Annotated in this window: 44 protein-coding genes and 1 other RNA gene; 19 read left to right on the top strand and 26 right to left on the bottom strand. The window is 53.4% G+C overall.

Translation table 11 applies throughout. The annotated features are described in order from the left end of the window. Window positions 1-133, bottom strand: a 133-nt coding sequence (locus tag KP22_RS23085; RefSeq protein ID WP_081923401.1) for a transposase, incomplete at its 3' end; no start/stop codon positions are given. 245 nt (window positions 134-378) lie between these two features. On the opposite strand from KP22_RS23085, the gene KP22_RS19415 reads away from it, so the two are divergent. The 6 genes from KP22_RS19415 to KP22_RS19390 all read left to right on the top strand — a co-directional run bounded on the left by KP22_RS19415 (window position 379) and on the right by KP22_RS19390 (window position 7,616). Continuing rightward, window positions 379-2,376, top strand: coding sequence for a sigma-54-dependent Fis family transcriptional regulator (locus KP22_RS19415; RefSeq protein ID WP_039325857.1), 1,998 nt, complete (start codon window positions 379-381; stop codon window positions 2,374-2,376). Window positions 2,377-2,519: 143 nt separating this feature from the next. Further along, the gene (locus KP22_RS19410; RefSeq protein WP_052012561.1) at window positions 2,520-3,599 is read left to right on the top strand and encodes an ATP-NAD kinase family protein; all 1,080 of its coding nucleotides are present in this window, start codon (window positions 2,520-2,522) and stop codon (window positions 3,597-3,599) included. A gap of 26 nt (window positions 3,600-3,625) precedes the next feature. Beyond that, window positions 3,626-4,630, top strand: coding sequence for a thiamine pyrophosphate-dependent dehydrogenase E1 component subunit alpha (locus KP22_RS19405; RefSeq protein WP_039304591.1), 1,005 nt, complete (start codon window positions 3,626-3,628; stop codon window positions 4,628-4,630). Between the two features lie 29 nt (window positions 4,631-4,659). Then, window positions 4,660-5,664 (top strand): alpha-ketoacid dehydrogenase subunit beta, encoded by a 1,005-nt coding sequence (locus KP22_RS19400; RefSeq protein ID WP_039304588.1) that lies wholly within the window; start codon window positions 4,660-4,662, stop codon window positions 5,662-5,664. Window positions 5,665-5,678: 14 nt separating this feature from the next. Further along, entirely contained in the window at window positions 5,679-6,800 is a 1,122-nt protein-coding gene (locus tag KP22_RS19395; protein ID WP_039325855.1) for an acetoin dehydrogenase dihydrolipoyllysine-residue acetyltransferase subunit, read from the top strand. 18 nt (window positions 6,801-6,818) lie between these two features. Then, window positions 6,819-7,616, top strand: coding sequence for a lipoyl protein ligase domain-containing protein (locus KP22_RS19390; RefSeq protein ID WP_039325853.1), 798 nt, complete (start codon window positions 6,819-6,821; stop codon window positions 7,614-7,616). 1 nt (window position 7,617) lies between these two features. Here KP22_RS19390 and KP22_RS19385 read toward each other — a convergent pair whose 3' ends face one another. The 9 genes from KP22_RS19385 to KP22_RS19345 form a co-directional block, all read right to left on the bottom strand. After that, on the bottom strand, window positions 7,618-8,397 hold the full coding sequence (locus tag KP22_RS19385) for an acetoin reductase (protein WP_039325850.1): 780 nt from the start codon (window positions 8,395-8,397) through the stop codon (window positions 7,618-7,620). Window positions 8,398-8,522: 125 nt separating this feature from the next. Further along, window positions 8,523-9,578, bottom strand: a complete 1,056-nt coding sequence (locus KP22_RS19380) for a 2,3-butanediol dehydrogenase (protein WP_039304575.1) — start codon at window positions 9,576-9,578, stop codon at window positions 8,523-8,525. Window positions 9,579-9,882: 304 nt separating this feature from the next. Continuing rightward, the gene (locus KP22_RS19375; protein ID WP_039325848.1) at window positions 9,883-11,997 is read right to left on the bottom strand and encodes an amino acid adenylation domain-containing protein; all 2,115 of its coding nucleotides are present in this window, start codon (window positions 11,995-11,997) and stop codon (window positions 9,883-9,885) included. Further along, entirely contained in the window at window positions 11,994-18,344 is a 6,351-nt protein-coding gene (locus tag KP22_RS19370) for a non-ribosomal peptide synthetase (protein ID WP_039325846.1), read from the bottom strand. The genes KP22_RS19375 and KP22_RS19370 overlap by 4 nt, the downstream gene beginning before the upstream one ends. A 22-nt stretch (window positions 18,345-18,366) precedes the next feature. Further along, on the bottom strand, window positions 18,367-19,152 hold the full coding sequence (dhbA, locus tag KP22_RS19365) for a 2,3-dihydro-2,3-dihydroxybenzoate dehydrogenase (protein ID WP_039325844.1): 786 nt from the start codon (window positions 19,150-19,152) through the stop codon (window positions 18,367-18,369). A gap of 5 nt (window positions 19,153-19,157) precedes the next feature. Then, a complete protein-coding gene (locus tag KP22_RS19360) occupies window positions 19,158-22,301 on the bottom strand; it encodes a non-ribosomal peptide synthetase (protein WP_039325841.1) in 3,144 nt (1,047 codons plus the stop codon). Then, window positions 22,298-23,173 carry an isochorismatase gene (locus KP22_RS19355; protein WP_039325840.1) on the bottom strand — a complete coding sequence of 292 codons (876 nt, stop codon included), beginning with the start codon at window positions 23,171-23,173 and terminating at the stop codon, window positions 22,298-22,300. The genes KP22_RS19360 and KP22_RS19355 overlap by 4 nt, the downstream gene beginning before the upstream one ends. A 10-nt stretch (window positions 23,174-23,183) precedes the next feature. Continuing rightward, on the bottom strand, window positions 23,184-24,809 hold the full coding sequence (locus KP22_RS19350; RefSeq protein ID WP_039325837.1) for a (2,3-dihydroxybenzoyl)adenylate synthase: 1,626 nt from the start codon (window positions 24,807-24,809) through the stop codon (window positions 23,184-23,186). Next, entirely contained in the window at window positions 24,806-26,002 is a 1,197-nt protein-coding gene (locus tag KP22_RS19345; protein ID WP_039325834.1) for an isochorismate synthase, read from the bottom strand. The genes KP22_RS19350 and KP22_RS19345 overlap by 4 nt, the downstream gene beginning before the upstream one ends. Window positions 26,003-26,345: 343 nt before the next feature. Between KP22_RS19345 and KP22_RS19340 the strand changes: the two genes are divergently transcribed. Further along, window positions 26,346-27,593: an MFS transporter gene (locus tag KP22_RS19340; RefSeq protein WP_081926261.1), complete on the top strand. Its 1,248-nt coding sequence runs from the start codon at window positions 26,346-26,348 to the stop codon at window positions 27,591-27,593. Window positions 27,594-27,820: 227 nt separating this feature from the next. After that, window positions 27,821-29,782: a TonB-dependent receptor domain-containing protein gene (locus tag KP22_RS19335; RefSeq protein ID WP_039325832.1), complete on the top strand. Its 1,962-nt coding sequence runs from the start codon at window positions 27,821-27,823 to the stop codon at window positions 29,780-29,782. 39 nt (window positions 29,783-29,821) lie between these two features. Here KP22_RS19335 and KP22_RS19330 read toward each other — a convergent pair whose 3' ends face one another. The 3 genes from KP22_RS19330 to KP22_RS19320 form a co-directional block, all read right to left on the bottom strand. Beyond that, window positions 29,822-31,105, bottom strand: coding sequence for a glycoside hydrolase family 68 protein (locus KP22_RS19330; RefSeq protein WP_039325830.1), 1,284 nt, complete (start codon window positions 31,103-31,105; stop codon window positions 29,822-29,824). 245 nt (window positions 31,106-31,350) lie between these two features. After that, the gene (locus KP22_RS19325) at window positions 31,351-31,695 is read right to left on the bottom strand and encodes a phage holin, lambda family (RefSeq protein WP_039304543.1); all 345 of its coding nucleotides are present in this window, start codon (window positions 31,693-31,695) and stop codon (window positions 31,351-31,353) included. A gap of 230 nt (window positions 31,696-31,925) precedes the next feature. Then, the gene (locus KP22_RS19320; protein WP_052012637.1) at window positions 31,926-32,621 is read right to left on the bottom strand and encodes an antitermination protein Q; all 696 of its coding nucleotides are present in this window, start codon (window positions 32,619-32,621) and stop codon (window positions 31,926-31,928) included. Window positions 32,622-32,944: 323 nt separating this feature from the next. On the opposite strand from KP22_RS19320, the gene KP22_RS19315 reads away from it, so the two are divergent. After that, a complete protein-coding gene (locus tag KP22_RS19315; protein ID WP_039304539.1) occupies window positions 32,945-33,643 on the top strand; it encodes a LexA family transcriptional regulator in 699 nt (232 codons plus the stop codon). Between the two features lie 98 nt (window positions 33,644-33,741). Here KP22_RS19315 and KP22_RS19310 read toward each other — a convergent pair whose 3' ends face one another. From KP22_RS19310 to KP22_RS19270, 10 genes are all read right to left on the bottom strand, one after another. Further along, window positions 33,742-34,458 (bottom strand): 4'-phosphopantetheinyl transferase family protein, encoded by a 717-nt coding sequence (locus KP22_RS19310; RefSeq protein ID WP_039304537.1) that lies wholly within the window; start codon window positions 34,456-34,458, stop codon window positions 33,742-33,744. 151 nt (window positions 34,459-34,609) lie between these two features. Continuing rightward, window positions 34,610-35,887, bottom strand: coding sequence for a NupC/NupG family nucleoside CNT transporter (locus KP22_RS19305; RefSeq protein WP_039304533.1), 1,278 nt, complete (start codon window positions 35,885-35,887; stop codon window positions 34,610-34,612). A gap of 428 nt (window positions 35,888-36,315) precedes the next feature. Next, window positions 36,316-37,113, bottom strand: a complete 798-nt coding sequence (locus KP22_RS19300; RefSeq protein WP_039304652.1) for a TatD family hydrolase — start codon at window positions 37,111-37,113, stop codon at window positions 36,316-36,318. Between the two features lie 114 nt (window positions 37,114-37,227). After that, the gene (locus tag KP22_RS19295) at window positions 37,228-37,416 is read right to left on the bottom strand and encodes a CsbD family protein (protein ID WP_039304530.1); all 189 of its coding nucleotides are present in this window, start codon (window positions 37,414-37,416) and stop codon (window positions 37,228-37,230) included. Window positions 37,417-37,603: 187 nt separating this feature from the next. Next, the gene (locus tag KP22_RS22035; RefSeq protein ID WP_003019081.1) at window positions 37,604-37,765 is read right to left on the bottom strand and encodes a DUF1328 domain-containing protein; all 162 of its coding nucleotides are present in this window, start codon (window positions 37,763-37,765) and stop codon (window positions 37,604-37,606) included. A 154-nt stretch (window positions 37,766-37,919) separates the two neighbouring features. Next, the gene (gene osmY, locus KP22_RS19290; RefSeq protein ID WP_039325828.1) at window positions 37,920-38,528 is read right to left on the bottom strand and encodes a molecular chaperone OsmY; all 609 of its coding nucleotides are present in this window, start codon (window positions 38,526-38,528) and stop codon (window positions 37,920-37,922) included. Window positions 38,529-39,045: 517 nt separating this feature from the next. Beyond that, window positions 39,046-40,635: a peptide chain release factor 3 gene (gene prfC, locus KP22_RS19285; protein WP_039304524.1), complete on the bottom strand. Its 1,590-nt coding sequence runs from the start codon at window positions 40,633-40,635 to the stop codon at window positions 39,046-39,048. A 280-nt stretch (window positions 40,636-40,915) separates the two neighbouring features. Next, window positions 40,916-42,133 (bottom strand): type II toxin-antitoxin system HipA family toxin, encoded by a 1,218-nt coding sequence (locus KP22_RS19280; RefSeq protein ID WP_425311598.1) that lies wholly within the window; start codon window positions 42,131-42,133, stop codon window positions 40,916-40,918. Further along, window positions 42,123-42,434: a helix-turn-helix domain-containing protein gene (locus tag KP22_RS19275; RefSeq protein ID WP_039304517.1), complete on the bottom strand. Its 312-nt coding sequence runs from the start codon at window positions 42,432-42,434 to the stop codon at window positions 42,123-42,125. Before KP22_RS19275 ends, KP22_RS19280 begins: the two co-directional genes overlap by 11 nt. Window positions 42,435-42,639: 205 nt before the next feature. Next, window positions 42,640-43,335, bottom strand: a complete 696-nt coding sequence (locus tag KP22_RS19270) for a YtjB family periplasmic protein (protein ID WP_039304516.1) — start codon at window positions 43,333-43,335, stop codon at window positions 42,640-42,642. 158 nt (window positions 43,336-43,493) lie between these two features. On the opposite strand from KP22_RS19270, the gene serB reads away from it, so the two are divergent. From serB to nadR, 3 genes are all read left to right on the top strand, one after another. Beyond that, the gene (serB, locus tag KP22_RS19265; protein WP_039304513.1) at window positions 43,494-44,471 is read left to right on the top strand and encodes a phosphoserine phosphatase; all 978 of its coding nucleotides are present in this window, start codon (window positions 43,494-43,496) and stop codon (window positions 44,469-44,471) included. A 17-nt stretch (window positions 44,472-44,488) separates the two neighbouring features. After that, complete coding sequence (gene radA / locus KP22_RS19260) at window positions 44,489-45,871, top strand: DNA repair protein RadA (protein WP_039304510.1); 1,383 nt, start codon at window positions 44,489-44,491, stop codon at window positions 45,869-45,871. 132 nt (window positions 45,872-46,003) lie between these two features. Then, entirely contained in the window at window positions 46,004-47,257 is a 1,254-nt protein-coding gene (gene nadR / locus KP22_RS19255) for a multifunctional transcriptional regulator/nicotinamide-nucleotide adenylyltransferase/ribosylnicotinamide kinase NadR (RefSeq protein ID WP_039304507.1), read from the top strand. On the opposite strand, the gene KP22_RS19250 is transcribed toward nadR, so the two are convergent. The 3 genes from KP22_RS19250 to zapA all read right to left on the bottom strand — a co-directional run bounded on the left by KP22_RS19250 (window position 47,254) and on the right by zapA (window position 48,522). Next, entirely contained in the window at window positions 47,254-47,898 is a 645-nt protein-coding gene (locus KP22_RS19250) for a 5-formyltetrahydrofolate cyclo-ligase (RefSeq protein ID WP_039304503.1), read from the bottom strand. The genes nadR and KP22_RS19250 overlap by 4 nt on opposite strands. Window positions 47,899-47,934: 36 nt before the next feature. Then, a non-coding RNA gene (ssrS, locus tag KP22_RS22030) (6S RNA) lies at window positions 47,935-48,118 on the bottom strand. A gap of 74 nt (window positions 48,119-48,192) precedes the next feature. Next, window positions 48,193-48,522: a cell division protein ZapA gene (gene zapA / locus KP22_RS19245; RefSeq protein ID WP_039304500.1), complete on the bottom strand. Its 330-nt coding sequence runs from the start codon at window positions 48,520-48,522 to the stop codon at window positions 48,193-48,195. Window positions 48,523-48,714: 192 nt separating this feature from the next. Here zapA and KP22_RS19240 point away from each other — a divergent pair, with 192 nt between their 5' ends. From KP22_RS19240 to KP22_RS19210, 7 genes are all read left to right on the top strand, one after another. Next, window positions 48,715-49,302, top strand: a complete 588-nt coding sequence (locus KP22_RS19240; RefSeq protein WP_039304497.1) for a YecA/YgfB family protein — start codon at window positions 48,715-48,717, stop codon at window positions 49,300-49,302. A 105-nt stretch (window positions 49,303-49,407) separates the two neighbouring features. Beyond that, window positions 49,408-50,733, top strand: coding sequence for a Xaa-Pro aminopeptidase (pepP, locus tag KP22_RS19235; protein ID WP_039325825.1), 1,326 nt, complete (start codon window positions 49,408-49,410; stop codon window positions 50,731-50,733). 45 nt (window positions 50,734-50,778) lie between these two features. Next, complete coding sequence (gene ubiH, locus KP22_RS19230) at window positions 50,779-51,957, top strand: 2-octaprenyl-6-methoxyphenyl hydroxylase (protein ID WP_039325823.1); 1,179 nt, start codon at window positions 50,779-50,781, stop codon at window positions 51,955-51,957. 28 nt (window positions 51,958-51,985) lie between these two features. Then, entirely contained in the window at window positions 51,986-53,197 is a 1,212-nt protein-coding gene (ubiI, locus tag KP22_RS19225; protein WP_039304491.1) for an FAD-dependent 2-octaprenylphenol hydroxylase, read from the top strand. Window positions 53,198-53,542: 345 nt separating this feature from the next. Beyond that, window positions 53,543-54,022: an Hcp family type VI secretion system effector gene (locus tag KP22_RS19220; protein WP_039304490.1), complete on the top strand. Its 480-nt coding sequence runs from the start codon at window positions 53,543-53,545 to the stop codon at window positions 54,020-54,022. Window positions 54,023-54,137: 115 nt separating this feature from the next. Next, window positions 54,138-54,791, top strand: coding sequence for a DUF4056 domain-containing protein (locus tag KP22_RS19215; RefSeq protein ID WP_039304488.1), 654 nt, complete (start codon window positions 54,138-54,140; stop codon window positions 54,789-54,791). Further along, window positions 54,791-55,219, top strand: coding sequence for a hypothetical protein (locus tag KP22_RS19210; protein WP_039304486.1), 429 nt, complete (start codon window positions 54,791-54,793; stop codon window positions 55,217-55,219). The genes KP22_RS19215 and KP22_RS19210 overlap by 1 nt, the downstream gene beginning before the upstream one ends. Window positions 55,220-55,614: the final 395 nt, after the last annotated feature.

Here is a 55,614-nt window from a genome sequence, read left to right as displayed (position 1 = left end):
GTTTTTTCCGGTTGTAGAGGGTGTTCTCTTTGATATCAAGCTCCTGTGCCAGACGGGCAACAGACTTGCCGCTTTCGAGCAGTAACGCCACGGCTCTGCGCTTGAACTCCGGGGGATATTGTTGTCTCGTCATCGTGACCTCGCTTTCGTTGACTGATTTGAAAACAAGGTGGGCACTAAATCAAGGACAGATCAATCCGCCATGTCACGGCGCCTTAACCACCTTTTGCATTCGATCACAGAAAAAGTCGCTGTCATCTGCAATACTCCATATGTTAATTATTTGTTAAAAAAACAAATAATAGCAGTCGCCAACGACGGGGCGCTTTGAGAATTGTTCTGAAGCTTCGGGAAAGGTCAATTCAGGAGTAAACGACCGTGAATCAACACCAGCGTAACCATATTGACACGGTAGTCGAAACCATTAACAGGAAAACCGCTCCAGCGGCGCTACAGCCTTACGATCGGCTCATTCGCGATTCCTGGCTGCGCTGTGTGAATGATTACGGGCTGGATCCCAGCCGTATGCAGGATGCGCGTATCCTCACCTGGCATGAACTGCGCGAACATCAGGAAAATCTGGAAGAGTTTCGACGTATCGCCCATCACGGCATGGAACGCCTATTTCAGCAAATCGCGCCGGCAGGTTACGTGGTACTGCTGAACAACGCCAAAGGCATCACCGTCGATTTTCTGGGCGATACCAACGCGGAGATCAGCCTGCGGCGCACCGGTCTGTTTTTGGGCGCGGAGTGGTCAGAAACCTATGCCGGCACCTGCGCCGTCGGTACGGCATTAGCCACCGGTGAAGCGCTGATCGTACATCAAGGCGACCACTTCGACGCCACCCATATTCCGCTTACCTGTACTGCCGTGCCGCTGTTCGATCCACAGGGGCGACTGCACGCGGTATTGGATATCTCGGCGCTTAATTCGCCGCAGCCCAAATCCAGCCAGCATCTGGCACTGCAAATCGCCCTCATCCACGCCAGCCTGATTGAAAACGCCTATTTTGAACACATGCACCGCGGCGACTGGATACTCAAGCTCAGCGCATCATACACGTTGGTCAACGTTAACCCCGATTATCTGCTCGCCTTTGATGCCGGGGGCAAAGTGGTGGGGCATAACCATCAGGTGTGGCGTCTGTTGCAAGGGGAGCTGAGCCTGCCGGTATGGAAGCAACATGCGGCCAGTCCGCTTTTAGGGCTGAGCTTTGAACAGATTTTCAACGCCGACTTCAACAAGCTGCCGGATTACCTGAACACCGAAGGGCTACAGCAGCGCACCATTCATCTGGTCAGCAGCCGCAATACGCTGTTCCTCACCGCCCAACCGCCCATCAACCGTAGCCAGCGGCGCAAAGCAGGCGAACCGGCCGTGCTGCCTGCACCGTTACAGGCGATCAGCGGCGGCGATCCGGCGTTACAGGTACAGTTACAGCGCGCCATGAAGCTGGTGGATACACCGGTGAATATGTTTATTCACGGCGAAACAGGCTGTGGCAAAGAGTTTTTCGCCCGCGCGTTACACCAGGCCGGCAACCGCAGCAATCAGCCGTTCATCGCCGTAAACTGCGCAGCAATCCCGCCTTCCCTGATTGAAAGCGAACTGTTCGGCGCCATGCCGGGCAGCTTTTCCGGCGCGGGCAATAAGCCACGCCGCGGGCTGATTCAGGAAGCCAACAGCGGCACGCTGTTTCTGGACGAAATTGGCGATATGCCGTTGGACATGCAGACACGCCTGCTGCGCGTGCTGGCGGAACGCGAAGTGTTGCCGATTGGTGCCACCCGGCCCATTCCAGTCGATATCCGGATAATCTCGGCCTCGCACCGCGCGCTGGAACGGCTGATCGCCGAAGGCGCATTCCGCGAAGATCTCTACTATCGTCTGCTCGGCGCGCGCATTATCCTGCCGCCGCTGCGTGAACGCAGCGATCTGGACTGGCTGATTGATAACATACTCGCGGGCAAACGCTGCGTGCTCACGGCCAAAGCCAGGGCACTCCTGCATCGCCATAGCTGGCCGGGCAACCTGCGCGAACTGCGCAACGCGCTGGAATACGCCTGCGCCATCTGCGAAAACGCCTGTATTCACCCCAGCGATCTGCCGGAGGAGCTGCACTTTTCAGCCCGGAGGTCAGCCGGCATGCCGCCGCCGCACCCTGCCAAGATAGACGAACGCACACAGCAACAAGATGCCTCCGAATCCCCCGTCGCCAGCCCCGAAGGGCTGGCATTAATCCAGCACCTGCGGGAGGCGCAGTGGAACCACAGCGCGGCAGCCCGCCAGTTGGGAATCAGCCGGATGACGCTCTACCGCCGTATGCAGCGCCTGGGTATCCGCTCCCCAAATCAAACGGATACGCGCTGCTGATCTGTCTCAACGGGTGGTGACATCTGTATCACCCCGGCTCCCTCCTACACATAAAACCAGATTAACCCTTTGATTTAAAGTCATAATAAAATATGGATCGGAATTTGCTATAGCGATTGCAGCTGATGACAAGAGGCTTCCCCATGTCTGAACCTGTAAATAGCGCCACCAACGGTAGTTCCGTATCCCCCGGCTGGGTCGGCATTATCGCCAACCCGGTTTCCGCCCGTGATATCCGCCGCGTGGTCGGTCATGCCGGTAGCCTAACGCTGGCCGAACGCGCCAACCTGATCTTCCGGCTGCTGGCCGCACTGGGCACCGCAGGCATCGTTGATGTGCGCATGATGCCGGATCGGGAAGGGTTACAGGCGATCCTCACCCGTATTCTGGCGCAGCGCCACACCATTCTCCTCCCCCGGCTAAGCTGGCTGCCGCTCGGCGTCAGCGCCACGGTAAACGATACCCTACAGGCAGCCCGCATGATGCGGACCGGCGGAGCCCGCGCCATCGTTGTGCTCGGCGGCGACGGCACCCATCGGGCGGTGGCGAAAGCGTGCGGCAACGTGCCGATCGCCGGTATCTCCACCGGCACCAACAACGCCTGGCCCGAACTGCGTGAACCAACCATCGTTGGACTGGCGGCAGGGCTGTATGCAAGCGGGAAAATCCCCGGCAATCAGGCGCTGCGGTGGAATAAGCGCCTGGATATCGCCATCAATACCGGTCACCCCGATGCCCGTCACGATATCGCCATTGTCGACGCCGCAATTCTGGCCGAACAGTTCATCGGCGCCCGTTCTGTGTGGCGTCCCGAACAGCTGTCACAGCTCTACCTATGCTTTGCCGAGCCGCATACCGTGGGCCTGTCCTCCATCGGTGGCCTGCTGATGCCGCTCAGCCGCCAGTCCCCCGGCGGGCTGAGCATTACCTTTGGCTCCGGTGCTGGTACGCTGCTGGCCCCGCTCGCGCCCGGACTGCTGCACCGCGTAGCGATCGCCCGCTGGCAGCGCATTGAACACGGTGCCGCAAGCGCTCTGCTCCTTCGCCAGGGCGTCATCGCGTTGGACGGTGAGCGAGAAATGATGTTCGGCCCGCAGGATAGCGTGCGGATCGCGCTGCGCGAGCGCGCTTTCCGCTCCATCGACATCAACGCTTGCCTGCGCTACGCCGCCGAAAACGAATTATTTTGGGCCGCCACCAGCGGTAGCAGCGGCCCACTTTAATCATCACTCACTGTCTGGAGATGGCTATGAACAATACCGATAACACCCTACACTCTGCTTCCCTGCCGCTCACCCGCGAAGCCTTGCTGAGCGCCTATCGCCGTATGCGCACCATCCGCGATTTCGAAGAACGGCTGCACGTCGATTTTTCACGCGGCGACATTCCCGGTTTTGTCCACCTGTACGCCGGAGAAGAAGCGACGGCGGTCGGCATTATTTCCCACCTTAACGACGGCGATCGTATCGCCAGCACCCACCGCGGCCACGGGCACTGTATCGCCAAAGGCGTCGACGTCATCGCCATGATGAAAGAAATCTACGGTAAAACCGGTGGCGCCTGCAACGGCAAGGGTGGCTCGATGCACATTGCGGATTTGAGCAAAGGCATGATGGGCGCCAACGGTATTCTGGGCGCAGGCGCGCCGCTGGTGTGCGGCGCGGCGCTGGCGGCCAAATTCCGCGGCAAGGGCGAAATCGGCATCACCTTTGCCGGCGATGGTGCAGCCAATCAGGGGATGTTTCTCGAAAGCCTGAATCTGGCTGCAGTCTGGAACCTGCCCGTACTGTTCGTGATTGAAAACAACGGGTACGCCGAGGCCACATCGCGTAAGTATGCTACCGCGGTGGACAGCTATGTCGATCGCGCGGCCGGGTTTGGCATCCCCGGCGTTACCGTTGACGGCACGGATTTTTTCGCCGTCTACGAAACCGCGGGCGAGCTGATCCGCCACGCGCGCGCCGGCGGCGGCCCCTCACTACTCGAATGCAAAATGGTGCGTTTCTACGGGCACTTTGAAGGCGACGCGCAAACCTACCGTGCCCCGGACGAACTGGAATCGATCCGCGAGCATCACGACTGTCTGAAACATTTTACCAACCATGTCCAACAAAGCGGAGTCATTCGCCCGGAAGAGTTCCACGCCATCGATCGCGAGGTGGCCGCTCTGATCGAGCAGGCGGTGCAGGAAGCCAAGGCCGCGCCCGATCCCAGCGCCGATGATTTGTTAACCGACGTTTATGTCAGCTACTGACGACAACTTCACCTGAGAGGAGAATAGACATGGCTCGTAAACTTAGTATGAAGCTCGCCATCAATGAGGCGATCGATCAGGAAATGGCGCGCGATCCCAGCGTGATTATGCTCGGTGAAGATATCGTCGGCGGCATGGGTGCCGACGGGGAGAAGGACGCCTGGGGCGGCGTGCTCGGCGTCACCAAAGGGCTGTACGCTAAACATGGCGATCGTCTGCTGGATACGCCGCTGTCGGAGTCGGCCTATGTCGGGGCAGCCATCGGCGCCGCCGCCTGCGGTATGCGCCCTATCGCTGAACTGATGTTTATCGACTTCATGGGCGTATGTTTCGATCAGATTTTCAATCAGGCCGCCAAATTCCGCTATATGTTCGGCGGCAAGGCGCAAACGCCAGTGGTGATCCGCGCCATGGTCGGCGCTGGGTTCCGCGCCGCTGCTCAGCACTCCCAGATGCTGACGCCGCTGTTTACCCATATCCCCGGCCTGAAGGTCGTCTGCCCCAGCACCCCGTATGACACCAAGGGGCTGCTGATTCAGGCCATCCGCGATAACGATCCGGTCATCTTCTGCGAACATAAAAATCTGTATGGCATGGAAGGCGACGTCCCCGAACAGCCGTATGCCATCCCGTTTGGCGAAGCCAGCATCGTGCGCGACGGCAGCGATGTATCGATCGTCACCTATGGGTTAATGGTACACCGCGCCCTTGATGCCGCCGCACAGTTGGCAAAACGGGGCGTCAGCGTTGAGGTTGTCGATCTGCGCTCACTCTCCCCGTTGGATCTCGACACCGTCATCGAAACGGTGGAAAACACGGGTCGTCTGGTGGTGGTGGATGAAGCCCACCCGCGCTGCAACATCGCCACCGACATTATCGCCCAAGTGGCACAACATGCGTTCGGCGCGCTGAAGGCACCACCGCAGATGATAAGCGCGCCGCATACCCCCGTACCCTTCTCACCGGCGCTGGAAGATCGCTACCTGCCGGGAGTAGACAGCATCATCAGCGCCGTTCAGCGCACACTAAGCTAAGGGAGAACACAAATATGAGCAATGACGCAATTATTCCTGTCGTCATGCCCAAGTGGGGGCTGTCGATGCGTGAAGGCACGGTCAATGAATGGCTGGTTGACGAAGGCAGTGAGATTACGCCGGGCATGGCTATTCTTAACGTGGAAACCGACAAAATCGCCAACGCGGTTGAGGCCACCGATGCCGGGATCCTGCGGCGCAAGGTGGCGGAAGCAGGCGATGTTCTGCCGGTGAAAGCCCTGCTGGGCGTGCTGGCCCCGCCACATATTGGTGATGCGGAAATAGAGGCGTTTATCGCCGACTGGGCCCCCCTGACCGATAGCGATGAAGAGAGTGAAGACGAACAGGCCGCCACTGCCTGGGTGGAAGTGAACGGCCTGCGCATCCGCTACGCCAGCCGCGGCGAGGGTGAAGGAACCGTGCTGTTCATCCACGGCTTCGGCGGCGATCTGGACAACTGGCTGTTCAATCTGGACGCGCTGGCCGAACGTTACCACGTCGTGGCACTCGATCTTCCCGGGCACGGGCAATCCTCCACTCGGTTACCGGGCGCGCAACTGGGCGATCTGGCCGACTTTACCGCTGACTTTATGGATGCGATCTCGCTGCCGGCCGCTCACGTGATCGGCCATTCTCTCGGCGGCGCTATAGCCAGTGAACTGGCGCTGCGCCAGCCCGATCGCGTGCGTTCGTTGGCGCTGATCGACAGCGCCGGTTTCGGGCCGGAAGTTAATCACCGCTATACCGAGGGCTTCATCAACGCACAGTCGCGCCGCGAGTTGAAACCGGTGGTTGAATTGTTGTTCGCCGATCCCGCGCTGGTCAGCCGACAGATGCTGGACGATCTGCTTAAGTATAAGCGGCTGGACGGCGTGGATAACGCGCTCGCCGCCCTGCAAAACAACCTGTTTGCCGAGGGCAGACAAAGCGCGCAGCCGGGCTTGCAGTTGAGTGACGCCGACATCCCGCTGCTATTGATTTGGGGTGAGGAAGATCGGATTATCCCGGTTGAACATGCAGAACAGGCGCCGGCGCACGCCAGAGTGGAAACCCTCAGCGGTGCCGGCCATATGCCGCAGATGGAAAAGGCAGCGGAAGTTAACCAGCTACTGCTAAAGCATCTCGGTGCCGTTTAACTCGTGGATGGTAAACGAATGACGCACTCATCGGCCGCAACCACAGGTTGCGGCCTTTTTCACTTGCTGCACAACCAGTTACAGCACTGTGACGACCCCACAACCGCCGAGGACGAGCTGTTTGAGCACGCCGCGGCGGGCGCTGCGGTGGCAAAAATCTGGCAAACACCGCAATCGCTGGTCGCACCGCGCACTTACACCCGTCATGCGGCCTTAGCGCTGGTACGCCAGCGCTTTGCCGTGCAGGGCTGCCCGGTTTTCCTGCGCAAATCCGGCGGCGGTCTGGTGCCGCAGGGGCCGGGCATCATCAATCTCAGTCTGGCCTATCCGATACAGCAAAGTCTAGGGGAAGCGGCAACGCCGATCTATCTCCACTTGTGTGAAATCCTGCGCGACACGCTGGATGCCTTTGGCATTATCAGCCGCTTTCAGGCGGTGAACGGATCCTTTTGCGACGGCCGTTTTAATCTGGCCTGCGGCAGCCCGGACGAGGCGCGCAAAATCGCCGGTACGGCGCAATACTGGCAGCCCTTGCCCAATCAGGCACCCGGCGAGGCGCGGCGGCACATCGTGCTGGCGCACGCGGTGCTGCTGGTGGCCGTAGATTTGCCTCAGGTACATCGGTGGGCCAACGGATTTGAACGGCAGATCGGTAGCAGCCGCCATTACGATGCGGGCAAAACCGTAGACGTGGCGGCGCTGATGAACGCCAGCCACGAACAACAGCAGGATCTCTGCCAACAGGTGAGCGCCATGCTGGGAGAAAAGGTGCGCCAGCGAGCCGCACCCTTCGCCGCCCCCGACGGTGCCTTATGAATTAGCGGTAAACCAGACCGCCGTCGGTCAGGTATGACTGGCCAGTGATGTAATCCGCATCGTCGCTGGCGAGGAACGCCACCAGCGCGGCGACATCCTCCGGCGTTTGCGCGCGACCGAGCGCAATGCCGCCGACGAAATTTTTATAAGTTTCGCCAACCGGTGCGCCAGTCACGTCCGCAAAACGCTGGTCGATCTCCACCCACATATCGGTGCCGACAACCCCCGGACAATAGGCATTCACCGTAATCCCCTCGCTGGCATACTCTTTGGCCGCCGCCTGTGTGAGCGCGCGCACGGCGAACTTGGTGGCGGAATAGACACCCAGCATGGCGAATCCCTCATGACCGGCAATAGAAGAGGCGCTGATGATTTTCCCTTTGCGCCCCAGCACCTTGAATTTAGCCGCCGCGGCCTGGATCCCCCATAACACGCCGTTAACGTTAATGTTAAAAATGCGTGCCACTTCGGCCTCGTTCACGTCCGCTAGCGGGTTAACCTGTGCAATACCGGCATTGTTGACCATAACATCAAACCCGCCCAGCGCGTCCGTGGCGCGATCGACGGCGGCGTATACCTCATCGCGGCGGCTGATATCCGCAACCAGCGTCGTCACATCGCGCCCCAGAGCACTGACCTCTGCGGCCACCCGCTTCAGTTTTTCTTGATTCAGATCGACCAGTGCGATATCCGCCCCGTCGGCCGCCAGCCGCAGGGCGATGGCCCGGCCAATCCCCTGAGCACCGCCGGTTATCAAAGCCACTTTCTGTTTTAGTTTCACGTGAGCAACCTCTTAAATTAGGGTTAAGACAGCAAACAACACGTTACTGACGCAACCTCTGCCGGGCAGGCCGTATCTCGATAGCGTTCATTCCAGCGCCGCCCGCGGCAAAGGTTAAATGTGGGTTATACCGACGGCTGCACCAAAATTTTTACCTGTTGCTTTTCACGTACCAGCGTTTCAAACCCTTGCTCGACAATGTCATCCAACTGGATTTTCTTGCTCACCAGCTTATCGGCCTGAAAATAGCCGCGGGTCATCAGTTCCATCACCGCCGGGAAAATATTTCGATACGCGATGATGCCTTTCACCGAGCGTTCCTGAAGCACCAGCGTATTGGGGTGGAATGACGCCTCTTTTTCCCAGATGGAAACCACAATAGTTTCCCCTTCGTAATGCGTGCTGTTGATGCACTGTCCCAGCACAGCCGGGACGCCAGTAACCTCAAACGCGACGTCCACGCCGCCGCTGCTCAGCTCGCGCAGGCGCGCAACCGCATCCTCTTTGCTGGGGTCTATCGCGACTTTTGCGCCCAGCTCTACGGCTTTAGCGGCTCTCTGCGGGGAAAGCTCAACGACGTAAATCTCGCCGACACCCGCCGCGCGCAGCGCTTCGACCACCAGTAACCCTATCGGCCCGGCACCAAACACCGCAGCCTTGTCGCCGGCCTTCAACCGGCTCATGCGCACCGCGTGGAGCGCCACCGCAGCCGGTTCCACCAGCGCCCCTTGTTCAAAGGACAACGCATCCGGCATCTTGTGAACCCGCTGGGCCTGCACCACGGTATAGCTGGAGAAGCCGCCGCCGCCGCCCGACAGGCCGTGAAAGCCAAGCTGACTGCACAGGTTATATTTCCCTTCCCGGCAGGCGGCGCAGTGGCCGCAGGATAAAATCGGCTCGACCACCACCCGATCGCCGGGCTTACAGTTGGAGACGCCGCCACCCACTTCCACCACCTCGCCGGAAAACTCATGACCGAGCACAATCGGCGCACGATCGCGGCTCAGAGGATGGGGAGCGCTAACCGGAATAAAAATCGGCCCGGCAACATATTCGTGCAGGTCGCTGCCACAAATGCCGGTCCAGGCCACTTTAATCTTCACCTGTCCAGCGGAAACGACAGGTTCCGCTATCTCTTCGACCCGGATATCACGGGCCTGATACCAGCGCGCTGCTTTCACAAATACCTCCAGTCAGTAGTCGGGGAAGAAAAGCCGGTTCACCAAAACACAGTACAGATCGCGCTACCGCGCCGAACCGCTATTCCGTTGTACAAGCGAAAGTCGTGCCAACCGCAGGAAGTAATTAATCTCTGTTAAATCAGCAAAATAAAGAAATAGAAGAACAGCCGCACCGTAAAGATCGGCACGGTGTTACAGATGTCACAGGTTACAACCGCCTCGCCCGCTGAGCAGAACGAGGCCAGCGTCAAAGAGAAACGTCTGGCCTATAGATAAAGGGCAGCATCGCTGCCCTTTATCACTTTCAAACGTCGGTCAGGCGTTTACGATCGACCTTACCGCTGCCAGTTTTGGGAAGCTTATCCAACGTCACGATGCGCCCCGGCACCATGTAAGCAGGCAAGAACTGATGCAGCTGTTTACGCAGCGCCAGCTTGGTCATCTCTGAATCAGGTTTGTACTCAACGTAGCCAACCAGTACCGCGTCATCCCCTTCGCCCTGAAGTTTGACGGCCGCATCCTGCACCTGTTCGATCCGTTTCAATTGCGCTTCGATCTCCCCTAATTCGATACGAAATCCCCGTAATTTCACCTGATCGTCGAAACGCCCGAGATACTGATAGCGATCGTCCCCCAGCAGCCGAACTTTATCACCCGTGCGATACATTCGCTGCCCAGATTCCTCCTGCTGAATAAAACGATCTTGCGTCAGATCGTCCCGCTGCCAGTATCCGCTGCTCAATGCATCACCGAGAATGCACAACTCACCCACCATTCCTTCCGCCAACGGATGACGATCGTCATCGATCACCAGATGCTGATAGCCGGCCAGCGTGTTCCCCAGCGCGACCGTGTGCTGGTTCTCCAACACAGCGCCGTCAATTTGCGCCATCTGCGACCAAATTGTCGCCTCGGTTGGCCCATAGCAATTCCACAGCGTCTTGCAACGGCTGACCAAGCGCTGTGCCAGCCGCAGATCCAGCGCTTCGCCACCGCATAGCGCCACCAAATCAGATTTCCCCTGCCAGCCCGCTTTGAACATCATGCGCCAGAAAGCGGGAGTGGCCTGCAACACGTTGATTTCCTGTCGATCCTGCAAATACGCCGCAACCGCCTGCGGATCTTTGTATTCTTCATGCGTGGTCAGATGCAGCACACCACCGACCCACAGCGGCGCAAACACTTCCAGCATGGAGATATCAAAAGCGAGCGTAGTGATAAGTAGCCAGTTCGCGTTATCCGTTAAGGCCAGCCGCTCTACGCTGGCATGAATAAAGGTTTGCAGCGCTCGCTGACCAATCACCACGCCTTTCGGTTTCCCCGTCGAACCGGAGGTAAACATCATATAGGCCGCCGTTTCCGGCCCACCAGTCTGCGCCAACTGTACGCTCGCTGAAGGGGCACGCTCTGCATGCGGTAAATCACAGAGGTTCAGTAGCGGGCAGCCAAACGTCAGCGACCCACCGGTATAACCATCCTGCAAGACCGCAGCCAGCGCTGCTTCTTGCTGAATAGCCTGTAGCCGCTCCCCAGGGAAATCCGGCTCCAGCGGCACAAACGTCACCTGAGAAAATAGGCAAGCCAGCAGCGCCGCTACCGTGTCTGGCTGCCGGCTGAGATGCAACCCTACTCGCTGACCGGCAGTAATGCCCTGCGTAGCTAACATCCCTTGAATTAACGCCACACGTTGCAGCAGTTCCCGATAGCTAATGACCCGTTCCTGAAAACGGATCGCGACACGATCCTGACGCGCAGCCTGAGTAAGACGCGCCAGGAGTTCGTCATGCAGTGCGCTCGTTAGCGCCCTGTTGGGTAACGGAGCCACCAGCGAGCTGAGGCGAATTTGCGCCAGCCGCTCCCAGCGCTGTGCCATCAGACCATCGAGTAGCCGCGTGAGATGGCGGGCAATGCACTGAAGCTGCCGATTATCGAGTTGCCCATCAGGCGCGGTTAGAATTAACCGATCGTTCTGAACTTCTACGATCAGCGCCACTTTTTGCACTACCTTCTGCACCGCAACAGGTAGTGATACGATTTCCCCGACGATCAGCACACTGCTAAACAGCGCATGCAGGGTTTCATCTGCCAGAATCGCAGACTCAGGCAGTGGATCGCACGACGCTCCCACCTCTGCGATCCACTCGCTGACAAGACGATCGCGCTGTTGAAAATGAGCGATCAACGGCCTTACGTTGTCAGGAAGATCGGGCGTGACAAACGCCGCGCATACCTGCTCTTCACCGCTGTACTTGTACAGCAGCCAGCTCCACGCCGCACACACCAGTGATGCAGGATACTGCTGGGATAGCTCACCGCTGTCGCGCTGTTCACCGTGTGCGGCACCCACCCGCTGCCCGAAGGCCGTCGGTTGTTGGATGTCCGCCAGCAAATTCCCGATGACATCGTTACTTCCTGTCATAACAGCGTTTCCTCATTGGCGGTAACCCTCGACTGTGCCAGATATCCGCTCAGTGCCTGCGGTGAAGGGTAGCGCTGCAATAGCGCCACGCTCACCGGCTGCGCTAACGTACGGCTCAGCGCCTGTGCCAGCGCAATACGCTGGAGCGAATCAACACCGCTTTCACACAACGTCCGTGACCAGAGGTCGGACTCACCGAGGCTGGGTTCACCGAGATGTAGCGTTTGTGCCCACGCACGCAACAACGCTTGGGCAAACGGGGTATCAGGCTGGCTAATAGCGCTATACGGCACAGCTTTTTGTGCAACCACCGTGCCTGTCGCTTTCTCATGCCCGATAATCTCAGTTGGCTGCTGTGGCGCGCTGTTTACCAATGCCACCACTTCGTCATGCCAGCGCATCAACACCCGACGCGCCTGCGCGCTGTCCAGTACGTCTGCATCAAACTCGAAGCGCAGCAGCATGCAGCCAGACTGCTCACGTACCACCAGATTCAGCGGCATTTCTACCTTTTCATAGGCTGCTGAAAACTCGGGATATAACCGATGTGGGTCGTCAGCGCGTTGGCCCTGCTCCGCTTTCGCATCTGGATAGTTCTCATAGATAAACAAGCTGTTGAACAGACGAGAACGCCCAGCCGTCAGCGCAATCAGCGACTGCGTGGCATGCTGATTCATCACCATCAACTCGTTCTGTAACTGAACCAAATGCTGTTGCAGCGATACGGGCTGTTGCCAGTTCAGCGCCAGCGGCAGGCTGTTGATGTACAGACCTACGCTGCTCGCCACGTCTTCCACCGGACTTTCCCTGCCCGACAGCACGTTTCCAACAATACTGACCGCATCGCCGGTCGAACGCGCCAGCAGCCGATGCCAGGCGTATTGCGCGATAATGCTGTGCGTAACGCCCACTTCACGGGCAAAAGCGGTTAGCGTTGCTTGATCCTGTTCGTTCAGGTTCACGCTGGTGACCTGCGGTTCAATCTGCGTCAGGTGCTGACTGAGATCGGCGCGTTTCCCCGCAGCCGCAAACAGCATGGCCACATCGTTAGTCTGCGCTAGCAGCGACTGCCGCTGCTGCCAGAAGGCATCGACGGCGGACTGCTGCGCCACGGCGTGCAGCGCATAATCCACATAGGCGCGATCCACCTGAATCGCTGGCGCGTCGCCGTGCATTAATACCTGCCCTTGCATCAGCGTTTGATAGTCACGATGTACCGCACCCAGCAGTTGTGGCCCACTCCAACCGTCGATCACGCTGTGATGACAGCTCAGAAGCACCCGATAGTCCTGTTCGCCCAAACGGAAACAGGCAATGCGCAACAGCGGCGGCTGTGACAAATCAAATCCGGTACGTAAATCCTGCTGACGATAGCGTTCGATGACCGCATGCGGATCGGCATCCTGCATCAAATCCTGATAGTAGAAAGGCAGGTCTGCCTGCTTCACAATCACCTGGATGCTGGCAAACTCGCTTTCCAACGCGGCACGCAAGGCTGGGAAACGCTGAATCTGACGCTGCCACGCCTGACGATAGCCTTCCACATCCAGCGGCTGCGCATAGCGAATCGGCGTTTGCAGATGGTAAGCATCGTCCTGTGGACAGCGTAGGCGATGGTATAGCATTGATTGCTGAAGCGATGACAGCGGCAACAGTGTGTCGATGTCATAACGCTGCAACAGGCTGTCGAGCTGCGTCTGGCTCAGCTTGACGGCTGGGAAGTCGCTGGGGGTAAAAGCGACTCCGTGACTTAGTTGCACCAGACAGGCTTCCGTCAGCGCACGCAGATTCTCGGCCAGCCGCACCATCAAGCGTTCGCTGTCACGCTGGTTGAGGCAACCCACCTGACGCAGCGTCAGTTGTCCGCCAGTAATACCGCCGTGGAGACTGATAACCTCTGCCGGTTTATTCTTCGGTGATACGCAGCATCCCGGCGCGACATCTACCGGACGCCAGGTACCCGCGGCCTGAACCGACAGGCCGAGATAGTTGAACACAATCGGCGACAGCGTCAGCGAGTTGCCCTGCGGGTGGTGATAGCGCAGCGGATTAAACCCGACGCCCTTATCCGGCACCTGACGCAGCCGTTCCTTGCTGGACTGAATCAGAGAAGCCCAGTCTGGCTTATCTTGCAGGCACACCGGATAGGTGCTGGTAAACCACCCGACGGTGCGGCTGACATCCAGCGTCGGATCAATCGCTTCGCGGCCATGCCCTTCCAGCATGATGCGTGCTTTATCACCCCAGCCAAGATCGTTTAGCGTGCGGGTCAGCGCCGCCAGCAGCAAATCGCTGACGTCGGTGTTAAAGGCACGATTGGCCTCGCTCACCAATTGGCCCGTGGTTTCCGCATCCAGCGTCAGAATGGCAGCGCTGGCATGGCCCTGTGGATCTTTCGCCGCCAGTAGCGCCGTCAGATCTACGCCGTCTTCCTGTGCCTGCCAGTACGTCAACTGTTCAGCATGTTGTATAGCGTAGTGTTGCAGCGCCGCGCCCCACTGACGATAGCTTGAGGTTTTTGGCAACAGCGGTTCACCGAGGTGCAACCGCTCCAGATCATCAACCAGAATGCGCCAGGAAACGGCATCAATCACCAGATGGTGGAAAGCGAGGAACAAGGCGGTGTCCGCCTGTGGATGGTGCCGTACCAGTGCACAGGCCATCGTTCTTCCCTGCGCAGGATCGAATTCACTCTGTAACGCGGTAAATGCCTGTTGCAAACCGTCGTCGCCAAGCTGGCGATAATCCAGCGTCGGCAAAACAGGGCAAGCCGCATCCGCCAGATAGCGTTGTCCTGTAGCATCACAGGCCAGACGCAGCGCATCGTGCTGTGCCATCAACGCCTGCAACATCGTGGCAAGCTGTCCGGTATCGATCTCTGGTAGTTGGATCATCGCCGCCTGATTCCAGTGCTCAGGACGTGCCAGAGATTGCTCCATGAACCAACGCTGAATCGGCAGCAGCGCGAACTCGCCTTCCAGCGTGCCCTGCTCCGCGATAGTGCCTGTATCTCGATTATTCTGCGCCAGTACACGGCACAAACGCCGTACACTCTTCGCTTCGAAAACGTCTTTCACCGTGCAGGCATAGCCTGCGCTGCGCAGTCGTGTTGTCAGTTGGATACTGAGGATAGAGTCACCGCCTAAGCGGAAAAAATCATCCTCAACGCCCAGCGGCGTATTCAGCACGCTACGCCAAATCGCCAGCACGTCCGCTTCCAGCGGGTTATCGGCTTCACCGTCTCCTTCGTTGGCTTCCAGGACTGGTGGCAGCTGTTTCATATCCAGCTTACCGTTCGGCGTCAGCGGCATGTCTTCCAGCAGCATCAGCCGGAAAGGCACCATGTATTCCGGCAGATGCTTTGCAACATCAATTAACACAGCGGCAGGTTCCGGCGTGCTGCTGTCAGCTTTTACCGTAGCGTAAGCGACCAGTGCCGGACGGCTCCCTACCTGCGCCACGATGACTTTAACCTGCTTCAGCGATGGGCAGACTGCCGCTAGCTGTGCCTCGATCTCACCCGGTTCGATGCGGTAACCGCGCAGCTTAATCTGCTCATCAATACGGCCACAGTATTCATAGTCACCGTTGTTCAGCAGTCTGGCTTTATCCCCGGTGCGATAAATACGCAACGTCGCAGTGCCCTGTCCCGCATTGTTCACGTCATTGAGTGTGATGTGCTCGAATCGGCTGGCGGTCATCTGCGGTTGATTGAGGTAGCCACGCGCCAACCCAAGCCCCGCAAGACACAACTCGCCCGGCACGCCCACCGGACACAGCTGTCCAGCCGCATCCAGAATCAACGCCTGAATATGGGTGAGCGGTTTACCGATGGTGACGGGCTGGCCTTTACGCAGACGGGTACTCAACGCCGTGACGGTACATTCGGTCGGCCCGTACATGTTGTACAGCGCCACTTTCTCTGCCCAGTTTTCCACCACCGCGTTCGGGCAGGCTTCCCCGCCCATGCCAATCGCTTGAATGCCGTTAACCTGCTCAGGATCGAGAATCGACATCAGCGCCGTCGGCAAGATCAGATGTGTCGCCCCCGCCTGCTCAGCCTGCATAATTGCGCGATCGTTCGGCTCGCCAAACGCCAACGTTCCGCCGCTGCTTAGCGGCAATAACGTCGTCATGTTACCGGCATCAAACGAGAGCGACATGCAGTTGAACATCGTGCTTTTTGGCGTGAAATCGATGCGATCGCGATGATCGTCCAGCAGATTGATCAACGAGCCGTGTTCGATCATGACGCCTTTCGGCAAGCCGGTCGATCCCGAGGTGTAGATCACCTGTGCAAGCTGCTGTGCATGTCGCGGAATAGCCGGGGGTTCATCACCCGGCAGATCCTGCCACTGCTCGACAACCGCCGGATCGGTCAGATCGATGCGCTGTTCGGCTGACCATTGCCCCAGCTGTTGTCCATCACCGCCGAGAATAACGGCAAGATTGGCATCGGTAATGATATGGCGTAGCCGCTCAGGCGGATAATCGGGATCCAGCGGTACATAGGCTGCGCCTGCTTTCCAGATGGCCAGTAGCGCAATGACAAAATAGCGATCGCGTTTCGCCAGCACGCCAACCAGCGACTGTTCACCCAGCCCTTGACGGTGCAGCCAGTGCGCGAGCTGGTTAGACTGCCTGTTCAGCTCGGCATACGTCAGCGTGTCGGAACGCTGCTCACCATCAAAGGCAATCGCCAACTGCTGTGGATCGCGCTGTGCCACGGCTTCAATCACGTCGGTTACCGTTAGCTGTGGCTGCGGATAGCGACGCGGCAACTGCTGGGTTTCCGCCAGCACGGCGGCAAATCGATCCGTTTCCATCAACGGCAGATGCCAGACATCGGTTTCGGGGTTCTCCACCACGGCTTCGATCAGCCGGATAAAGCGGTCGGCGTAATACTGGATCGTCTGACGTTCAAACAGCGAGGTGGCAAACAGCCAGTCCAGCCGCACTTCGCCCATCAGTTCCGTCACCTTGACAGAGATGTCCGTCTTGGCGGGCAGCACCGGCGAGGTTTCCTCCGCCGCATCACAGCCAGGGATCAGATCGTTGAAATCCACTTTGGCCTGATACACCAGCATCACCTGGAAGATCGGGTTGATCGCCGTGGTGCGATCGGACCCGATCGCCTCGCTCAGCGCTTCAAAGCGATAGAGCTGATGATCGAAGGCCGAGAGATCCTGTTCGCGGCAGTATTGCAGATAATCAACGAAATTCTGGCTGTCTTGCAACTGGGTCCGCAGCACGATGGTGTTAACGAAGAAGCCGACGACATCTTCGATATCCGGCCGTTCGCGATAGGCCAATGGGGAGCCAATCACAATATCTTTCTCGCCGCTGATACGCGCCAGCATCAGAGAGAACACTGCATGCAGGCCAATAAAGTTAGACGTATTGTAGCGCTGACACAGGCGCTTGAATTTATCCCACAGATCGTTGTTGATCGCAGAGAAGATCACCTCACCGCCGCTGTTTTGGTGTGCCGGACGCGGTTTATCCAATGGCAGGCTATGCACTTCAGGGATGCCCGTCAGCCGCTCAACCCAGAACGGCTTGAATTCGTTGTGGTAATCCAGAAATGCATCGGAATTGAACCAGTGTGCGTAGTCGATATAGTTAAGCTGAGTAGGCTCAACAGGATAAGGCTGGCGGTTTTGACAGGCCAAAAAGGCCGGTTTGAAGTCCGCAAATAGATTCTTCACCGACCAGCCATCGGAAATGATGTGATGCTGGGTGATCATCAGAACATGTACCCGCTCGCTCATCTTCACCAGCCGCACGCGGGTAAGATCGCCCGCGGTGAGATCGAACGGACGGCTGATTTCCGCTTTCACCTGCTGCTGCAAGCGCCCTTCCCGTTCGGCTTCCGGCAACAGCGAGAAATCATCATGCTGTATCACAAAGGGTTGATAGGCATCGATACGCTGTTCACCCTTGCCCTGTTCATTGACCACAAAACGGGTGCGCAGGCTGGCATGACGTTGCGCCAGCACGTCAAAGGCAAACTCTAGCGCGGCCACATCCAGCGTGCCAGTCAGACGAAAATAGACCGGCATGTTGTAGAGGTGTGATTGTTCTTCGTATTGCTCGATAAACCACAGCCCGCTTTGCGATGATGACAGCGGGCCAGACGTCGCATTCTGCGGTGTGATCGGACGGTCAAACGCCTGCTGCGCCGTCAGGCAGCGCACGATGGCGTCTTTATTTTCCTTAATCGTGCGCCCAATCTCTGCCGTGATCGCCTCTTTGTTGGACTGCGAAATCAGCTGCCCTTGCGCATTTAACGCCAGACGCACACCCTGCCGTTCCAACTGCTTTAACAGCGTTACGATATCTTTCATGACTTGTCACTCTCTCAGCAAATCAGGCCGTTAGCGTTGCCCCGCCATCCACCACCACGTCCTGCATGGTGATGTGGCTGGCCAGATCGGAAGCCAAAAAAACCACGGTATTGGCGATCTCTTCCGGCTGAGCAATCTTGCCCAGCGGAATCCCCAGCTTGTACTGGTCAGGAAAGCCCGCGATAGTGCGCTGTTCCGCATCGGCGCTGTGCCACATGCCACGCTGCATCGGCGTATCCGTCGATCCTGGCGACACCAGGTTGCAGCGCACGCCGTAAGGTGCCAACTCCAGACCCGCACAGTGAGACAGGCTGGTGAGCGCCGCTTTCGAGGCGCAGTACGCCGCCATCTGCATGCGGGGAACATGCGCGGCATTAGAGCCGACGCAAACAATCGCGCCGCGGCGCTGCTGCTTAAAGTGCGGCACCAGTGCATTCAGTAGATAAAATGCGCCGGAGGCATTGACGTTAATACACTGCTGCCAGTCGTCCACGCTCAGCGCATCGATATCACCTAAACGCAGGATCCCGGCGGCATTCACCAGAACGTCGAGCCCCGTTTCCGCCAACAGTTGGCGACATACCGCCGCCACGCTGTTCGGTTCGCTGATATCTAGCGTCACGCAGGTAAACCGGCGCTCGTTATGCGGGGAAACGTTATGTTGGAATGCGCGATCGAATCCGATCACGTTCGCGCCCAGCGCGACAAACTGGCGGGCAATGCTTTCGCCAATGCCGCTCGCTGCGCCGGTTACCCAGACGGTCTGTCCGCTGAAATCAAACTGAAGAGGTTGTGCCTTGTTCATCATTTTCCCTACCACACCATTTCCACGCTGTTTTCATCCTGTGACAGCCTGTCGTCCAGATAGCGGCAGAAGTCGCTGAGCTGTGGATGATCGAACACATCAGAGACTTTGATGCTGACGGAAAACTCTGCGGCCAGACGATTGACGATCTGGATGGTCTGCAATGACTGTCCGCCCAGTTCGAAGAAGTTATCCCGCGATTGAATCCCCGACACACCGAGGATCTGCTGCCAGATGGCGCTGACGCGATTCTCGGTGTCGCTGGCTAGCGCCTGCGTCGGTGCATCATCGTGATATTCCACCAGCAGACGCTTGCGATCGACCTTGTTGGATCCGGTTTTCGGCAACTGATGGAAAGCACGATAATCGGTGGGGATCATGGCAGGCGGCAGTACGCTGCTCAGACGTTGTTTCAGTGCACGGGCATCGATCTCTCCCTCTTTCGTGGCCACAAACGCCACCAGACGTCGCACACCGTTGGGGTACACAATGCCCTGCACGCAGGCTTCATCGACATCCGGTTGCGCCAGCAAATGGGCTTCGACTTCCCCTGGCTGAATCCGATAGCCGCTGATTTTAAATTCGTTATCCATGCGCCCGAGGTACAGTAGCTGTCCTTTTTCCAGACGCACTCGGTCACCCGTACGATAAGCAGGAAGCTCTCGATCGCCCACCGCCAACTGCGTAAACGCCGAGTGTTCCGTACCGATGTAACCCGCTGCCAGCGTTGGCCCCAGTAGCACCAGTTCACCTTCCGCCGCAGGACGATCGCCCGCCGCCAGAACCAGCGCGTTGACCCCAGCCAACGGCAGACCGATAGGAAGCTGCGCCACGTCAGCAGGCTGGGTTTGCAAGTCACTGCTGGTCGCCACCACCGTGGTTTCCGTTGGGCCATACGTATTGATTAAGCGCAGCGTATTCGGCGCGTGGCGTTGCCACTGCACCAGTTGTTCCGGATACACAGCTTCACCACCGATGATGATAGCGCGCAGTGCAGAAGGCAGGGTCAGCGTGCCGGTTTTCAGCCCCACCACCCATTCGTTCCAGAATGCGGTCGGCAGATCGAGCAGCGTAATCGCCTGTGCGTCTACCTGTTCGACAAAGGTGGGAATCGATTCCAGCATCTCATCGGTGCGCAGCACCAGCGTCGCACCGCTGGTTAGCGTGGCAAAAATCTCTTCTATGCTGGCGTCAAAGTTAAACGGAGCAAATTGCAACACGCGATCCGCTGCACTCAGGCCGTAGCGCTGACGTGCCGCCGCAGTGAAGTGATCCAGCGCGCTAGCGCCGATCTCCACGCCTTTCGGCAATCCGGTCGATCCCGAAGTGAACATGACATAGGCAATCTGGCCTTCTCTCGATTCCGCCGTCGGCAGCGCCACGGCCTGCGCATTGGATGACAGAAGGTGCCCCGCCAGAACGATTTCACCAGAAAAGACGGAGGCCAGCCGATGCTGGTAATCCGCCTGCGTGACAATCGTACGTAGCCCGGCAATCTGAATGATGTGTTGCTGACGTTCACGCGGCTGTTCAGGGTCAAGCGGCACATAAACCGCGCCGCACTGCATCACGGCCAGCAAACTGATAATGGTTTCAGGGCTACGGTTCAGCATAATGCCTATGCGTTCGCCAGGCTGTATGCCGCGCTCATGTAGCGCCGCAGCGGCCTGACCGCTCAGACCCAGCAGTTGCTGATAGCTGTATTGCCGATCGCGCTGCGCCAATGCGATATGACTCGGGTTCTTACGCGCCTGCTTAGCAATCGCCGTCAGAACCGGCTCAACAAACGGTTCAGGCTCGCGGCTGGTGATTAGCGCCAGTTCACGTTCTTCACGCAGCCAGCGTCCCAGTAGTTCACCGCTGGTTTGCTGCGGCTGCGCCAACCAACGCTGAAGTAGCGTGAACAAGGTTTCTTGCAGGCTGGCAAGCGCTTCCGCACTGTAACAGGCTGGATTGGCATCAAAGTCCAACACTGGTGTGCCATCGGGTTTGAAATGGATCTCGATCGTCAGATCTTCTACCGGTCCGGCGCTAAGATTCAGCGTACTAGATGACAGCGATCCGTAATTGAGCGGATGATCGAACGGCATGATATTGATCAACGGCCCGAAAAGACGCTGTTCGCCGCCAACGCGATTCAGATCGCGGCGTAAATGCTCATAGCGATAGTGCTGATGACGACGCAGCGTGCGTTTGGTACGGGCAACCTGTTGCGCCAGCGTCACAAAATCTGCCTGCTCATCCACCTGAATACAGAGCGGCACAATATTCATCTGCATGCTCGGCACCATCAGCGAGGCGGAACCGATGCGGTTCATCACCATCATCCCGAACGTCAGCCTGTCGCTGCCGGACACCAGTTTCAGGTGTGTCGCCAGCATCGCCAAAAACAGATCCGGCCAGCTGATTTTATTGCCTTCACACAGCGCGGTCAGCGACTGCCAGAGATCCGCAGGCATATCACAGCTTTGACGCAAAAAACGCGCGGCTATCGGCGCTTTCTTCTCGCTGAAACTGGCGGGCTCTGGCATCGCGTGCAGCGTCTCCAGCCAGAAATCACGCGCCTGCGCCGTCTGCCCGCTGGCATCGCGCTGCCTTTCCTCTTCCAACACCTCACTGAACGGGCCAAACTCGGCCACTGGAGCAGACTGCCCCGTCGTCAGCGCGGTGTAGATCTGGGCGATGCGTTGAAACAGCATCGTGGTGCCAAAGCCGTCTAATGCAATGTGGTGAACGCAACTGTAGAGAAAATCGCGTTTTTCACCGCACAGTAGCGCAAAACGGCAGGGTAATCCGTTCAGTAAATCCAGCGGCAAGGAGATTTCGTCACGCGCCCACTGGCGTATCGTCTGCTCTTCGTCCGTCATCGGTGCAGGCAACAGTTCGACAATCGGCAGCACGCCAATCGGAACGGGCAGTTGCGAAGCCACAAAACCGATCTCTGGTTGCTCTGCATGTTCACCCGCAACCTCAACAAACTGGCAGTACAGGCACTCGCACTCCATCACGGCCTGACGGATCGCGCTCAGCATGGCTTCAATATCAACTTTGCCATCAAATGCGATGCACTCCGCCGTGTTGAACGTCGCCTTATCATCGTTCAGGGCATGGCCTAACCACAGCCCGTGCTGCGCAACGCTCAACGGCTTCATAATGCGGCTCCCTGCTGTTTTTCGATCAGCGCCCACCAGGCATTCAGGCTGGGGTTACGCGCCAGATCGACAAAACTTAGCGTAACGCCCTGATTGCGCCATTCGGTCAGCAGCGCCATCATGCGCACCGAGTCAAGACCATAATCGATCAGGTTCTCATCTTCATCGAACTGATCTTCTTCTTCGTCGATCAAGCTCAGCAGATGCGCTCTCAATCCTTGTTTCGTCAGTGCCTGTGCCATTTTCGCTCCCGTAAGTTCTGCCGTGCTCACCACCCGTCCAGCGCGCGTCGCGACATATTTCAGCGCCATCTGGTGTTCCTGAAGTGAGAAATCCGCAATCGCATCACCCACCATGAAAGGCTTGATATCGCGCATGAAAGCATCCGTCGCGGTAATCATGCAGCCGATATGCCCGTAAACGCCGCAGATAATCAGTTGATCTTTGCCCATCTCTTTCATCATCGGTTCCAGCGGGGAACGATGGAATGCGCTGTAGCGCCACTTCACCAGCACCGTGTCATGCTCATCCGGAGCCAAGGCACTCACAACACGCTGTTTCTCAGGATAATTATTCAGTCCGGCGCCCCACATATCGTTCAGCAGCGCACGGTCAGCGGCACTCTGCGCGTTAGGCTGCGCGGTATACACCACCGGGATTCCCTGCGCTTTACAGTAGGTTCGCAGCGCCGAAATGTTCTCAATCAACTGTTGTGCCAGCGGGCTATCCACACCATAGAAATTCACGAAATAGTCCTGCATGTCGTGAATCAGCAGCACCGCACGTTCAGGTTCAAACGCCCAGGAAACGTTGTTTTCAGGGAAATCCTGTGCGCGCGGCAGGGGATAAGAAGCAATAGAAGGGATTGCCATCACAAAATCCTTATTTATTTTGAATGCTAAGTTGGGTCTGGATGCGCTGACGGAGTGATTTCTTATCAATCTTGCCGACCGGTGTAACGGGCAAGGTGTCGATCATCTCGAAGCGGTCCGGCAGTTTGAATTCGGCAATACCCTGATTGCGAAGATATTTTCTTAACGTGATGGCTTTCAGCGAGGAATCGCTGACCACCAGAAAAGCGCAGCTTTTTTCGCCCATGACAGGATCGGGCATGGACACCAGCGCGGCATGGAGAATGCCGTCATGCTTAAGCAGCAGATTTTCGATTTCTTCGGCAGCGATCTTTTCACCGCCGCGATTAATCTGATCTTTTTCCCGTCCGACTACGCGCAAGTAGCCCTCTTCGGTCATCTGCACCACATCGCCCGAGTGGTAGAAGCCGTCGCTGTCGAAAGCACGGGCATTGTGCTCTGGACTGCGGTAATAGCCACGGAAGGTATACGGGCCGCGCGTCGCCAATAGCCCCGCCTCACCTCTCGGCACCGGATTACCGTCTCGGTCTAACACCTTCACTTCATCGTCCGGGCTCATCGGGTAACCCTGTGTGGTAAAGATGTGCTCGTCGCTGTCGTCCAGTCGGGTGTAGTTCACCAGCCCTTCCGCCATCCCCAGCACCTGCTGCAACTGACAGCCCAGCACCGCCGGAATACGACGGGCGACGGTTTCACTCAGCTTCGCCCCACCCACCTGCAAGATCTTCAGGCTACGCAGCGCTTCACCAAACTGTTCTGCCGCTTGGATCCACAGCGCGGCAGCAGGCGGCACCAGCGAAGTCATATCGATCTGATGACGTTCGATCAGCGGGAAACAGGTCATTGCTCCCGGATCGGATGCCAGCACAACCCGTCCACCAGCATAAAATACGCCCAGTGAACCGGGAGAACTTAACGGGAAGTTATGCGGCGCGGGCAACGCGCACAAGTAGCGGGTCTGTGGCGTTAGCTCGCAGATTTCCACGCTGCGCCGCACACTGTAGTAGTAATCATCATGAGTGCGGGGAATCAGCTTCGGCGTGCCAGTGCTGCCGCCAGAAAGCTGGAAGAAGGCGACCTGCCCAGACGCGGAAGGCTGATACTTACTGGCCGAAGCATGAGGTTGCAGCCAGTCCGTCAGACTGTGCCCCAGCGAACTGTCGCCGAGCATCACTACCGTTTTCAGGCTAGGAACCTGCGTTTGTAGCCGATCCAGAAACTCACCGTCGCCAAACAGCGGATGTTCGGCTGATGCGATCAGCAAGCGCGGCTCGATCTGCGTAGCGTATGACAGCAGCTCCAGCTTGTTATGGCTAAACAGCGCGTTAACCGGCGCGACGCCCATTTTCAGCAACGCAAAAAAGGTCAGGTAAAATTCGGCCACGTTCGGCAACTGCACCAGCGCGGTGTCACCACCGCGCAGGCCGCTTTCCGTCAGGCGCGATGCCAGCGCGGAAGATTGCCGATCCAGTTCGCGATAGCTCCACTGACGTTCGCCGCACACGACGGCAACCGCATCCGGCTGAGTCGTCAGATGACGCTCCCAGGCATCCGTTAACGGCAGGCCGACCCAGTATCCTTTGTCGCGATAACGCTGTGCCAGTTCCTCTGGCCAAGGCGTAAATTCAATGCTCATAGTCCATCCACACCAGAGTTAAGCCCAAACGCATTCAACATCGTGTTTAATTTAGCGGCGGTTTCAGCCCATTCATCCTCGGGGACGGATGCCTCAACAATGCCTGCGCCAGCAAACAGGCGAACCTTATTGTGTTTGATGGTGCCGCAGCGAATGACGATCACCCATTCGCCATCACCGTTGGCATCACACCAGCCGACGATACCGCTGAATACACCACGATCGTGCGGTTCCAGTTCAGCGATCAGTTGGCGTGCTTCCTGGGTAGGGAAACCACACAGTGCGGGGGTCGGATGGAGCTGACAGGCGACCTGAAGTGCCGTCATATTCGGATTTGCCAGTTCACCGCCGATCGCGGTGGACAAGTGCCACATTGAGGCGGTGCTCATCAGCGAGGGAGCCGATGGAATGGTCAACGACGTGCACAGCGGCATCAGGCGTTGGCGAATGTCGTCCACCACCAGCTTATGCTCGTGCTTGTCTTTACCAGAATTCAACAAACGCTGACTGTTCAGATAGTCGAGATGTTCATCGTTCATTCGTCGCGCCGATCCCGCCAGCGGATTAGAGACAACCACGTTCCCCTGCTTACGCAACAGCAGTTCCGGGCTGGCGCCCAGTAATACCGAACCATCCGGCAACGGCAACGAGAAGTGGTATCCCCCCGCATTCTGCACCATCAGGTTGTTGAGGATCGTTTGCGCCTTAACAGGGCTAGCCAGTTCAATGTCCAGAATACGTGACAGCACTGCCTTGCTCAGTTCACCACGGCGGAAACGCTCAACGGCCTCTGCCACGATGGACTTGAACTGACTTTCGTCCGGGACACTGTTTAGCGTTAACGCTTTTGGTGCCGCAGTCTTGTGCTTACGAGCACGGCTGACGAGTTCAGATTTCGTCGTAATGGTATAACTATCAGGGATATAGAGACAAGATGGTTGCGTGGTATCAAAAGGAATCGCTCCCACAACAATAGGCAGCGATTGCCCTGCCTGACGTGCCCGTTGGAATGCCTGCGCGATGGCAGGGCTGAGCCCATCATCGTGCGAGCCCGGAACACAAACAGGGGAAGAAATACGTTCAAATAAGCCAGAAGTAGAAAGGCTTCGGTGTTCCGATGCATATAAAAAAGCGGTCTGTTCCGAATAGGTTAGCTCGCTAGATGCTTCAGTTTCTGTAATCAGTGTATCCACAAGACAGCTCCTGCGCTCGCAAATTAAATACCAATGATTATTAAAATCATTATCATTTATATCAAGCGCAGTTAAATTACACTGAAGTAACGTGTTCGGTCAATCCTTCCACACAATGGTAATTCACGCCCAGTAATTAGGGGTTAAATTGATGTTAATCAATTTTTTTGTGCATGTTTCAGAATGGATAATGGTTAGCAACAGAAATGAATTGATTATAAAACCTACCTCACAGATGATAATGAAAACAGTTATCATTCATTGTCAATGAAATTAAGCTGCGCTAGACTGCGCAAATATTTTACTAACTGTGTCTAAATGTGAGCCTGTCATGGATGAAAGCATGTACCGCCCGCACACCCGATCCGTTGTGCATCTGGCGTTGCTTATCAACATGCTTTCTCTCGGTAGTCTGATGATGGTGATGCCGTTAGGCCCTGATTTCGTCAGCGCTCTGTCCATGGATGCCAAGAACATCGGCTACATTAGCGGTGGTGCAACCTTTGCTTCTGCCATCATCGGCTTCCTCGCCGCGCCTTATCTGGACAGATTTAACCGTAAACATGCGCTGCTCGTTCTACTGACGCTGCGCTTCGGCCTGACAGCAACCTGCATGTTTGCCACCAGCCAAACCGATCTTTTGCTGCTATTCATTCTGGCTGGCTGTGTTGCCGGGCCCGCATCCGGCGTATTGATGGCGGCGGTTGTCGATATTGTGCCGCCCAACGAACGCGGAAAGCAGTTGGCCTATGTCGGCATGAGTTTTTCACTCGCGGCCATTGTTATCATGCCGCTGTCGCTGGAGTTAGCCCACCGTATTAACTGGCAAGCACCGTTTTATACGTTCGGCATCGGCGGCCTGCTGTTGGTTTTGTTAGTGCTGTGGCTCTTTCCTTCCATGCCGCCGACGCACCCAACTCAGCAAGATCTTGCTCTCAATAAAGCGCCAACCTCCATACTACATGACCTGCTAGTCTCCCCTCTTTTCGTGCTGGGGTTGACGGTAATTTCGCTACAAATGTTCGGACATTTCCTGCTGATCCCCCACTTTTCCAACTATTTTCAGTTCAATCTCGCTTTCCCACGGGATGATATTTCTCTGCTTTATCTCTGCGGCGGACTGGCAAGCATGGCGACCATGCAATTGTGCGGCAATTTGCTGGATCGAGGATATGCCAGCCGGACGATCGTGGTAACGACGCTACTGCTAGCCGTTGTCATTCTCTGCGGCTTCGTTTTGCCCTTTTCGCTTTCCCTGTATCTGGTGTTCACCCTATTCATGGCGCTCAGCGCCGCGCGTTCCAGCAGCACGCTGGCAATTACCGCAGGTATTCCAATGCCGCATCAGCGCGCCGCGTTCATGTCCTATCAGGGTACCGCTGCCAACGTGGCATCGGGGCTTGCCAGCGTCACCTCTGCCGCTTATCTGAGTACCTCAGCAGAGGGAAAAATTGACGGATTCGCACAGCTCGCCATCGCCAGCGCCGTTTTTGCGCTGGCTGCCATGCTGCTGACCATGCGCTTGATTCCACAGTTGGCTGAACGCAGCCGAAAGATGACCGCACGCCAAACGGCACAGACAATACCCTAAATAATTCGGGTTTCAGGAAGGCGGCAAGAGAAGGAATCCCGATGAGCTTACTCAGGTAAGTGATTCGGGTGAGTGAACGTAGCCAACGCACATGCAACTTGAAGTATGACGGGTATACAGGGCAATAAACCGATCGATTCACGTACGAGTGGGTCGGCAATACACGTAACACAGCACGCAATTTATTTACGGGGATGTTTTTTCCACTCTTTGATGGGGTTTTTGACATGCAGCTAAAATCGGAAAGTCGTTTTTCACATCATCATTTCCCACACAGCAAGGTGTATAACGCCCTGCTGGTGACCGGACTACTGGCACTGCCTGCGCTCGCACAGGCAGAAAACGCGGCAGATGAAAAAATCGTCGTGACCGCCACGCAGACGAAACACACGACGCTGAGCGCGCCCGCCAGCGTCTCTGTCATCACTCATGCCGAACTGGAAAAGATGTCGGTGAATAACGTTTCCGATGCGGTGAAAAAGCTGCCGGGCATTAATATCAACCCGTCTACCAGCTATGGGCGTAACGAAATCAAAATCCGTGGTATGAAAGCGGACTATACCTTGTTGCTCATCAACGGTCGTCGGGTTAACTCCCGCGATGCGCTTGCTGGCAACATGGGGAATGATTTCGATCTGAGCGCGATTCCTATCTCAGCGATCGATCGTGTTGAAGTGATCCGTGGACCAATGTCATCGCTGTACGGTGCCGATGCACTGGGTGGTGTCATTAACGTTATCCTGAATCAACCGACCAACGAACTGAAAGGCGAAATTGGCTATAACTTTGAAGCGCCAACGGAAGGATCGGGTGGTGACCATAACCGCCTGAATGGCTACATCAGCGGGCCACTCATAGAAAACACGCTGTTGGGGAGCCTGCTGGCCGACGGTGGAAAACGTGATGCGTGGAAAACTGAACAGTCGGTGAATCAGAATACCGATGCGCTAGAAAAACGTGATAATTACAGTGTGATGGGAAATTTAACGTGGTTGATTGATGCCCAACAAAGCCTTGATTTCGACGCCACATACACCAAAGACGACCGTGACGTACGTTGGAATAACTATGGTACGGCTGTACGTAACATTCAAAAAATGGAACGTCTGGGGCTGGGATTAACACACAACGGCAGTTGGGATAACGTCGATACCCGCCTGCGCTATTTCTATGAAAACGTGGAATTGATGGATAATTCCCAACTCAATAATGGCAAAGCAGATATTACGCAGGACAACCATACGGTTGACGGACAGGTTTCCGGCTATCTGGGCGATCATCTGCTAACCGGTGGCGGAGAATATCGCCTGACCTCATTGAAACACAGCATGAACTTGCCAAACGGCACCATTGACGTGAGCCAGGGCGCGCTCTTCCTGCAAGACGAATTCAAGCTCTCTGATCTGGCATTAACCTTCGGCGGGCGTGTCGATAAACATGAGACGTACGGCACAGAATTCAGCCCGCGTGCTTATGCCACTTATAATCTCACCGACAATTGGGTGGTAAAGGGTGGTGTCAGCAAAGCATTTAAAGCGCCTTCAATTGCACAATCAGCGGAATCGTATGCTATAGCCGCCTGCCGTGGCCGTTGCCAGACCGTCGGCAACCCAGACTTGAAGCCAGAAACATCAATCAGCTATGAAATTGGTACCGCTTATGAAGCTGAACGCTTTGGCGCAGGCGTTACACTCTTTAATAACGATATTAAAGACATGATTCAGGTTCAGACCTGGGACAGAGTCGCGACGCACCTTACCTACGAAAATGTGAATAAAGCGCGAATTCAGGGGATTGAAACCTCATTCTGGGTCGATGTGACAGAGGATCTAAACTGGACCACTAACTGGACTATTGTCGATGCCGAAGACCGCACCACCAAAATGCGCCTGAAGCAGACACCGAAAAACACAGTTAACACGCAGTTGAACTGGCAGGCGCTGAATAATCTATCGACTTATATTGCTTACCAGTACACCGGTAACCAATATCTGTTTGATAAAGAAGTCAGCAAGACACGCGGCTTTAACACCGTGGATATCGGTGCCACCTACACGCCTGTTAAAAATGTGGATCTTAAGCTAGGCCTTACTAACCTGACCAACGAAAAGCGGGATTACGTCGCGACTAACAACGACTACTTCCTGTCTGGACGTACGGTGTACGGCGGCATGAGCTATAAGTTCTAAGCCGCAGTAAACAGGGGCGGCAAACCGCCCCTGTAATGGTTACTTCAGATTGACATTAATCATCGGAGGAATATAGCCGTAGTCATACTCTTCCAATACGAATGTTTGCACACCTTTCAGCTTTATCTTAACCGTAGGCGCTTCCGTACCACCGATACGGGGGGTGTCTCCGTCCACCGGAATAGAGTCGATGAATGACGTAACCAAACCGTTAGGCATCACGTAATGTGAATAGGTCTGGAAAGGCTGAGAAGGCGGATTGCCTAGCACCAGCCCAGAACCATTGAGCGGTACATAAGGCCCAAACAGATCGTCACTGACAAAGCCATACACACCGTCTGGACCCGTCAGCCCTTCCGCATAGGTAAACTTATGGCTGATAGTGAACAGGTAATATTTTCCATCCTGAAAAACAAAGTGCGGACGTTCAGTTTGATCGTTGACGCCAACCGCCGTAATTAAAGGAGGCAGCATTTCCCAGTCATCGCCATCCTCATCCCGGCATACCGCAATACCCACGCAACCGGTCTGGTAACGGGCTCCACCCACCTCCTCATAGCCTGGAGGCACATCGCCCAGTTCCTCTTCGTCGATCACATGTGAACCGCGTACTCCCGCCACATTGCCTTCGAACAGCATGTATAGTTTGCCGCTCTTCGGATCGCGGAACGGGCAAGGATCGCGAAATGCCCAGTAAGGGTTCTGGCTTTCTGTCTGGTACATCTTGCCATCCGCTTCAAACAGCGTTTTAACTTTCTTGAAGCCAACCATCTCCACGCCATTTTCTGTGGTCACGACCCGTCCACGCACTTTTACAATGGTGGCCCCCGGCGTTACTGCCGTGTAGTAAAGATCGATCTCGCCGTTGTCATTGAGCAAAATTGGCGTACCAGCCCACTCACGCGTAGTAGGAGACACGCCCTCTTTCATCACACGTCCGCCCAGAATCCAGTCTTTACCAGTACGTGAATACCAGAAGTACATCTTTGCCCGACCGTGGCGATCGTTCCAATCACGAATGATATCGTAGTTACCGTTCTCATCCTGATACTCAGGCGCATTTGGATGGCGATCCGCCGTCAGGGTGAAAATCACCGACCAACCGTCAACCGCCGCGATGTTGCCATCCATATCACGTAGCGGCATGGTGTCCCAGATAAATACATCATCGCTCATCACGGGAAAATCCGGCTTGACCAGCGGTTGCGTGGTCGTTGGATCATTTTCGTTAACCTTCAACGCATCAGCACGCGACCAGATGGTAGGCTTGTGCGGTTGAGTGGATTTAACGGCTGCTTTTTTACCATTATTAATTGTGTTCATTTATATTCTCTCTCAATAAAAAAGCCCAGGTGAACAAAATAATAATTGTTCAACACTGGGCCTGTGTGGTTTAACGATTAAAACGAATGACGTTTTATTTTTTGACAAAAAATAGCGATAATATTGTTGTCACAACACTATCACCAGCATGAAAAACATAAGTATTATCTGAGAATAAATCACCTCCTTAGTCACGCCGTAAAAAATACCGGATAATTAAAATTCGAGATTAGCCGAATTTTATTTCATTTATTTTTATCATTCTTCTTATCGCGTTCCTGACTTCCTGTCAAAAAACGTAATAAACCATAACGAATCTGTTTTACCCCGATAAAACCAATCATTCCTCCGAGAGCAGGAGTCAACGTTTTGGGTAAATCATAATAGTCAAAGGAGGCAACCGCCGTCAGCGTCAACACCCCGCACAACGCAGATTCAAGCAGCATTAAACGCCAGGTTCCACCAGAATATGCGACTCGCAGCATCGCAATAAATACGGCTAATATCACACCACCTGTCGGAACATCGCCATACCACCAGGATAGAATTAACTCACTCAGGCCGCTCCAGCTTAAAATATTATCCTGCATACTTAACCTTCCGAAAAGCGATTGAATTTAATAATTAACTCTTATTTACCGTGTTGTTCAGGCCAATAAAAAAGCCCCCAACTTTTACGTCGGGGGCTTACATTAAAATTTTTTTCAAGGGGAGTTTTATAAGAAGAAATCATAAAAACTCTATCATGTAAATTAAGTTAACCATTTTTGGACAGAAGTACAAGCCCTAATATAAAAAAAATACCGATTATTTTTATGAATTATCTAACTGACTCAGTAATCTCAGAAAATAATGCAGCTGCCTGATAAGCTTCCTGCTGACAACGGTCCACCAGCTCGTCATAAAATGTTTTCCAGTTACGTGACCATGTCCGCTGCGTCAGTGTAGGAACCAACGTTTTTATGACCTTATAGACAGAAGCTGATGTCACGGGTTTTAGTCCGGAACCACTACAGCGCGGACACACTTTTTCAACCGTTTTTCCCGACGCTTTCGACGCAGTCATATCCACTATTTTTCCGCGCCCACCGCACCGACATCGATTTTGAGGATCGTCTGCGGTTCTGCAATAGTGACCGACCGCCATCACCGCCAGCAGTAGCATGCACTGCCCCATATTCCTCCCGGCGATCTTTCCTACATGCGCTGGCGCCTGTTGACGCGCAATTCTGGCAAGGCTCTCGATCGCTTTACGCTTATCCTGCTGATCTTGATTGTGGCGTGCCATAATCAGGCTTAGTCCCAGCGCTTCACGCGACTGCACGACCCCCAGCGCAATGAGGATATCGCCATGATGAAGCCTTGCTGCCGTCCCTGACTTCCTGCTACGTGTCCGGATAAGCGCCTGCCCTCCTGAACGCTGGGGCTGATGATAGGCAGGTGCAGCATCATGGCAGGTGAAGACGAAGGACGCTGATTTAGGGCCACACAGGCTAAGCGCATGTTCAATATTCATCTTGAGTTCCTCTTTTCTGCCCCAGATAAGGGGCATATCTCTTTCCTGACGGGTGCCCGTCACGCATTTCCTTGAAGACAATCGAGTGTGGCGAATACGGTGCTGCTCGATATTCCATAGGGTGTTTCTCCACTTCATCTATAGCAACGGGCTCCGAGATAGCGTGCCTGACGCGGAGTCGCGCCGATAATGCTGCGATATCGTCACAACATTTCATTATCTCTTGTTGATTTTATCGTTTATGAGATAGACTTTAGACAACAAAAATCAACAAATCAATGATAAAATACACACCATGTTTATTTTCTGGGAGGGAGGTAAAAATGAACCAACTGACCGAGCGACTGCACTACCTGATGCAGCAAGAAAAGATGAAACAAAAAACGTTTGCAGAGCGGATCGGCACCTCGCCGCAGACGGTAAACAACTGGCTCAAGCGCGGCACACTAAGCAGGGAATCCGCACAGCTCATTAGTGAAAAAACCGGTTACTCACTTGACTGGTTACTCAATGGCATCGGCCATCCCAAGTCAGAGAACAACAACTTTAAGACGTCACGACTCCACGTCACTGAATGGGAAAATACCGACGTCGACAACGACGAATTCGTCGAAGTGTCTTTGCTGGGTGTACGACTCTCTGCCGGTGGTGGCGCTTACGATATTGATGAAGATGAAGCCTATGCCCTACCGTTCCGAGCGCATACGCTCCGGCGTTTAGGTATCCGCGTGGAGGATACGCGCGTCGTTACAGTTATGGGGGACAGTATGGAGCCAAAGCTTTCGGACGGTGATAAAGTTGCCGTCAATCTGTCTGACCGCGAGATCCGCGATGGCAAAATGTACGCCATTCGCATGGGAGAATTGCAACGGGTAAAAGCACTGATTAAGCGTCCGGACGGCAGCATCCTTGTACGGTCATTTAATTCGGAATACGAAGATGAAATTGTCACCAAAAAGCAGATGATAAACGGTGAACTCGTTGTCATCGGGCGCGTCTGGTGGGTCTCCGCGCTGGTATAACGGCAGGAGGATTGGCAGTGGCAACTGCCGAAAGGAAGTGATAGACGTCTGACCGTCGCGAATACCACTTCCTTTTAAGCCCTGCCGATTTACAAACATCAGCAACAGATGAAGGTGGTGACGTCGTACTCTCTCAGCAGATACGCGCCTTTAAAACGGCGTCCGGCATAAAACGTCGGCGTCAGATCGGTCAGCAGTTCCAGCTCAAACTCGCGTTTGGTGATATCCAGAGCCACCAGTCTGGCATCCAGAAAATCAAAGTAGTGCCGAACCTGCGGGTAAAGCGCCTTGAACAGGCTCTCTTTCGCCGAGAAGCTTATTGTCAGCAAACAGCTAAATCCCTCTTCTCGCTCCTGAAACCACTGGAACTCTTCATCGCCAATGATGCCAGGCCACAGCGATTGCGCACGCTCGTCGGATATAAATCCTTCAATATCAACCCCCACGCACGATACCTCATCGCTACGCAGATGCGCGGCACAGAGTACGCTGTCTTTATTATGGCTCAGTGAACCGGCAATATTTCCCGGCCACTGTGGTGAACGATCTTCTCCGCTATGCAGAATAAAATCGGGATGGTCCAGTTTGTTCAATACGAGTTTGGCCAGGCAGCGCCCAGCCAGAAATTCGGCGCGTCGTTTCGGTACCGCGCGCTCTAGCGCGTCGGAAAAAGGAATGTCCGCCTCGGCAAAAAGCGCATCGTCATACGCAGACAAATGAAAATGGCAGCGAGCAGTAATACCTGGGTAGGCGGCACCATCCGTTGCCCGTGGAAAAGTAATCCATTCAACATCATCAATAAAAGCAGAAAGCATGTTACTCCACTCAGGCAAGCATATCGGCACCAGCATTCAGTAAACATCGCGTAGACCACGCTTAAACCCTGAATAACGTAGGGGGTTTAAACGAACAATGGGCGACTTTCGCCGCCCATCATCTCGCTACTGCAAGAATACCTGGTTACATTTACAGAGCCAAAAAGAACCCTGCGATGCAGGCGCTCATCAGGTTAGAAAGCGTACCTGCCGCAACCGCTTTCAAACCAAAGCGGGCAATATCTTGACGCCGCGTTGGCGCCATACTGCCCAAACCTCCAATAAGAATAGCAATAGACGAAAGGTTAGCAAAGCCGCACAGCGCGAACGAAATCACAGCTTTGGTATGATCAGACAGAACCTGCAAACCAGCGGCCTGTACCACGTCATCGGCTTTCAGATATTCACTGAAATTCATGTAAGCGACGAACTCGTTGACGATCAGTTTTTGCCCAATGAACGAACCCGCAACGGTCGCTTCACTCCAGGGAATACCGATCAGGAACGCAACGGGTGCAAAGCACCAGCCCAAAATCAGTTCCAACGACAACTGCGGGTAGTCAAACCAGCCACCGATGCCCCCCAGAATGCCGTTCAACACGGCGATCAGGGCGATAAACGCCAGCAGCATTGCCCCCACATTCAGCGCCAGTTGCATGCCGGAAGCGGCACCACTTGCCGCGGCATCGATGACATTAGCCGGACGATCGTCTTCATCGACAAACCCAACCATCTCGTCATGGTCGTGCGTTTTTTCCGTTTCTGGCACCATCAGTTTGGCAAACAGCAATCCGCCCGGTGCCGCCATGAAGGAGGCTGCGATCAGATATTCCAACGGGACGCCCATCTGGGCATAGCCCGCCATCACCGCACCGGCAATGGATGCCAGACCACCACACATCACCGCAAACAGCTCTGATTGCGTCATGTTGGCAATATACGGACGCACCACCAGCGGTGCTTCCGTTTGGCCGACAAAGATATTGGCCGTCGCAGAGAGCGATTCAGTACGGGAGGTTCCCAACAGTTTCTGCAATCCACCACCGAGTACCTTGATGACCAACTGCATAATGCCCATGTAATACAGCACGGCAATAAGTGAAGAGAAAAAGACAATAATCGGCAATACGCGGAGTGCGAAAACAAACCCACCACCGCCAAATACTTCAAACATTTTGTCGGAGACCAAACCGCCAAACATGAACGACACGCCTTGATTTCCGTAGGCGATAACGTTTGCTACACCGCCCGTTAAGCCCTCCAGAACCTTGCGCCCTACTGGTACATACAGCACCAGCGCGCCAATACCGATCTGAAGAATGAATGCACCGGCTACGGTGCGCAATCTGATAGCTTTACGATTATTAGACAACATAACCGCGCACAGTATCAGAACGATCATGCCGATGAGACTCATAACGAGTTGCATGTACAGTTCCCTATAACGCGTGAAAAAAGTGAAATCATAATAAAAAATCATTTCGCCAGAACGGTCAGCACGCGCTGGCGAACTAATCCTATACTCTAAATAATTCACGTTTCAGGCAGGCGGCAAGCAAAGGAATCCCGATGAGCTTACACAAGTAAGTGATACGGGTGACTTGGCGTAGCCAACGTACATGCAACGTGAAGTATGACGAGTATAAAGAGTGGCTCCTGAAGGTCGCTAATTTATGTCACAAATACAGACAACATCGAACAGTCAAAAACACCAAATAGTGATCTTTATCACAATTTTATGATTGGTATATGAAATCAGAATGGCTGTTCTGTTTGTTGTTGCACAGAAATAAGAGAAAAGCGAAAGCAAACAGGCTTCCGCTTTAGGGGGATAGTTTCAGCATAACGGTAGCGGTGTTATGTCGGAGTGAGCCTTCCAAATAGCCTGAACGAATTCTGCCACAGCGCCTCAGCAATCTCTTCAGGCGGTTCTGCACGTAGCTCACACAGCGTTTGAAACGCGCATGAAATACGTTCGGGTCGGTTGGGCTGCCCCTGATAGCCACTCATCGGCATATCGGGTGCATCGGTTTCCAGCAGCAGCCGATCTAACGGCAGTTGCGCGATCGCCTGACGCGTTTTATTAGCTCGATCATAGGTAATCGTTCCCCCTACACCAATGTAATAACCTAGCCGGATAAAAGCTTGCGCCTGTGCCAGACTGCCTGCAAACCCGTGAACGACACCGGTACGCGGCACGTCAATGCGTCGTAGTAGCTGCGCCAGCCTGTCATGGCTGCGTCGAGAGTGCAAAATCACTGGGAGATCGTATTTTTTCGCTAGCCGAAGCTGGGCTTCAAGAAAGGTAAGCTGTCGTTCGAACTGGGGTTCTATCATATAGAGATCCAACCCAATCTCACCAACCGCCACCAGCCTTGCAGGCAATTGGCTCAGTTCCTCTTCCAGACTGAGCAGGTCGCTCTCTTGATGTTCGGCGATATAAAGCGGATGAAGGCCGAGCGCAGCGTAAAGCGGAGAGTGGTTACGAGCGAGCATCAACACACGTTCAAAATTTTGAGAAGCCACGGCTGGAATAATGATGCGTTCAACGCCAGCCTCTTGCGCCAGACGCAAGCTTTCCGGTGCATCATCATAGAATAGGGGGAAATCGAAATGACAGTGGGTATCGATAAAACGGTATCGTTCAGAAAGCACGTCGCTTTTCTCCGCTAAGATTAAGCCCGTCAAGGTGAGGCGACCTAATCTACGCACAAGTAACATCCTGCCAAGACATCATGGCAGAATCGGGCTTGTCGCTGCGGTAAAGCCTCAGTGTAACGTGGTTTTCTCTGAGGATACCTCTTCGTACGCTTTTCCGTAACCCTCTTGCAAGATGCCGGACAAGTAATCGTTACTCCCTTCCAGCCAGGCGCAGTCGCTGTCAAACCAATCGGCCCACAGCGCAAGGAAATTCCCTTTCCACTGTTTCCATTTGCCAACAACGATATCGCTATTCATCATGAGCCTCCTGATAAACTGTCGAAATGCAGCAAATACGCAGGTCGTATTAGTAAAAGATAGTGTGCCGGTAAAATGTGACAGCCGCATGGCGCGGCTGTGTGCTCTGTATGACATTTATTTATACTCGCCATATTCAAGTTGCGTGTGCTGCGTCACTTGAATTATTTAGAGTATAAGCGCTGTGCTACGGCCGTTTCCTACCCGTGAACAAGCTAACCAGAAACAGAATAATACCGACTACAAAGACGATTTTCGCCGCGCCAGCTGCTGTACCAGCTAAACCACCGAAACCCAGTGCTGCCGCGATCAGTGCGATAACTAAAAATATAATGCCCCAACGAAACATACGCTCTCCTTACCAGACAAAATGAAAAAAAATCATGGTAGTCATCCTAACGCGCTTCTTGCGTCCTGACTGCGTATCCACAGGTGGTGTTTTATTATGCGGATTAGGAAGGGTTATCCGCTCTTACGGATAACCCTGTGCGAAATGGCGACGGTTACTTAACGGTCAGGTCGTTTTTGACGCTTTTCACGCCTTCAACGGCCTTAGTAATACTTTCAGCACGGTCAGACTGTGCTTTGTTGTCCACTTCACCGCTTAGTAGCACAACGCCTTCCTGAGTTTCGACCTTCACTTTACGGGATGGAACAATATCATCCGCCAGCAGCTTGGCCTTAATCGTGCTGGTAATCACAGCGTCATCGGCATACGCACCAACCGATTGTGATGGATTATCTTTAACCTGCAATTTATCGCTTACAGATTGGACGCCCTCAACCTGCGTGGCAATTTCCACCGCTCGTGAGCTGAGTGCCTGACTGCCGACAAAGCCGCTTAGCGTGACGACGCCCTTCGTTGTTTCGACTGAAATGTCACTGCTGGTAATCGATTTATCTTCCAGCAGTGCACTCTTTACTTTTGCCGTGATAGCGCTGTCACCGATGTAGCCAGATGCTTTATTAGCGGAACTATCGACTTTTGCACCAGTTGTGTCCGCGATACGCTCTACCTTCTGCCCTAACGTTTCTTCAGCCATGGCACCGCCAGCCAGAATAGAACCCAGAGCAACTACGATCAGCGATTGTGTCAATTTGGTCTTTTTCATCGATGTCTTCCTTCTTATGCTTTTCTCTAAGCCCGACACAGTCTGTGTGTGAGCCACGTTAACGCCTGCACAGTCATCAGCAAACCAAGGTGATAATGACGTTACCAACACTCCGATAATTCTCTCTTCTTACAGGAATAACCAGAGTATTAAATTGCAAAGGCGAAAAAAATAAAAACAATAAACCAACTTAGATTACGTTAACAGTTGAACAAGCCAAATCAGTTAACACGCTGTTAACTATAGCCCACAGAATGGAAAATCACAGGGGAACGAAGAAATATGTGCAGCAATTCAGATTTGTCTGTTGCATCGAAGTGAGAAAAATTCCGGGGAAAAAAACAAAATTAACCGATTGATTTTTAATTAATTTAAAAATAAAAACACCCGGCACTTTTGGCCTAAAACCAACTATAACCGGGTGATAATTATTTTAATAACGAGGTTATTATTTAAACATCACGGTCACTATTTTTTGTGAAACCATGACGTTATCAATCCATCTCGTTATAAAAAATTAATGTTCGCGCGTTTGGTGGAACGTCACTTCAGGATAGCGTTCCCGCGTCAAATTCAGGTTTACCATCGTCGGAGCCACATAAGCCAGATTATCCCCACCATCCAGCGCAAGGTGCAGTTCGTTCTTACGCTTAAATTCTTCGAATTTCTTCACATCACTGCACTCAACCCAACGCGCGGTAGAAACGTTAACGGATTCGTAAATCGCTTCTACGTTGTATTCCGTTTTCAGACGGGCAACCACCACATCAAACTGCAATACGCCGACAGCACCAACGATGAGGTCGTTGTTGGTCAATGGACGGAATACCTGTACGGCGCCTTCTTCAGACAACTGTACCAGCCCTTTCAATAGCTGTTTTTGCTTAAGTGGATCGCGCAGACGAATGCGGCGGAATAGCTCCGGCGCAAAGTTGGGGATACCGGTGAATTTCATATCTTCACCCTGCGTGAACGTATCGCCAATCTGGATCGTGCCGTGGTTGTGCAGCCCGATGATATCGCCCGAATAGGCTTCTTCAATGTGGGAACGGTCACCTGCCATGAAGGTCAGCGCGTCTGAAATCACCACGTCTTTTCCCGTACGAACCTGACGCAGTTTCATGCTTTTTTCATATCTACCGGACACGACGCGCATAAATGCCACGCGGTCACGGTGTTTCGGATCCATATTGGCCTGAATTTTGAACACGAAGCCGGTAAATTTCTCTTCCTCTGCCGTAACTTCACGGGTATCCGTTTTACGCGGCATTGGCGTAGGTGCCCAGGCGACCAGGCCGTCCAGCATATGGTCAACGCCAAAGTTACCCAGCGCGGTACCAAAGAAGACTGGCGTCAGTTCACCGGCACGAAACGCTTCCAGTTCAAATTCGTGCGATGCCCCTTTCACCAGTTCCAGCTCTTCACGCAGTTGCGCAGCCAGTTCTTCACCAACGGCAGTATCCAGCTCCGGGTTATCCAGTCCTTTAACGATGCGCACTTCCTGAATCGTATGGCCTTTACCGGTCTGATACAGATAAGTTTCGTCTTTATAAAGGTGATACACGCCTTTGAACAGTTTGCCGCAGCCAATCGGCCAGGTGATCGGCGCACAGGCAATCTTAAGCTCACTCTCAACTTCATCCAGCACTTCCATCGGATCGCGGATGTCACGGTCAAGTTTGTTCATGAACGTCAGAATCGGCGTGTCGCGCAGACGAGTGACTTCCATCAGCTTACGTGTACGGTCTTCGACCCCTTTTGCGGCGTCGATGACCATCAGGCAGCAGTCTACCGCCGTCAGCGTACGATAGGTATCTTCGGAGAAGTCTTCGTGCCCTGGGGTATCCAGCAGGTTAATCAGACATTCACGATAGGGAAACTGCATTACAGACGTGGTAATTGAGATACCACGCTGCTTTTCCATCTCCATCCAGTCGGATTTCGCATGCTGGTTCGAACCACGCCCTTTTACCGTACCGGCAGTCTGGATCGCCTGTCCGAACAGCAGGACCTTTTCGGTAATCGTGGTCTTACCGGCATCGGGGTGAGAAATGATAGCGAACGTTCTTCGCTTATTGATTTCATTAAGAAAATCTTGGGTTGCCATGTATAAATTCTTTTAGTTTGTACACGGATTTGTACACACTTCTGGAAGTACTCTCTTTTCAGTTCTTCGCTTGTCAAATCCGTCGTGTTAATCGTAATTGGCCGCTATTTTCTCTGATCTTGGCGTTATAAACAATCAATGGTCGCCTAATCGATTACATTTACTCTCAGCGTGCGCCAACGCTCAGTTGTCGCTGTTTGCAATCGTTGCTTCTTCAGCTCATAGCCAACGGCTTAGAGCTTTAAATAATATAGAAGAACGCACACGGAACCCTAGCCTATTAGCGCAGTGGTATATCTCTCAAGTGTTTCTCAATAGATACCATGATAGATTTGGTAAGCGGTAAGTGTGCTTTTTCTTTCGCCCATACTTCATGGAAGCTTGCCACAGTTTGCCTGGCCGTATCCAACACCAACTTTTCTGGCAACATGGCTTTAGCCGCTAAGTGCGATAATTCATCCAGAGTAAAATCACTGAACTTTTTGCTGCGGCTAACTTTTAATGAGGCACTATCATCGGGAATGTAGGGAATGGTCGAGACAAAGTCATAAGCTGGTGCAATTGATGCTGTGCGCTTGTCTTTGTAAATAACAGACCAGTTCTTCAAATGCATATCAGCGTTGCCAATTAGGGTATTGAACACCAACCTGCGAATAAATTCAGCAATGTCTTCCTCTTGACCCTCTATACCGATAACCTGCGCGATATTACGCATACTGGCTTTTTTGTATTTATCTTGAGGATATACGCCAAAGACTTGCGCAAAGTCTTCAATATGTATTGCTTGCCCCTCAGCACGGTCAAAACGCTTGATTGCAAAGGCACTATTGCCAAACTTTCCGATTCCTTCTGGGATATTAGCAATCTGGTTAATGGGTAGCAGTTGAATCTCTGGCACATCCATTCCTAACATTCGCGCCAATACCATCATCGAATATTCATTTTCTGGCACGGCTTCAAAGCGAGATGACGGCAATTTCACAATCCATGAGCCACCTTTACCTGTAGCTGGGATCGTCAACCCGCCATTGGCATGTTGCACGGCTGAAAATTTCAACTGCACACCTGCCAATGAAAAGCGCATCGGTGCTTCGTATTTGGTTTCATCTTCTATTTCTTGCTGCACATTAGGCGGTAGCGCTTCACCATCGGCAGGTTCGACAGTAATCGCTCCCGCTAAATCTTGTCCTAATACCCACAATAGAAAAAATTCCCGCGCGGGGTTCACACCCGCACGCTCTGCCAAGTAGTTACGCATCGTTTCTTCTGGCAGGAGATTGGAGAAAAACGGTGTTAACTTGGTTTGGGTAGGTTTGAAGTTAGTGACCAAGCCACCGAGCGAATCCTTAAAGCCAAGTCCTAACACAGGCCGGAATTCATCATTCGCGTAAGTATCCGTAAAAGCAAATAGCGTTTTATCATTGCCAACGTTGGTGATCGTTGCGATAGGCGCTCCGTAGAGCAAAACGTTTAAAGTGGATACATTATTAGTCATCATTGTCTCCATCTAAATGGTATGCAGGTGACATCCCCTCCCCCTCATCCTGAGTTCCTTTGCTACTTCGAATGATCGACTTTATCGCTGGCACAGACTTTTTAGGCGCGACAAATAGCTCCAGGTCAAGCACGCGCGCGAGTGCAATCAAGCTGGAAACCCTTAGATCAACGCCTCCAGACTCGATTTTCGAGATATGGCTTTGAGGTACACCCGAACGGGCGCTTAGCTCTCTCTGGCTAAACCCCTTACGTGCGCGTGCTTCTCGAAGACTTTCTAGTATTTGCTCTGTTACATAGCTCATATTTGATATTCTTTAATATATCAATAATTATAAAATATATATAAAAATATATCACCGCAATCAAAAGAGCACAAGATTGATTAGCTTTTATATATCATTCCGTATGGTTGATATATAAAAGCTAATCAAAGGTGATGTTAAGCGTTGCATCGGTGATAGCACAAACCAGCGTGACCACATCTTTAGGGGATATACGAGGTGACCATCAGAGGCTTTTCTCTTCCCCGTCTTTTTTCACTACCACGCTGCCACTCGGCTGCGTGTCACTCTCCACCTCATCTTCTTCTTTCACTGGCGTACTCGCAGTAAGAAGATAAGGTGATTGCTGCCAGCGGGTACGGCGGTTCTGCAATAGCGTTCGCGTCAGAATGATGCCGATAGCCAGTGAAAGTAAAATCATCAGACGCAGAATATTGGTCGTGTTATCCACCTGTCTGGCTTCGGTCGCCAACACATGCGTATCCAACGTGATGCGCAGGAAGCCGATAGGTCCCTCTTTTCCTTCAATCGGCTGCACCAGTTGATGGTTAAAGTAACTACCAACGCGATTACCGTCCAGCGCCAGCCGGTCCCGTAGTTGAACCTGTTCACCAACATGCGCCACCAGCGAGCCGTCCTGCTGATACACACCCGCATCCAGAATACGGCTGTGATCGGTCAGTTGCTTGAGGATGGTCGTAATTTTTTGGCCATTATCATCCACGCTGCCCATCAGCGGCGAAAGGCTATAAGCGACCTGTCTGGATAGCGTGCGTGCCAGATCTTCAACCTGTTCAGAACGTGCCATCTGGTGGCTCAAACTGAAATAGGACGCGCCCTGCATTAATACCACCAGCAGGGCGAGGCAAATCAGCACAATTGCCGTGCGGTGTAGACGAAATTTCACCCGGGCGCGAACCATGATAATCCTTACACGATTTGGATACTTTCATGTTGCCAGAAGCGCCGACGATAGGATAGCTTGTTGCCCAGTTTTTGGAGGGATATGTTTGGCCGACGCCACATCCCTCTTTTTATCGTACGACTTTATCGCACTACTGCCAGCAGAGGATTTCCCCCATGTCGAATAGTCTGACCTATCGTGATCTCCCGAATGAGATCAACTGTTGGCCGGGACTGCCATTATCACTGAGCGGTGACGAAGTGATGCCGCTTGACTACCGCGCTGGCGACACTGGCTGGCTGATTTATAGCGATGTCCTCGATAAAAACCTGATTTCTCGCTACCAGCGTAAGCTGGGAAGCGCCATGGTTATCGTGAGTGCCTGGAACGTGGGCGATTATCAGGTTGTCCGTTTAGCGGGCACACTGACGCCACGTGCAACCAAGCTGGCTCATGAACTGGGGATTGATGTCGCAGCCATGAGCAACGCGCCAACGCTGCGTTCGCCGGGTTTATTGATCATGGACATGGATTCCACTGCCATTCAGATCGAATGCATTGATGAAATAGCCAAGCTGGCAGGCACGGGTGAACTGGTGGCCGACGTCACCGAACGCGCGATGCGCGGCGAGCTGGATTTCGCCGCCAGCCTGCGTCAGCGTGTTGAGACCTTAAAAGGTGCCGATGCCACTATTTTACAGACAGTACGCAAAACGCTGCCGCTGATGCCGGGCTTGAATAATATGGTTAGCCAGCTTCAGGAAGCGGGTTGGCACGTCGCGATTGCGTCGGGCGGGTTTACCTACTTTGCCGATTATTTGCGTGACGAATTAGGTCTGGTCGCCGCCGTTGCCAACGAATTAGGTATGAAAGATGGCAAACTGACTGGTGAAGTCATCGGCACGATTGTCGATGCAAAATATAAAGCCACTACGCTGCAACAGCTAGCGGAAAAGCTGGAAATTCCCATGCACCAGACCGTTGCTATCGGCGATGGCGCAAACGATCTGCCGATGATCAAGACAGCCAGCTTAGGCATTGCCTATCACGCTAAACCCAAGGTCAATGAGCAGTCTGCGGTAACCATCCGTCATGCCGATCTGACCGGCGTGCTCTGTATCCTCAGCGGCAGCATGAGACACGAAAAGCGTTAATCAGTAGGAGGTGAACCGTGGCAAAAGCCGTCAAACGAGCGTTTGTATGTAATGAATGCGGGGCTGACTATCCGCGCTGGCAAGGGCAGTGTAGTGCTTGCCACGCCTGGAATACCATTACCGAAGTTCGTCTGGCATCGGCGTCCGTATCGCGTTCCGACCGTCTCACCGGCTATGCGGGTGAGAGTGCTGGCGTCAGCCGGGTGCAAAAACTGTCGGAAATCAGTCTTGAAGCGCTACCTCGTTTTTCCACTGGCTTTCTGGAGTTTGACCGCGTTCTGGGCGGCGGCGTCGTTCCGGGCAGCGCGATTCTGATCGGTGGTAACCCCGGCGCGGGTAAAAGTACTCTACTGCTACAAACGCTCTGCAAGCTGTCAGAAAATATGAAAACCCTGTACGTCACTGGCGAAGAGTCATTGCAGCAGGTGGCGATGCGGGCGCACCGCCTCAATCTGCCAACTCAGAATCTCAATATGCTGTCGGAAACCAGCATCGAACAGATTTGCCTGATTGCCGAGCAGGAACAACCGAAGCTGATGGTGATCGACTCCATCCAGGTGATGCATCTCGCCGATATTCAATCTTCCCCCGGCAGCGTCGCGCAAGTGCGTGAAACCGCAGCCTACCTGACGCGCTTCGCTAAAACGCGCGGCGTCGCCATCGTGATGGTTGGCCACGTCACCAAAGACGGCTCGCTCGCCGGGCCAAAAGTATTGGAACACTGTATCGACTGCTCCGTGCTGCTCGACGGCGATGCCGATTCGCGCTTTCGCACGCTGCGCAGCCATAAGAACCGTTTCGGTGCCGTCAATGAGCTGGGTGTATTCGCTATGACGGAGCAGGGACTGCGTGAAATCAGTAACCCGTCAGCCATTTTCCTCAGCCGTGGTGACGAAGTGACGTCTGGTAGCTCGGTCATGGTGGTGTGGGAAGGTACGCGCCCGCTGCTGGTCGAGATTCAGGCTTTGGTAGATCAATCAATGATGGCCAACCCGCGTCGCGTTGCAGTCGGGCTGGAGCAAAACCGCTTAGCGATTCTGCTCGCGGTACTGCATCGCCACGGCGGCTTGCAAATGTCGGATCAGGATGTGTTCGTGAATGTCGTCGGCGGCGTCAAAGTGACCGAAACCAGCGCCGATCTTGCGCTGCTGCTATCGCTGGTTTCCAGCTTCCGCGATCGCCCGCTGCCGCAGGATCTGGTCATCTTCGGTGAAGTCGGTCTGGCGGGCGAAATCCGCCCGGTTCCCAGCGGCCAAGAGCGGATTACCGAAGCTGCTAAACACGGCTTCACGCGCGCCATCGTTCCTCATGCCAATATGCCGAAGAAAGCCCCAGCCAGTATGCAGGTATTCGGCGTGAAAAAGCTGGCCGATGCGCTGGCGATCCTCGACGATCTCTAAACAGACCACAGAAAACCATCCGCTGCTCTTCTCCCTGTTTAGCCTCAAGTCCAAACAGCGGTGTGAAAGAGTAGCGGAGGTTGCTTTATCTTGTGGTATTTTGTTTAGTAGGCTAAACAAGAGTGTTGCACCATGTCATCATTTGATTACCTGAAATCCGCTATCCGCCAGAAGGGTTGCACCCTACAGCAGGTTGCCGACGCAACCGATATGACCAAAGGCTATCTTAGTCAATTACTTAATGCCAAAATAAAAAGCCCTAGCGCACAGAAGCTGGAAGCGCTGCATCGGTTTCTTGAGCTGGAATTCCCTCGCTATGAAAAGAATATTGGCATCGTCTTCGGCAAGTTCTATCCGCTACACACCGGCCACATTTATCTGATTCAACGCGCATGCAGCCAGGTCGACGAACTGCATGTGATTTTAGGTTACGACGAGCCGCGCGACCGTCTGCTGTTTGAGAACAGTTCGATGTCACAGCAGCCTACCGTCAGTGACCGCCTGCGCTGGCTATTGCAGACCTTCAAGTATCAGAAAAATATTCACATTCATGCCTTTAATGAGCAAGGAATGGAACCTTACCCACATGGCTGGGATGTATGGAGTAAAGGGATTCAGGCGTTCATGCAGGAAAAAAGCATCACGCCTAATTTCGTCTACACCAGTGAAGAACAGGATGCGCCGCAATACCGCGAACATCTGGGCATTGAGGCTGTCTTGATCGACCCACAGCGATCCTTCATGAACATCAGCGGCTCACAGATCCGCCACGATCCTTTCCGCTACTGGGATTATATCCCAACCGAAGTTAAGCCGTTCTTTGTGCGTACCGTTGCCATTCTTGGCGGGGAATCCAGTGGTAAATCCACGCTGGTGAACAAGCTGGCGAATATCTTCAACACTACCAGCGCCTGGGAATATGGTCGCGATTATGTATTCTCCCATCTGGGTGGCGACGAGATGGCGTTGCAGTATTCCGACTACGACAAAATCGCGCTGGGTCAGGCACAGTACATTGATTTTGCGGTCAAATACGCCAATAAAGTGGCCTTTATCGACACCGATTTTGTCACCACACAGGCGTTCTGCAAGAAATATGAAGGCCGTGAACACCCGTTCGTTCAGGCGCTAGTCGATGAATACCGCTTCGATCTGGTGATTTTGCTGGAGAATAACACGCCGTGGGTGGCCGATGGGCTGCGCAGTTTAGGCAGTACCACTGCCCGTTCGGAATTCCAGAACCTGCTGAAAACGATGCTGGCTAACAATAATATCCCGTACGTTTACATCAAAGAATCGGACTACGATTCGCGTTTCCTGCACTGTGTGGAATTGGTACAGCAGATGTTGGGCCACGATCGGTCGCCCGGGCAGATAAAAAGCTAGCGCGTGTTCCACTGCCAATGGTGAGAAGGGGTAATAATTTCCGGCAGCGGAATGTCCCAACTTTCCGCTGGCAGTGCATCAACAATCTGACAATCGTGGGCCAGCCCAATCGGGTAAGGCCCGCGAGACATCCGGTTGCGGTACTGCAACGTACGGTCGTAGAAACCGCCGCCCATACCAAGCCGCTTCCCCTGATGATCAAACGCCACCAGCGGTGTCAGCAGGATGTCCAACTGCGGTAACGGCAACACCTGCCGTACGTCCAGACGCGGCTCCATAATCTTCAGACGATTGCGCACCAGCTCAGTATCCGGTGTATAGCGCAGAAACAAGAGATACCCGGAACGGAACGGATGCAAAACCGGCAAATAAACACGCTTCCCCTGCTCCCACAGTTGTTGAATCGACGGGGTCGTATCCAGTTCGCCATCAAACGACAGAAACACTGCCACGCTATCTGCCTGTATGATTTTCGGGTGCGCTATGACGCGTTCACATACCTGTTGGGCAAATAATCTCTGCTGTTCCGACGTCAGTAAACGCCGCTGCTGACGCACAGCCTGACGAATCTGCTGACGTGATGCTGCCATAAAAGAGGATGGTGAATTATCGGGAAGAATTGACGTATCAAAAGATGACATGGGCTGCGTTCGCCACGGTCAAGAGTGATAAAAAAGGGAATCTCCGAGATGCCGCCGCAGGCTGTAACCCTTGAACCCTTGGTTCAAGGTGAACATAACGTCGCAGTCTTAAGGCTTCTCGGACGAACCGAGCATGCTCACCAACCGCAGAGCATTACATTCTGTTGGTATGAAATATCGGCTCAGGGGACTGACCCGCTGACAAACATCTCAGAGAAATTTTATTCGTTACTCGCGATAAACCTTAGCACGTCTTACCGCGTAAAAACACCGTACTTTTGTCAAAATACGACGTTATTCAAATTGTGCACCCTGACGTTCCGTGATCTTGCCCTGTTCCAGCAACGCCTGCTCGATGGTCTGCTGCAACATACGAATACGTTGTTCCATATTCGATGCATAGTCACGCGTCTTACCCCGTTCCTGCGCCAGTTCATGGCACACATTCAGCGCGGCAATAAACACCAGTTGCTCAGTGTTTGTGACTCTAGTGCGAACTTTAAGATCTTGCAACCGCTGGTTAAGATCTTCCGCTGCCTGATTCAACGCTTCCTGTTGTTCTGGCGGACAATTCACTCTTAACGAACGGCCAAAAATTTGAATATCTACTGGTTGTGCAGACATACCACCTTCCTGCCTTTTTTCGTTCTTGCGCCCGCGTGTCGCATAGCATGAGCATTACCCGTTACATCGGGTTCGTTAAAGCGGGCGCCACTATATATAGCCGAGATCTAAGATACAAGCCCTTTCTGGAATCCAAAGGGAGCTTGGTGGTAGCATAGCACGAACCAATCCAGCCAACGATGACGAATCCGCATGTCTATAGAGAATACGTTTCCTGCCTATGAAGGCCTTAACCAACTGCTTCACCAACAGCAAGTCGCGCTGACCGCAGCAGAAATGCACGGTTTGATCAGCGGAATGCTGTGTGGTGGAAACCATGATGACAGTTGGAGAACGCTGGTTTTTGAACTGACCAATGAAGGTATGGCGTTTACTCAAACGCTATCGCAGCCGCTTCAGGATCTCTATCAGGCCACGCGTGAAGCGCTGGAAGATGATGGCTTCCTGTTTCAGCTTTTCCTGCCTGATGATTCGCTGGACGACGTGAGCGTTTTCGATCGCGCCGATGCGCTGGCAGGCTGGGTCAATCACTTCCTGCTTGGCTTAGGCGTCGTTCAGCCGAAGTTGAACAAGGTTAAAGGCGAGCTGAAAGAAGCCATCGAAGATTTACGTAACATCGCACAGCTTGGCTACGACGAAGATGAAGATCAGGAAGAGCTGGAGCAATCACTGGAAGAAGTGATTGAGTATGTTCGCGTTTCTGCCATTTTGTGCCATACCGAATTGACCAACCAACGCGTTGTGATCGCCCCCGAACAGCAAAAGCCAACGCTGCATTGATTTTTATGCCAGGCGGTCTTATGAAAAACGCTATTTTATAGAGTACGTGGCTTATTCAGAGCGGAAGGGAAAGGTAACCGCACGGACAATTTTCAGGAGCAGGTGATGAATCCACAAGAATTTCTTCGTCGTCGTCAGGGTCTGTTAGAAAAAATGGCTCCAGGAAGCGCGGCGATTATTTTTGCCGCGCCGGAAGCGCAGCGCAATGCCGACAGTGATTACCCTTATCGTCAAAATAGTGATTTCTGGTATTTTACTGGTTTCAACGAACCAGAAGCCGCTCTGCTGCTGGTAAAAAGCGATGCCAAACATCATCACAGCGTAATCTTCAACCGCGTGCGCGACCTGACCGCTGAAATCTGGTTTGGCCGTCGCCTGGGTCAGGAAGCAGCACCAGCAAAACTCGGCGTTGACCGCGCACTATCGTTTGCCGAAATCAGCACACAGCTGCATTTATTGTTGAATGGACTGGACGTAGTCTACCACGCGCAAGGGCAGTACGATTACGCCGACAAACTGGTCTTCGCCGCGCTGGACACCTTGCGCAATGGCACCCGTCAGGGCTTTTCTGCCCCAGCTACACTGACCGACTGGCGCCCGTGGGTACATGAAATGCGCCTGTTTAAATCGCCTGCGGAAATCAGCGTGATGCGCCGCGCCTGCGAAATTACCGCGTTGGCCCACACCCGCGCCATGCAGAAATGTCGCCCCGGCATGTATGAATATCAGCTTGAAGGCGAAATTCACCACGAATTTACCCGTCACGGCGCACGCTACCCGTCTTATAACACTATCGTCGGCAGCGGTGACAACGGCTGCATCCTGCATTACACCGAAAACGAAACGCAAATGCGCGACGGCGATCTGGTGCTGATTGACGCTGGCTGTGAATACAAAAGCTATGCTGGCGATATCACCCGCACCTTCCCGGTCAACGGTAAGTTTACCGCGCCGCAGCGTGCCATTTACGACATCGTGCTGCGCTCACAGTTGCGCGCACTGGAGCTGTTCGGCCCCGGTCGCAGTATCCGTGAAGTAAACGAAGAAGTGGTGCGCATCATGGTTAGCGGGCTCATCAAGCTCGGCGTGATGAAAGGGGAGGTGGAAGAGCTGATTGCCGAACAGGCACATCGTCAGTTCTTCATGCACGGCCTCAGCCACTGGTTAGGTCTGGACGTGCATGATGTAGGCAATTACGGCACCACCGACCGAGGCCGCCCGCTTGAGCCCGGTATGGTGCTAACCATCGAGCCAGGTCTTTACATCGCGCCGGATGCTAAAGTGCCGCAGCAGTATCGGGGTATCGGGGTACGCATTGAAGACAACATCGTGATCACCGAAAACGGTAACGAAAATCTGACCGCGGGCGTAATCAAAGACGCTGATGCCATCGAAGCGCTGATGGCGCAACGGCATAACACGCAGCACTAAGCAGCGCCTTCAGAGGACAACGACATAATTGCAAAGGACAACAGCATGGCGGTCATGATTGTCGGTGGTGGAATGGCGGGCGCGACGCTGGCGCTGGCGATATCACGGCTCTCACAGGGCACAATCCCGGTTAACCTTATCGAGGCATATTCACCACTCGACAAGGAACATCCCGGTTTTGACGCGCGTGCGATCGCGCTGTCTGATGGCACGCGCCAACAGCTAGCGGCGCTGGACATCTGGCAAGCGCTATCTGGCAATGCAACGGCAATAACCGACATTCACGTCAGCGAACGCGGTCACGCCAGCGTAGTGAATCTGCACGCGTCGGATTATCACGTTCAGGCATTGGGCCATGTGGTTGAACTACACGACACCGGGCAACGCCTGTTTTCTATGCTGCAACAGGCACCGGGCGTGCGCCTGCACTGCCCGGCCAAAGTCGTTGCCGTCACGCGGACGCAAGAGAACGCAACGCTAACGTTGGATAACGGCACTGAGCTCACAGGTCAACTGCTCGTTGCCGCTGATGGGTCACGCTCTATGCTGTCGCAATCCTGCGGGATTCACTGGCAACAGCATGATTATGATCAGGTAGCAGTGATCGCCAATGTGACGACCGCCGTACCCCATCGCGGACGCGCATTTGAGCGGTTTACTCCGCATGGCCCGCTGGCGCTGTTACCGATGAGTAACGGTCGAAGCTCACTCGTCTGGTGCCACGATAAACATCGTCAACACGACGTCGATGGATGGAGTGGAACCGAATTTCGCCAACAGCTACAGCAGGCTTTTGGCTGGCGTCTGGGGCAATTCACCCACATCGGCGAACGCCATAGCTATCCGCTGCGCCTGCTAACCGCCAGCCAGCATATCAGCCATCGGCTGGCGCTGGTCGGCAACGCGGCACAAACGCTGCATCCGATTGCCGGACAAGGCTTTAATCTGGGAATTCGCGATGTTATGTCGCTGGCAGAAACACTCGTCGATGCGGCGAAAAACCAGCAGGATATCGGCCAGTACAGTGTGCTCAGCCGCTATCAGCAACGCCGCGAACCCGATCAACACACCACAGTCGCGATCACCGATGGTCTGGTCAGGCTATTCGCTAATCGCTATACCGCGCTAGCGGTCAGCCGCAATCTGGGTTTGATCGCCATGAATAACCTGCCGTTGATGCGCGATGCGTTTGCCCGTCGCACGCTGGGTTGGGTAGAACGTTAATTAAGCTCGCCAACAGGAAAATACGGAAATGCAATCATTCGACGTGGTTATTGCCGGTGGTGGTATGGTCGGTCTGGCGCTGGCCTGCGGCCTACAGGGTAGCGGCCTGCGCATCGCCGTGCTGGAAAAACAAGCAGCCGAGCCTCAACCACTCAGGAAGGATCGTGCTCTGCGCGTCTCCGCCATCAATGCCGCCAGCGAATGCCTCCTGCGTCATATCGGCGTTTGGGAAAGTCTCGTGGCGCAACGCGTCAGCCCTTACAACGACATGCAGGTATGGGACAAAGACAGCTTCGGCAAAATCAGTTTTAGCGGTGAAGAATTCGGCTTTTCCCACCTGGGACATATCATTGAAAACCCCGTGATTCAGCAGGTGCTGTGGCAACGCGCTTCTCAGTTAAGCGACATCACCCTGCTCTCCCCCGCGTCGTTAAAACAGGTCGCCTGGGGCGAAAACGAAGCCTTTATTACATTGCAGGACGACAGTATGCTGACCGCCCGACTGGTGGTCGGCGCGGACGGTGCACATTCGTGGCTACGCCAGCATGCGGATATTCCGCTGACCTTTTGGGATTACGGCCACCACGCGCTGGTCGCCAATATTCGTACAGAACATCCCCACCAGTCCGTAGCACGTCAGGCGTTCCACGGTGACGGCATTCTGGCATTCCTGCCGCTGGACGATCCGCACCTTTGTTCAATTGTCTGGTCACTTTCGCCGGAGCAGGCACTGGCTATGCAGGGCTTGCCAGTGGAGGAATTCAATCGTGAGGTCGCCATGGCGTTTGATATGCGGTTGGGATTGTGTGAACTGGAAAGTGAGCGTCAAACTTTCCCACTGATGGGGCGTTATGCCCGCAGCTTCGCCGCGCACCGTTTGGTGCTGGTCGGCGACGCAGCACACACTATTCACCCACTGGCAGGACAAGGCGTTAATCTGGGCTTCATGGATGTCGCCGAACTGATTGCCGAGCTGAAGCGCTTACAGACTCAGGGTAAAGATATCGGCCAGCACCTTTATCTTCGACGCTATGAACGCCGCCGCAAGCACAGTGCTGCTGTGATGCTCGCCAGCATGCAGGGGTTCCGCGAACTGTTTGACGGCAATAATCCGGCGAAAAAACTGCTGCGTGATGTCGGTCTGGTGCTGGCGGACAAACTGCCCGGCATTAAACCGACGTTGGTACGTCAGGCGATGGGATTACACGATCTGCCAGACTGGCTTAGTGCTGGGAAATAATAAAACCGGAATGGATAATAAACCTCGCCGCTTCGGTGGCGAGTTACCTCAATAACATTTATTTTTTAATTAAATCACCAATAAACTATTAGTCATCGTGTTATTTAATCGACTAATATTATCTCATCCATATGATGCAATTAATTACACAAATATAATTAGCACAGTAGTAAATCAAATTCCCTACCCAAATTCATCATTAAAAACAAACAATTAATTATTTTTGAAAAAATACCGTTCTTAACTAAATCAGACAATTGCTTAAAAAGACAGCCCATTCTTTTATTTAATAGAAATTTACGCTATAAGGAACCCAACAAGGATTTTTAACAGGGAGTTACAAGAATGGCTAATTCTATTTTTATGAAGATAACAGGAAAAATTCAGGGTCTCATTTCTGAAGGGTGTTTAAGCATCGACTCTGTAGGAAATAAACATATTTCTGGCCACGAAGATGAAATTTTTGTTTATGCGACAAACTACGACCTATCAAGAGATCGACACGTCAATCATCACCCCTTTTCCGTAACCAAAGTCGTTGATAAATCCACACCGCTCTTGCTCACCAGCATGGCCAACAATGAGCTAATGGAAGTTGAATTGAGGTATTACCGCACCTCCGCCAGCGGAACACAGGAGAATTACATGACAATCACATTGAGGGATGCCTCTATTGTCAATCTTTCTAATCAAAACCCCAACTCATTGACGCATAGCGATATGCAGCCTTTTGAAATCCTAAGCCTGCGTTATGAGAGTATTACCTGCCAGCACAATATCGCAGGGACATCAGGGTACAGCATATTGACTGAGAATATGTACTGATAAGCCATAAAACACACCTCATTAATTCTTTAATACATTATGGTTTTGTATCAGGAGGGATAGCGAGCAACAAGTGGCACCCCAGTGATAAAACCTTCAGTCGGAGTCATTTGGAATGACAACAAGGCGAGATATAGAAAGGAATCGTTTGGTTTACACCGAACAGCTTGGGTGGATTGATTTAGGCCACGCAAAAGGTGACGATGCGAGGAACTTATGGGGGCAGCTCATCAGTGAGCCTGCAAATCCGTTACTCAAAGAGTATTTTCTGGTTAATTATTCTCAGGCTATGCGTTATCGTCGTGTACAGACAGGTGTTCATGCGCAATGGAAGGTCAAAAGAGGGTTGTCGATAGAGACTAAACGCTCTATTGCACTCTCCATAATGTTTTACGTCTCTCTAAAATTTGAGGGGTTACAGTCTAATTCCTTGTTCTCGCTTGTTACGGATAGCGGTTTCAGCTGTGAAGATCTGGTTTCCAATTTAGTCGGTTTTTATTCAGTAGTTCTTCCCAGAGATTATATTTCACTTAGTCAGAAAAAATCGACAGAATATGCTCTTAAAATATGGGATTACTATGGGCCAGTGGGAAGATATAAGAATAATGAACTCAGACCTCTCATTTTCCCCGATCCAGAAATGCATGCTTACCCTTATAAAAAACCGTTACCACCTTATCTGTCAGCGATAAAGCCTTTTTCATCTTATGAAAACGATCTGGTTATCAATACGATTGATAAGAATGTATTTTTAGGATTCAAAGTGTAATGAAAACGATCTTATTCATATTTATCTCGTTATTTTCCCTATTGCTTTTTTGGGGATGGCTTATCATCGTTCCTTATACAGTTTATACTGAAAAAGACATTTTTAAGTATTATGCATTAACTTATAAAGAAATCAGAGATGTGCCAAAGTTGTCAAAAAAATATTATTTTTCTTATGAACCAAGTGATGAGGCAAAACCGCAGATAAGTACGATATTTTTATGCGATCTAGATAACATTAATGAGGCTTACGATAAGTTGCTCAATTATGTTAACAGTACTGGCATCCCATTAGTTGATGATTTCTCCTTAGGTAATTACCCATCATTCGATGAATACTTTCAGATCATTAAAACAAAAGAGCAAGACAGGGTAACAATGAAAGAAATAGAATGTCTAATGTTGGATTTATCCAAGGAACAACGTTAATGAATGAGTGAATAGCGTTGTGGCTTAAAAATGAGTACATTCGCGTTTGATCTGTTCTTGGCTTAGAAATAAGTCCAAAAGGCGTTATCATTAATAAAAAACCTTATTAATCTATTCCTTCAGCGCTGATGGAGAGTGATGAACGAACATGCGTGGAATAATCATTACTTTGAAAAATGAGCGAGTTTCGAACTGCAATATTCAATTTTTTCTCAACCAAGCACCAGAAATAGCCGGTCTCACTGATGTCCAGAATTCACGATCGCTTTGGCTTTGTTGAATAAATCAGATTTGAGGCGAGCCTTCCTGTAACAGGCCACTCTTCAGGCAATAAGTACACTTGCAGGCATGCCAGCCTTCGTCATTTTGTTCAGCGCACGAACCATGGCCAAAGC

It is taken from the genome of Pectobacterium betavasculorum, assembly GCF_000749845.1.
Lineage (GTDB): Bacteria > Pseudomonadota > Gammaproteobacteria > Enterobacterales > Enterobacteriaceae > Pectobacterium > Pectobacterium betavasculorum.
The sequence above is the reverse complement of the archived record's forward strand: the minus strand, read 5'-3'. Positions and strand labels throughout refer to the sequence as shown.

What these genes read in the sequence shown, in the direction of transcription:
- KP22_RS19410 (WP_052012561.1), top strand. Translation starts at nt 2,520, where the DNA reads ATGTCTGAACCTGTAAATAGCGCCACCAACGGTAGTTCCGTATCCCCC.
- KP22_RS19405 (WP_039304591.1), top strand. Translation starts at nt 3,626, where the DNA reads ATGAACAATACCGATAACACCCTACACTCTGCTTCCCTGCCGCTCACC.
- KP22_RS19400 (WP_039304588.1), top strand. Translation starts at nt 4,660, where the DNA reads ATGGCTCGTAAACTTAGTATGAAGCTCGCCATCAATGAGGCGATCGAT.
- KP22_RS19395 (WP_039325855.1), top strand. Translation starts at nt 5,679, where the DNA reads ATGAGCAATGACGCAATTATTCCTGTCGTCATGCCCAAGTGGGGGCTG.
- KP22_RS19390 (WP_039325853.1), top strand. Translation starts at nt 6,819, where the DNA reads ATGACGCACTCATCGGCCGCAACCACAGGTTGCGGCCTTTTTCACTTG.
- KP22_RS19375 (WP_039325848.1), bottom strand. Translation starts at nt 11,997, where the DNA reads ATGACAGGAAGTAACGATGTCATCGGGAATTTGCTGGCGGACATCCAA.
- KP22_RS19370 (WP_039325846.1), bottom strand. Translation starts at nt 18,344, where the DNA reads ATGAAAGATATCGTAACGCTGTTAAAGCAGTTGGAACGGCAGGGTGTG.
- dhbA (WP_039325844.1), bottom strand. Translation starts at nt 19,152, where the DNA reads ATGATGAACAAGGCACAACCTCTTCAGTTTGATTTCAGCGGACAGACC.
- KP22_RS19360 (WP_039325841.1), bottom strand. Translation starts at nt 22,301, where the DNA reads ATGAAGCCGTTGAGCGTTGCGCAGCACGGGCTGTGGTTAGGCCATGCC.
- KP22_RS19355 (WP_039325840.1), bottom strand. Translation starts at nt 23,173, where the DNA reads ATGGCAATCCCTTCTATTGCTTCTTATCCCCTGCCGCGCGCACAGGAT.
- KP22_RS19350 (WP_039325837.1), bottom strand. Translation starts at nt 24,809, where the DNA reads ATGAGCATTGAATTTACGCCTTGGCCAGAGGAACTGGCACAGCGTTAT.
- KP22_RS19340 (WP_081926261.1), top strand. Translation starts at nt 26,346, where the DNA reads ATGTACCGCCCGCACACCCGATCCGTTGTGCATCTGGCGTTGCTTATC.
- KP22_RS19335 (WP_039325832.1), top strand. Translation starts at nt 27,821, where the DNA reads ATGCAGCTAAAATCGGAAAGTCGTTTTTCACATCATCATTTCCCACAC.
- KP22_RS19330 (WP_039325830.1), bottom strand. Translation starts at nt 31,105, where the DNA reads ATGAACACAATTAATAATGGTAAAAAAGCAGCCGTTAAATCCACTCAA.
- KP22_RS19325 (WP_039304543.1), bottom strand. Translation starts at nt 31,695, where the DNA reads ATGCAGGATAATATTTTAAGCTGGAGCGGCCTGAGTGAGTTAATTCTA.
- KP22_RS19320 (WP_052012637.1), bottom strand. Translation starts at nt 32,621, where the DNA reads ATGAATATTGAACATGCGCTTAGCCTGTGTGGCCCTAAATCAGCGTCC.
- KP22_RS19315 (WP_039304539.1), top strand. Translation starts at nt 32,945, where the DNA reads ATGAACCAACTGACCGAGCGACTGCACTACCTGATGCAGCAAGAAAAG.
- KP22_RS19310 (WP_039304537.1), bottom strand. Translation starts at nt 34,458, where the DNA reads ATGCTTTCTGCTTTTATTGATGATGTTGAATGGATTACTTTTCCACGG.
- KP22_RS19305 (WP_039304533.1), bottom strand. Translation starts at nt 35,887, where the DNA reads ATGCAACTCGTTATGAGTCTCATCGGCATGATCGTTCTGATACTGTGC.
- KP22_RS19295 (WP_039304530.1), bottom strand. Translation starts at nt 37,416, where the DNA reads ATGAATAGCGATATCGTTGTTGGCAAATGGAAACAGTGGAAAGGGAAT.
- KP22_RS22035 (WP_003019081.1), bottom strand. Translation starts at nt 37,765, where the DNA reads ATGTTTCGTTGGGGCATTATATTTTTAGTTATCGCACTGATCGCGGCA.
- osmY (WP_039325828.1), bottom strand. Translation starts at nt 38,528, where the DNA reads ATGAAAAAGACCAAATTGACACAATCGCTGATCGTAGTTGCTCTGGGT.
- prfC (WP_039304524.1), bottom strand. Translation starts at nt 40,635, where the DNA reads ATGGCAACCCAAGATTTTCTTAATGAAATCAATAAGCGAAGAACGTTC.
- KP22_RS19280 (WP_425311598.1), bottom strand. Translation starts at nt 42,133, where the DNA reads ATGATGACTAATAATGTATCCACTTTAAACGTTTTGCTCTACGGAGCG.
- KP22_RS19275 (WP_039304517.1), bottom strand. Translation starts at nt 42,434, where the DNA reads ATGAGCTATGTAACAGAGCAAATACTAGAAAGTCTTCGAGAAGCACGC.
- KP22_RS19270 (WP_039304516.1), bottom strand. Translation starts at nt 43,335, where the DNA reads ATGGTTCGCGCCCGGGTGAAATTTCGTCTACACCGCACGGCAATTGTG.
- serB (WP_039304513.1), top strand. Translation starts at nt 43,494, where the DNA reads ATGTCGAATAGTCTGACCTATCGTGATCTCCCGAATGAGATCAACTGT.
- nadR (WP_039304507.1), top strand. Translation starts at nt 46,004, where the DNA reads ATGTCATCATTTGATTACCTGAAATCCGCTATCCGCCAGAAGGGTTGC.
- KP22_RS19250 (WP_039304503.1), bottom strand. Translation starts at nt 47,898, where the DNA reads ATGTCATCTTTTGATACGTCAATTCTTCCCGATAATTCACCATCCTCT.
- zapA (WP_039304500.1), bottom strand. Translation starts at nt 48,522, where the DNA reads ATGTCTGCACAACCAGTAGATATTCAAATTTTTGGCCGTTCGTTAAGA.
- KP22_RS19240 (WP_039304497.1), top strand. Translation starts at nt 48,715, where the DNA reads ATGTCTATAGAGAATACGTTTCCTGCCTATGAAGGCCTTAACCAACTG.
- pepP (WP_039325825.1), top strand. Translation starts at nt 49,408, where the DNA reads ATGAATCCACAAGAATTTCTTCGTCGTCGTCAGGGTCTGTTAGAAAAA.
- ubiH (WP_039325823.1), top strand. Translation starts at nt 50,779, where the DNA reads ATGGCGGTCATGATTGTCGGTGGTGGAATGGCGGGCGCGACGCTGGCG.
- ubiI (WP_039304491.1), top strand. Translation starts at nt 51,986, where the DNA reads ATGCAATCATTCGACGTGGTTATTGCCGGTGGTGGTATGGTCGGTCTG.
- KP22_RS19220 (WP_039304490.1), top strand. Translation starts at nt 53,543, where the DNA reads ATGGCTAATTCTATTTTTATGAAGATAACAGGAAAAATTCAGGGTCTC.
- KP22_RS19215 (WP_039304488.1), top strand. Translation starts at nt 54,138, where the DNA reads ATGACAACAAGGCGAGATATAGAAAGGAATCGTTTGGTTTACACCGAA.
- KP22_RS19210 (WP_039304486.1), top strand. Translation starts at nt 54,791, where the DNA reads ATGAAAACGATCTTATTCATATTTATCTCGTTATTTTCCCTATTGCTT.